Origin of the sequence: Rhizobium sp. CCGE 510, from assembly GCF_000292525.1 — a bacterium.
Taxonomy (GTDB): domain Bacteria; phylum Pseudomonadota; class Alphaproteobacteria; order Rhizobiales; family Rhizobiaceae; genus Rhizobium.
In genome coordinates, this window is the sequence record NZ_AEYF01000053.1 from 57672 (window position 1) to 107583 (window position 49912).

Sequence of the window (49912 nt, forward strand, 5' to 3'; positions counted from 1 at the left end):
GCTCCGGCGGTGTTCTGGTACTTGCGCACCTAGAGGCAGGCGCAAGCAGGACGGGCGGTTCTGGCTCCTCGCTGTTGCAATTGGTCTATAAGATTGGAGAAATTCACAATGAGCAGCCGCGCATGACGAATGTCGTGAGATCCATTAAATGCAGTTTGGTCGGGACCATAGCGCCGGCCGCCCTGCGAATGACACAGTCGGCGGGGGAGCAGCCTACAGGAATTGCAATGCGCGACCGCGGTCCGCCGCCAAACGCGAGCGGAGGTCGGCACTTCCGCATTTCTCGATTCGATTGACGCGATGTCCAACATTTCCTCTTCTAGGCGTGCCGCAACGGGAATAAGCCGAGAACGACCTTTAGGCCCTGCCGTTGGGCAGCAGGCAACGTCGTCCTGTTCCCCTGCTGTTTGGCGCATCTCGCCGGAAACGGCGGACGTGTCGACCGCAGCGGGTAATCGGGACACCTGCCAGCCGAGAGTGAGTGCCAAGCGTGTTGCGGGTGCAGCGGTAGGCCGGCCCACGAAGACCGACCAGAGGTTTCTTCGATCGGTGGGCGCCCAGGCAAAGGGCCTTTGTGGTCGATGTCTTGGGGTCGAAGACAAGGATCTCAGGGTCATCTAGCTTCGAGGGGGGATCTATTGCGGTTATCCCTTCGTAATTTTGATCGCAGAGCACACCGCCGAAAAAGCAGTTACTCTGCCACGTCAGGCCGATGCCCGAGCGATTTGTTGACCTCCGGGATGATCTTGTCTCCCCAGAGCTCGATCTGCCGCAGCATCGTCTTCTGGTCGAAATCTCCCATTTGGGTCTGGATCGCGATCTGGGTTGGTTTCACGATATCTATCTCTTCCAGTAGCCGATCGATGACGCGATTGACGCTACCAATCGGCAGGTTCTCGCGCATCGTCTCGAAGGAGAGGTCCTGCCGCGTCGGTGTTTCATGCAGCAGATAGCCATCCAGGCTTTGCTGGCGGCGCAGAAGCAATACTTCGGAAAGCCGCCGTTGGAAGCGGGCATTATCGAGATAGCTGTTGATCTCCGCCTCCTCATCGCTGGCATAGCAGTAGCGTAGCAGTGATATCTTCGCGTCCGAAACATTCTTCCCTTTAGAAATTGCGGCTTCTTCGATGCGTTCGCGCAGCACGCTCAAACTGTCCAAGCCGTCGTGGAATGCTGTGATCAACAGATTGTGTCCCTCACGATAGGCCCGCCCCATGCTGTTTCCGGACGCCGTAGCGATCCAGATTGGCAGCATTGGCCTCTGGACCGAGCGGACGGAAATCGCTGTCGGAGGTATCTTTTCGAACCGTCCGTCGTGCTCGAAGATCCTCTGATTGAGACCCTTGACAAGAATGTCCAAACATTCCGAAAAAACAGCCGGCGCCTCTTCGACATTGACGCCGAAGCGCTCGAACTCGAACTGCTGGTATCCACAGCCGACGCCGAGCTCGAGCCGGCCGTTGGAAACGATATCGGCCAATCCAATCTCGGAGAGCAGGCGAAGCGGTTGATAGAGCGGTAACACACAGACGGCGGTGCCGAGGCGAATGATGCTCGTCAGGGCGGCGCAGTGCGCCACCATCATCAAGGGCGACGGAACCAGGCTGTAATTGTTGAAGTGATGCTCGGCAAACCATGCAGTTTGGAAGCCAGCTTGCTCTGAAAGAACTACCTGTTCGATGGAGTTGCGGATGATCTCGTCGGACGATTGATGATAACCGCGCCGCGCGGCCAGGAGGAACGTTGCAAATTCCATGATGATTCCTTTTGCGGCAGATTTGCGACCGGGGTTCGCCAACTAGAAGTGGCGTGTCGGTTATCCGCTCCTCACCCCGCTCACCGAAACGGCAAACTCAGAAAGCTCGAACGCGTCCGTCTGTTTCGCTTCTCGATGAATGCAGTGCCTCGATCGGAAGCGCTCTGGGAGCATCGTGCACCGGAGTTGCTCTCCTACGACATTGTCGGCTCCGATGGGCCGCAGCCGGCTGTTTGGTGGATAGTCGACGATCATTGTGCAGCCTTCGCTAAATGATGAAGTTCGCCGGCAAATGCCGCATCCCCGGCCGAGGTCCACCCGCCGTCAACGTAAAGGGTAGAGCCGGTCACGTACGATGCGTCAGACGATGCAAGGAAGAACGCTGCGTCAGCGACGTCTTCCGGCCGTCCCATCCTTCCCATCGGGATGCGCCGCCTGATTGCTTTCGGATCGACGTGGCCGAGTTTTTGCATGTTCGCGACGGCAGGCGTGTGTATGTAGCCCGGAGCGACGGTGGCTGTGCGAATGCCAACCGGACCAATGCGTCAGGATTTCCACGCCCGCTCCGGAAGCATCGTAGGCGTGGCGCGGTGCAAAGGGCAGTAATGTGTTGTTCGGTCCCAGATTTAAGATAAGGCTTCCCGGACGCATTACCTTGATCGCCTCGCGCGCAGGTGAAGGCGCCGGTGAGATTCACATCGAGTACGGGCTCGATCTCTGTCGGCATTTGTTCGACCTCTGACACATGATTGTTGGCCGCATTATTGACGAGGACGCCTAGCCGGCCGAAGTGCCTTCGCAATTCCTCGAACAGCGCCACCACGTCACTTTCGACGGCGATGTCAACGGACCTCGCGATATGCTTGCCACCGAGGAAACCGGTAAGCTCTGCCGCTGCAGCGCCATCTTTGTCGGCAATTACAAGCGCGTCGCCGTTTTCCGCAAAGCGGCGCACAACGGCAGCGCCTATGCAGTCCGCCCCGCCCATGACAAGCGCAATTCGCGCGGTGGAGTGCTCGGCAGGAGGGAAGAGTTCGGCTCGTGGCGTCCCGGGCACTGGCGGGTGCGCCTCGCCCGGTTGATTGAAAGATCTCCAGCCACCGTCGACGGTCAGCACAGACCCGGTGATGTAACTCGCTTGCGCGCTGGCGAGAAAGCGCACCGCTCGGGCAATTTCGTCTGGACGCGCCACGCGACCCATTGGCACCCGGCTGCGCACCGCGGCGAGGTCTATCTTGCCCGCGCGTTCAAGTTCCGAAACCATCGGCGTGCGTACGTACCCGGGTGCTACCGCCGTAACGCGAATGCCGCACGACGCAAACTGCCATGCCAGCGATTTCGTGAACGAGATCAGGCCCGCCTTCGAGGCAGCGTAGGCGTTGCGTTTGGGATTGCCGAGCACGCCGGCCAGCGAGGCGACATTGACGATGACAGCGCCTGAGCTCATCCGTCGCGCTGCTTCGCGGGCCATTGCAATGGGCCCAATCAGATTTACTGCCAAGATGCGTCGGAAGCCGTCGATAGTCGTATCAACGGTCGCAGCCATAGTAGGGCCTATGGCCGCGTTGTTGACGAGCACACCGATTTGCCCGAATTGTCGTTCGATCCGATCATAAAGCGCAGGGATATCCTCCTCTCGCGAGACATCGAACTCTAGCCCAAGATGGGCCGGCCCGAGACCACGGGCCAGTTCAAGCCCGCCGCTGCCAGGCAGGTCCACGGCGACGACAGTATCCCCGCCTGCGGCAAGAGTGTCCACCAGGGCACGGCCTATCCCGCCCGCAGCGCCTGTGATGATGACGATACGTCCGGCTTGTTTCATGAGATAAAAGCTCCCTGACCAACGTTGACGATCTCGAGGCATGAATCCTGATCGATCAAGCCTCACTTTCATCCTCTTGAAGGAATGCAGTCTTCCTAAATGCGTAGACGGGGTCATCGGGACATGATGCTCCGATCGGCTGCCGGCGGCCGAACTGCTCAGTCTCGGATGCCGCGGCCAAGATCTGCTCCTCGACCAGATCATAGACCACCGTCCGTTCGGCAATTCTCCAATCCCCTCCCTTTTTCAGGAACAGATCGCAATAGCGGCCGCAGATCAGGGCCTGACTTAGCGTTCCGGCGTTGTCCGGTGCGCGTTGCAGTGCGGCGAAGTAACTTTCGACGGCGGCTTTTTCCGGGCTGCTGAACTCAATCAGAATGTTCGTGATTTGATGGATGTTGCGCGGTCCCGTCTTGAAGACACCGAGGGCGAACTCGATGAAGCCCTCGGCCGAACCGGAATAGGCCCCGTGATTGTCACGTGCATCGGGCCAGTAGGAACTGCGCAGCGCCCATTCATCGGCGCGGTCTATCCCGCGGCAATACCGATAGAGGCAGTCGCGGATCACCTCGCGGTCGAGCAATTCGGTAATTTTTTTGTGTTTCATCGCTTATCGCACATCTGATATCGGGGGCGCTTACCCATCCAGTGACGCAGCCAGCTTTCAACTGCTCGGCTGACGTAAGGAAAACCCTCTCTCTGCTTAGGCATGCATGTAAACAACTGCCCTAGAAGTAGACACCACTGGGAGAGCTGCGGGTAAGGTGTTTGGACAGCGACGGCGCCGTCATGCACTAGTTACGTTGCGTTTCAACCCCCACAATGTTGGTTGAACAAAAGGCGATCAAGCAACGCATCGGACGTGCAATCTATCTCCAGCGCACGTTCGGGGCAGGATCGAGCGCCTCGCGATGCGAACAATTCGTCCTTCTCCTCAACATCGATTGCACCGGGGAGTATGTATCCCTCGTCGTCAAGATTGAATATTTCGGGCGCTTGGGCCCAACATCTTGCATGACCTTGGCATTTGGCAGTGTGTACTATGATGCGCATGCGGTACTCCATGTCTTTCCTCCTCTCAATTATCAGGACCAGTCCAGGATCAGATTCTCCATTCCAAACACGTGGCCACCATAGGTGATGGGCGCGGTACCATCCTTGATACGGAAGTCAGATGCGGGACAGCCACTCCTCCAGGGCGATGACGATCTCCTGCCGGGCAAGGTGTGATCCAAGACAACGATGGGGACCGTACGCAAAAGCGGTGTGGCGATTGTCTTCTCGTGCCAAATCGATCGTGTTCGGATGCTCGAATTCCGCCGGATCACGATTGGCAATCATTGTGGCGCAGGAAACGAAGTCCCCCTTACGGATCGGCGCGCCTTCGAAATTGATATCTTTCGTTGCCACACGGATCATCTGCACGGTCGAATAGGCGCGAAGCAATTCTTCGGCTGCGAGCACGATTCGATCCGGTTTACTCCGCAGCAATTCCTGTTCTTTGGGATTGCGCGCGAGATAGGCGAGGTCAAAGCCTATCGCCGTTGCGACCGTGTCCAGTCCGGCGACGAATAGGAGCACGCCAATACCATGGATTTCCTCGTCTCTCAACGCGCGGCCATCGACCTTTGCCTGCACGACGAAGGTCATGAAATCGTCGGTCGGTTCTTTGCGGCGCATGGCTGCGAGTTCATCGATGAACGCCAGAATCGTCCGGGCGGCTGCCGTTTGTTTGATGCCGTCGCCGTGGAGCAGGTCCCTGCCCCAGCCCACAAATGTATCGAGGCGCTCATCGGATAAGCCGAGCAAACGCAGGGAGATACTAACCGCAAAAGGAAAGGCGAAGTCCGTCAAGACGTCGCAGCTTGTGCTAGACGCGGAAATCTTGGAAATCAGCGCAATCGCCCGATCACGGACAGCCGGTTCAAGCTCCGTTATCCGCTTGGGCGAAAGCAGCGGATTGAGTAGCGAGCGAAACACGCTGTGAGCCGGTGGGTCGAGTTCAAGCGGGATCAACGGCCAATTTTCGCCAAGCGCCGAGGCGAAAAGGCTCCGATGGCTGGAAAAGGTTAAGGTGTCCTGCAGCAATTCGCGTTGGTCCTGGGCGCGCGTAATGACCCAAGTACCTCGTCCATCGCGCGTATTGCAGGGAGAATAAAAGATCCGCGGCCCATTATGGAGGCAAGCGACAGCTGCGTGCGGATCCCCGTTTGGCATGCGCTCCATGCCGGGCGACGTGAACAGGCTGAAGTCCTTCACCATTTCGGGAGGGACATGTTCTGGAACCCGAATGGTAACCACTGCTTTTCTCCTGCCGTCAAAGACCCTTCGCCGAAAACGAATTTTCCTCGCAGAGGAAACGAGAAAAATCGTGGAGCGCCAGACTACCAACCTCCGCAGCGTGACGCGCCGATAACATGCGATGCAGCGATCAGATCGTCGTGCGGCTCGAAATTTACGCTGGGTTTTGGCCGAAGTCGAAATTCTTAGATGCCTCGCCCGCCTTGCCGATCGGCATCGGAATTTCACGGGATTCCTCTCTTCCGGTAGAATGCGATCTGAGCAAAACATACATTTTGATTTCCTTCGCTCCATGGCAGTCACCAAAGAAATGAGTACCGGCCGACAGCTCTTGCCGCCCCGCAAGAAGAACTTCCAAAGTTCGTGCCAATTTGATTGATATGGCCGGCAAAAACTTTTTTGATTGCTTTCCCAGCTATTTAGCTTGAGCCAGAACAAAGATTGGCCTGCTCAGGCCCGTGTCGCGTATTTAACAAAACCCGACATCAGGTGTCGGATGCCATTTATTCAAGCGCGACTAATTTTCCAGCCACCACAGCCCGCAGTCAGAGACCTGAAGCGCGACTCGTAACGGATGCCTGATGTACAGCGATGCAGTGGGATAGCTTGAGGCTGTGGTAGCTTTGAATTGCGGCATCGAGCTAAGCGGCCGAATTCCGGGGAACAGCTCGACGCGTGCAACTCCTCTGTCCTAGGATATCAGTTCTACCAGCCCCGGCGACGCCACCCTGAGAGGACATCGCGGCGGCAATTTGCCGATTGGCTGTTGCCCAACAGCAATGGAATGGTGGCTTTTGCCGTCAGCCGAAACGGGAGGCGATGCCGCAGAAAGCCCGCTCAGCCGGCGGGGCGAAGATGCCGTCCGAATAAAATCCACAAAGGGCCCTGCCTCGCACGGCAAGAGCGTAGGTATGAAGACTTGATCTGGATCAAATCGCAATCCCAATGAAATTGATAGGCATCAAAGACGCGCTGGAAGAAATCGGGATAGCCGAAGTCGCAACGACCGCGTAGTCGTCTCGGCATGCCCGGCATATGCGGTTTTCGAAGGGATCGGGACATGGACGTCGCACGCAGTGAGGTTCTCGAGATTGGCACTTTCGTCGCTTGCCGTTCCTGCCAGGCGCGGCACGGCGTCGTTTGCGGCGCCTTGTCGGCTGGCCAGCTTAGCGAACTCGGCCGCCACTCGCTGCGCCGCAAGGTCGATGCGGGCTGCGAGATCATCGCACAAGGGTCGGAAAACTCTTTCTATTCGAACATCATGCGCGGCGTGGTGAAGCTCTGCAAGGTGATGCCGGACGGGCGCCAGCAGATCGTTGGCCTGCAATTCGCCCCCGATTTCGTCGGCCGGCCCTTCGTGCGTGAAAGCACGCTGTCGGCCGAGGCCGCGACCGATGCGGAGATCTGCGTGTTCCCCCGCAATTTGCTCGAACGCATGATATTGGAGACCAGGGAATTGCAGCGTAGCCTGCACGCTCAGGCGCTGAACGAGCTGGATGCCGCGCGCGAATGGATGCTGACGCTCGGCCGGCGGACCGCCGAGGAGAAGGTCGCAAGCCTGCTCCACCTCATTGCCGCCCACGCCGAGACGGCGACGGCGACGAACACCGCCTTCGACCTGTCGCTATCGCGCGCCGAAATCGCCGATTTCCTCGGGCTGACGATCGAAACCGTCAGCCGCCAGTTGACCCGGCTGCGCAAAAGCGGCGTCATCCGCATCGAGAACATCCGGCATATCACCGTGCCCGACATGGATGCGCTCGCAAAGAAAATCAGCGGGTAATTGCCACCCGCATATTGGCAGGGCCGGCTTGGCGCGCCAGTGTAAAGAACTGGGCCGCATCATCGGGATGCAGAAGGACGTGCCGCGCGCCGCCACATCGAGCATTCCGGCACAAAACTTTTAGCCCCGGAGCCGCCGGCTTGCAGCTCGGGATAGCCGCCGGGCAGGTGGATGGCATCGCCATCGGCGGCCGGCGTCGCCAGCGAGCGGTGAGAGGAGCAAAATATCAGCCCCGCGGCGCCGCCAGCCGAGCAACATATGCTCGTAGGCCAAAGACTACATCGCGCGCCACGGCGACCCGGGTGCCGATCGGCATCAGCCGATCGATATTGGCGGCTGCGAGCTCTTCACGCCGCGCCCTGCGATATTGGCCATCGCCGTCTGCGTGACGAAATCATCGGAGCAAGTCGCGTGCCTATTCGCGCACCGTTTGCGTTTCACCATTTTCGATGCACGGTCCGAGCCTGGCGACGCCTTTTTGTCGGGCCTCAAACATTCTTGTCCAGTTTCAGACAAGAAAAGGTGCGCGGGTAGACATACGCACGAGCGGAACCTCAAACACCGTGACCCGCGCCGGCTTCGTTTCCCGCCGCGACCGGATTGGCGGGCAGCATGCCAAGGTTCTGGAAGGCGGCAGAGACCCTGATCGAGATGCGGTCGGAAGTAGCCAACACAGCGCCCTGCCGTCAGCGCGGGACAAAGGCTTCACAATTCACCTTGCCCGCATAGGCAAGCGCTCGAATACGGCGACGAAGGCTCTGTGCTGACCGCAAGTCCAGTTCCTTCAGGTCAAATGGCATGACGCTTGCTCCCCCCGGCGTGTGGGCCGAGGTCGGATTTGTTTCGTGACCGAGAGGCCGCACATAAATCTTCCTAGAGGAGCTTCATTGATGACCATGGAAAAGCAGGTCCCTATTGTCACCTTTCGCACGCGGGTTCGCGACGAGTCTATATCCGGTCCCAACCCCTACCGCTGGGAAGACAAGACAACCGACGACTATTTCAGCGGTAAGCGGGTAATCCTTTTTTCCCTGCCAGGCGCCTTCACCCCCACCTGCTCCACTTTCCAACTGCCCGACTTCGAGAGTCTTTATGTCGAGTTTAAGAAGAAGGGCATTGACGAAATCTACTGTCTCTCCGTCAACGATGCCTTCGTCATGAATGCTTGGGGCAAGGCCCAGGGGCTGAAAAATGTCAAGCTTATCCCGGACGGCTCGGGAGAATTCACTCGCAAAATGGGTATGCTCGTCGCCAAGGACAATCTCGGATTCGGTCTGCGCTCCTGGCGCTACGCTGCCGTGATCAATAATGGCGTCGTGGAGGAGTGGTTCGAGGAGGAAGGCTTTGGCGACAACTGCGCAACCGATCCGTATGGCGTCTCTTCACCGCAAAACATTTTGAAATGCCTCAAGACCCCAGCCTTCGCATGAGCAGAGAAGCCAACGACCAGTAGCTACCACTTGTCGCGCACACCTGCGCCGAACGATAGGAGTTTGCTCGAACCATGAAGTCCTGTACAAGCCTTCATCAGCGTCAGCAGCAATCGCTGGTTATTACACCCCAGCTCATCGAGTCTATTCGCATGCTGCAGCTGGCGCACACCGAACTGAATCAATTCGTGGAACAGGAAATCGAGAAGAACCCATTTCTCGACCTGGCGTCGAATGACAGCGGGGCTTCTGGCGAAGTATCGCCGACTGTGGCGGATAATCAAAATATCAGCGCGCGCGAAGACCACGCTGATGGGCCGGCCAGGACGGACATGCCTGAGCTGTCGAGTCCCTGGAAATCAATCCGCGACACAGGCAACCTTTCGCCGGGGGAAAGGCCTTCTCTGGATGAGTTCGCCGCCTCGACTGAGACATTGCACGAACATGTCGCCCATCAGATCGCCCTCACCGCCTTCACACCCCAGGAGCGGCTGATTGCTGGCGCGCTTGCCGATCATCTGGATGACACTGGGTATCTGCAAGTGAACCTTCTGGAGCTAGCAGAGAGGCTAAATAGCCCTGAGGCTAGAGTGAAACTGGTTCTTGAGTCTTTGCAGCTATTTGACCCACCGGGCATTTTTGCGCGAAGTCTGACCGAATGCCTCGAGATTCAGCTGCGCCAGCGAGACCGGTTCGACCCGGCCATGGCAGCTCTGGTCGCAAATCTCGAGTTGCTTGCGCGACGCGATTTTCGAGCACTGAAGCGACGTTGCCGGGTCGATGAAGACGATCTTCTCGATATGTTGAACGAAATCCGTGCCCTTGACCCAAAGCCTGGGAACCAGTTCCAGTCCGCAGGGTCGGAATCCATCATACCCGACGTCTTCGTCCTGCCCTCGCCGGGAGGCGGATGGCAAGTCGAACTTAATCGGGAGGTTCTGCCCAAGGTACTCATCAACCAAACCTATTTTGCGCAAGTTACTCGCCTAACCGCCCAAAGTTCGAAAGATCAGTCGTTCCTCAACGAATGCTTCCAGAACGCGAGCTGGTTGGTTCGGAGTCTCGATCAGCGCGCTACGACAATCCTCAAGGTGGCGACCGAAATCGTGCGCCACCAGGATGTCTTTCTGGAAGATGGCATTGCCCATCTTCGGCCTCTCAATCTTAAGACCATCGCTGACGCGATCGACATGCACGAGTCCACTGTAAGTCGGGTGACGTCGAACAAATATATTCTCACGCCCCGCGGCGTGTACGAACTCAAGTATTTTTTCACAGTTGCGATCCCCTCCTCACAAGGCGGTGACGCGCACTCGGCCGAAGCTGTGCGCCATCAGATTAGGGCAATTATTGCCGCAGAAACGCTCGATAATGTGCTGTCCGACGATGGCATCGTTGCGAGGCTCAAGGAAACTGGCGTCGACATTGCTCGCCGCACAGTCGCCAAATATCGCGAGGCGATGAACATCCCCTCGTCCGCGCAACGCCGGCGGGAGAAACGGTTTGTACTGGCGGCCGCGGAGGGATAACGGCCTTCGTACCATGGGTCACGTCCTTCCGACAATCCGCAAACCTGAGGCACATGTGACATCATGCTCTGGTCCTTCTCCATAGATCGATTTGATATGGGCTGGCGACCGCAGCCTCGTCACGGGGAGCTTCAAAAGTTGTGCCGGCTGCTTAAGAAATTCTAGAAAAGACTAGATGTCTGTTCCATAGCTCAAGCGCTTTGGCGGCTAAGCGGTTAATCACGAAGCTCGTGCCGAATTTTGATGTCGCGCAATCGACAAATCTGAAAGTAGTTGTCGGCTCCCATTCATTTTCCGCCGAACCGCTAAAATTTCGGTGCGGCGGCAACGAGAGCCTCAACCGGAAATGACAAACGGAGCGACGCGGGCAGACGTTCTGGAGTTGACGCGTTTTCGGGATGTCCGATGTTCGACGACGCAGGAATATAACACACGGGCCGGTGGAGCTCTTGGTCTTCCTCACCGCTTGGCACGGTGCATGCACGGTAATCCGAAATGCGCCATCGAACAGAAAGGAATCATCCCATGATCAAGCTCACAGAGAATGCCGCTGCCATCATGAACGTCGCGCTTTCCCGAGCCGAGCAGGCGGAAGGCTTTCGCATCGCGGTCGAGGCAGGTGGGTGCGCCGGCTACAAATACCTGGTGGGGCTGGAGAGCGTCCAGGGCCAGGGCGACGCGGTGATCGAAACAGATGGGGTCAAGGTGTTCGTTGACGCAGGCTCCCAAGCACACATCAACGGCATGACGATCGACTTCGTGACGGGGCCTGAATCCTCCGGTTTTGTCTTCGACAATCCCAATGCGCAACAAAAGTGCACATGCGGCAAATCCTTCGGCTGATCATTGGGAAAGGGAGAGAGCCCATGTGGAATTATAGCGAAACGGTCATGATTTCCTTTTTCTATCAGAAGAACGACGGCATACAGGAAAATCCCATCATTGAGACCGGGGCAGTTTCCGATGGTAGAGGGCCTGAATTGATCATCGGAGTCGACCCAAAGGTGGAAGCATTTCCGGTGACACCGTCGTCCTTGCGTTGCCACCCAGCGACCGCCTCCTCGTCAGCGCTGGCCGAACTCATAACCCGAAAGCCCGCCGATAAAGCGCCTCGGACCGTCCGTCAGGAGACAGCAGGCTTTTTAGACTGTTTGCTGCCGGAGAAAAACGTCTGCTCATCCACGGATTATCCTGAGGCAGCAAAATTTCGTGGCGGACATCCGGGCAAGGATCACGAAGGTGACGCCCCATCTGCAAACAGTTCCGTGCCGATGAAGGGTGAGCGAAGAAGCGTGCGTGTCAAGAGGCTCGATTTCATGACCAAGTCGCTCACTTCGCTAGGTCTGGCTGTAGCCGGACGACACTCGTCCAAGCCGTCGAAGACGTGTCATGGGTTTATACAGTACTGGTCGTCGAAAGCCTCGTTCCGGCAGAAGAGGACCATCAGACCGCCACAACAGAAATCTGAGGCCTTAAGAAGTTGGCAGGGTCGAACTCGATGTTGTAGCCGACAATCGCGTCGGGCAGGGTCAAAAAATCGCCGCCGCCTGCAACAGTTCAGTTCTCAGCGACAAGCTAGGCTGACGACCCACCTAGTTAAGCCGCCGCGGCGAATCCAGCCATTGGAAACGGCGCGAGCGCAAAGCGTTCCTCCCTTTCTGCTGATGGCGGCGATGCGACATTATCGACGCCAACAAGATCGCGCGACGCGCCATCGCACGACTCCAGCCCGCGCTGGCTGCCCGAGGCCAGCAAACAACAGCATGGACAAGACGCTGAAGCATTATCACCGCGTCCCCTCAGTCGAGATTGACCCATGAGAGCGATCTATCTCGACAATAATGCAACGACCAGGGTCGATCCTGAAGTGGTTGAAGCCATGCTGCCGTTCTTTGCGGATCAGTTTGGAAACCCTTCGTCGGCGCACGCTTTTGGCTCCTCCATCCGCGAGGCGGTGAGGAAGGCGCGCCGGCAATTGCAAGCGCTGATCGGCGCCGAGTTCGATCATGAGATCGTGTTCACCTCGGGGGGGACGGAAAGCGACAATACAGCGATCCTTTCGGCGCTGGAGGTGATGCCTGAGCGCACAGAGATCGTGACCTCCGCAGTCGAGCATTCAGCGGTGCTGACACTCTGCGGCCATCTGGAGAAGACGCGCGGCGTGAAGGTACACAGGATCCCAGTGGATCGGCATGGACGTCTCGATCTTGACGCCTACGAGAACGCCCTCACTCATCGCGTAGCGATTGTTTCGATCATGTGGGCGAACAACGAGACGGGAACCATTTTTCCGGTCGCTAAGCTTGCCGACATGGCCAAGAGGATCGGTGCACTTTTCCACACGGACGCGGTCCAGGCGGTCGGTAAGGTTCCAATGAACCTCCAACCTACTGCAATCGACATGCTGTCGTTGTCCGGACACAAATTCCATGGACCAAAAGGAATCGGCGCACTCTATCTTAGACGGGGCGTATCTTTCTCCTCACTGGTCAAGGGAGGTCATCAGGAGCGCGACCGACGCGCAGGGACAGAAAATACGGCCGGGATTGTAGGTTTAGGCAAGGCTGCCGAACTCGCCTTGAAATCAATGGACGACGAGACGACCCGATTAAGGTCGCTCCGAGATCGATTGGAGAACGGCATCGTCCAGCGTGTTCCAGGCGCCTTCGTAACGGGCGATCGGCTTAAGAGGTTGCCGAACACGGCGAACATCGCCTTTCAACGTCTCGAAGGCGACAGTATGCTCCTTCTTCTCAATCGCTATGGCATCGCCTGCTCTTCCGGGTCTGCCTGCTCCTCCGGTTCGCTGGAGCCGAGCCATGTCTTGAGGGCAATGGACATCCCTCATGCCGTGGCGCACGGAACAATCCGCTTCTCGTTCTCGCGCGATAACTGTGAGGAGGATGTCGACCGGGTGCTCGAAGTTTTACCTGGCATCGTTGAGAAGCTGCGGAGCCAATCCCGTTCCGGCCACGTGGCCGACACGAGCAGCCGGGTTCGTTCAGGGGAGTAGTAGCAGGCACGCTCATGAAACGGCAATTCCTTCTCACCGATACGACCTGCATTACGGCGAACCTTCACCGGCATCGTATGAACGATCAGAGAAAAGCTGGGGCTCGTTCAGTCACACAGATCGCTGGTTCACCGCCAATGCGTGTTCATGAGGGCGTCCCGCGCCACATCATCTTATTGGATCGCTCGACACCATCGGTGGATCGATTTCGACCACCAGCCTATGCCGATTCCAGTAGCAACGCGACTGCCTTGCGGGAAACCGCGTCGAACCGCGCATTCCGTATGTTGCAGTTTAACCTACGGGAGAACGGTCTCGAGATCACCGCTCACGACAAGGGGAAATCTTATGTGCCGTTGCTCCGCTGACAGCAGTCCCATCAATGTCGAGGATATCCTCAATCGGCTGAAATGTCTCTCAGCTGCGGAGGAGTTCTTCGCAGCCCTAGGGGTCCGCTATGACCCGAAGGTTCTCGATGTCTCACGACTCCATATCATGAAGCGTATGGGCCAATACCTCGCGGCAGAGGACTTCTCCCATCTCCCTGACCAGGTAATCGCTGCTCGTGCCCGTGCCATACTGGAAAGGGCCTACTGTGATTTCGCCACCTCCGCGCCGCTCACGCACCGGGTCTTCAAGGTGCTCAGGGACCACAATCCGGACAGACCTGTCACACCCGGCCGCACCATTATCCCGTTGGACTCCTTCCTGAAGCCGTTCGAAAAGGAATGAGCACGGTTGCGACACGACAATGTCGGGAAGCCTACAATTCAGTCATATGCTAGCAACGCCGGAATTACAGCCGTTTCAAGGGGATAGCGAATGCCAAACGGTTGGCACGAATGATGCACGCAAGCATATGTACTGACAAACCGGCCACCCATAGAGGGAGGGAGTAAGAAACCGCCATGCACATAGTTATCTGTATCAAACAGGTACCGGACTCCGCACAAATACGAGTGCATCCGGTGACGAACACAATCATGCGTCAGGGGGTGCCAACCATCATCAACCCCTATGATCTGTTCGCCCTTGAGGAGGCACTCCAGTTGCGCGACCGCCATGGCGGCGAGGTGACCGTGCTCACCATGGGGCCGCCCATGGCAGAGGACGCGTTGCGCAAGGCGCTCACTTACGGCGCCGACCGCGCCGTACTCTTGACCGACCGTCATTTTGCCGGCTCCGACACTCTGGCAACCTCGTTTGCTCTTTCGCAAGCCATCGCGAAGATCGGAGAGGCCTTCGGTACGCCCGATATCGTCTTTACGGGCAAACAGACCATCGACGGCGATACCGCCCAGGTTGGGCCTGGCATCGCCAAGCGCCTGGACCTCCTGCAGCTCACCTACGTGGCGAAAATCGTCTCTGTCGACATCAATGGGCGCGAGATTACGGTGGAGCGCCGCTCGGAAGGGGGCACGCAGACGCTGTTGAGCAAGCTCCCTTGCCTGATTACAATGCTCGAAGGCACAAACGAAATCCGCCGCGGCTCGCTCGATGACGCGCTACGGGCCGCGCGCAGCCAGATCGTGAAGTGGAATGCGGCCGACGCTGGCATAGAGGACCTCACCAAGTGCGGCCTGCGTGGCTCGCCAACAGTCGTTAAGAGGGTCTTCGCCCCTCCTGAGCGGCCGGAAAAGGCGGAGCAGATCGATACCGCGGAAAAAACGCCGCGCGATCTCGCGGAGGAGTTGATCGCTGGGATCTTTTTGCGCCAGCCGGCGCTCGAAAGCGAACTCGCCTTTGACGGCGAAGCGTAAAGGCAAGGAGCGACGATGTTGAGCACGAATCGAGAGAGCCCTCCTCCAGCCGTTGGCCGTGCCGCCATGAAGAAAGAGCTGCCCGATCAGTTTAAGGACCATCGGCACGTTTGGGTCTTCATCGAGCTGGAGCGCGACCAGGTCCATCCCGTCTCCTTCGAGCTGCTCGGCGAAGGCCGCAAGCTCGCCGACAAGCTGGGCGTCCAGCTTGCCGGCGTCGTTCTCGGACCGCCGGAAGAGGCCACGTGGTTTGCCGTCGCCGAGGCTTTTGCATATGGCGCCGACCTTGCCTACCTCATCGAGGCCCCACTGCTCGCCGACTATCGAAACGAGCCCTTCACCAAAGCATTGACGGATCTGGTTACTAACTACAAACCGGAAATCCTTCTTTTAGGGGCAACGACGCTCGGGCGCGACCTTGCCGGTTCCGTGGCGACGACCTTGTTGACAGGGCTCACGGCGGATTGCACCGAACTTGATGTGGATGCGGACGGCTCGCTTGCGGCGACCCGGCCGACTTTCGGCGGCTCCTTGCTGTGCACGATCTACACGCTCAACTGCCGGCCGCAGATGGCAACGGTTCGGCCGAGGGTCATGGCCATGCCGCCGCGCGGGAATAATAAGATCGGACGCGTCATTCGACACAAAGTGTCGATGATCGAGGAAGAGATCGTCACTAAGGTCCTCGGCTTCTTGTCTGATGGTCAGTCGGAGACGGCGAATCTCGCCTATGCGGATGTCGTGGTTGCTGGAGGCCTCGGTCTCGGCGCGGTGGAGAACGTGAAGCTTATGAAGAAACTCGCGCGGACGATCGGGGCCGATTATGGCTGTTCGCGCCCCCTCGTCCAAAAGGGCTGGATGCCTGCTGATCGGCAGATCGGCCAAACTGGCAAAACCATCCGGCCGAAGCTCTACATAGCGGCCGGCATTTCCGGCGCCATCCAGCATCGCGTTGGCGTCGAGGGAGCTGATCTTATTTTAGCCATTAACACCGATCCTAACGCGCCGATTTTTGATTTCGCTCACCTTGGCGTGGTCACCGATGCGATCCGTTTACTGCCGTCATTGACGGAACTATTCACCCATCGACTGTCGCCGCACAGTCGCGATAAGCTTGCAAACTGAGGGCGCCCCATGACCGAGGAAAACTTCGACGCCATAGTTATCGGGGCCGGCATGGCCGGAAACGCAGCTGCTTACACGATGTCGAGCCGCGGCATGAAGGTGCTGCAATTGGAGCGTGGCGAGTATCCGGGCTCCAAGAATGTGCAGGGCGCCATCATGTACGCGGACATGCTGGAGAAAATCCTGCCGGACTTCCGGGATGATGCGCCACTGGAGCGGCACTTGGTCGAGCAGCGCTTCTGGATGATGGACGACTCATCCCACATCGGTATGCAATACCGGTCGGACGACTTCAACGAGTCAAGACCCAATCGCTACACGGTCATTCGCGCCCAATTCGACAAATGGTTTTCACGCAAGGTGCGCGAGGCCGGAGCTACTCTTCTATGCGAGACGACCGTGACGGAACTCGTTCGTGATCCAAAGGGCAGGGTGACTGGCGTTCGCACCGACCGCGCCGGCGACGTGATCCTTGCTGACGTGGTCGTTCTCGCAGAGGGCGTCAATGGACTGCTCGGCACGCGGGCTGGATTGCGTGACACGCCGAAGCCGGAAACTGTCGCGCTCGCCGTCAAGGAAATGCATTTCCTGGCCGAAGAGGTGATTGACCAGCGGTTCGGCCTCAAGGCCAATGAAGGCTGCGTCATCGAGGCAGTTGGCACGATCTCTCGCAACATGGCCGGGCTTGCCTTCCTCTACACCAACAAAGAATCGATCTCGATCGGGATTGGCTGCCTTGTCTCCGAATTCGCGGCAACAATGGAAAGTCCTTATGACCTGCTCGAAAAATTCAAAACCCATCCCTCGGTCAAGCCGCTGATCGCAGGATCGGAAGTCAAGGAATATGCGGCTCATCTCATTCCAGAAGGTGGTTACAAGGCAATTCCGCAGCTTTTTGGTGACGGCTGGGTCGTCGTCGGCGACGCGGCACAGCTTAATAATGCGGTGCACCGCGAGGGGTCCAACCTCGCCATGACGTCGGGGCGCATCGCCGGCGAAGCAATCGTCCAGATCAAGAATCGCAAGAAGCCGATGGTCAAGGAGCACCTCTCCCTTTACAAGTCGATGCTTGAAAATTCATTCGTCATCAAAGACTTGCGGAAGTACAAGGACATGCCTGCCCTGCTGCACACCAATTCCCGCAATTTCTTCACGACTTATCCAAAATTGCTGTCGCAGGCCGCACAGAACTTTGTGCGAGTGGACGGCACCCCGAAGATCGACAAGGAACGGGCGACCACGGCCACCTTCATCAAGGCACGCTCGCGCTGGGGGCTGTTTGGTGATGCGGTCCGCTTGGCGCGCGCGTGGCGATAAAGGAAAGATGAGATGACGGTTGCAGTGACGAACATACGCGTAGAGGACAAGCTTTACCAAAATCGATATGTGGTCGATGCCGGACGTCCGCATATTAGGGTGCGTCCACACGAGTGGCCGAGCGTAAATCTGTATGCCCTGACAGGTGTCTGTCCGGCCAAGTGCTACGAATTGAATGACCAGGGCCAAGTGGAGGTTATCGCCGACGGGTGCATGGAGTGCGGCACGTGCCGCGTACTCTGTGAGGCAAGTGGAGATATCGAGTGGAACTATCCGAGAGGCGGTTTCGGCGTTCTCTTCAAGTTCGGATAAAGGTTTGCAACTCAACGACTCAGAACCAACTTGGGTTTGCAGACAGGCGCATCGGAAACTTGCAGAGGTGCGCGTTGCGGATTGGCATTAGAAATTACTATAAATACATGCAAGCAGGGGTTATAAGAAACGTTAGACAACCCAAGGCCATATAATGACCCACATGCCCGCGCGATCGGTCGATGGAGTGGAGCCCCTATCTGCGCTACCTGCTGAACCCATGCGCCAAGCGGGCAGCGGAATCTACGAGATATCAAAGGTTCTAACTGCCCCCGCCCGGCTAGAGATCACGCTTGCCAACGTCGTGAACATCCTCTCTTCCTTTCTGCAGATTCGACAGGGAGCAATCGTTGTTCTGGACGCTGGAGGTCATCCCGAGATTGCCGCAACTGGCGACATCCCCCCATCCTCTCAATCAGCCGCTCGAGGCGTTATACCGAAGGCCGTAATCGACCATATCGTGACAACCGGTATGCCCTTTATCGTAAAGGATGTTGGCAAGTCCGAATTGTTTCAGGCTGATCCGCAACCGCCTTGGAGCAGCGGCACCGTCCCGATTTCTTTTGTTGGCGTTCCGGTAAAAGCCGATAACAAAATAATTGGCACAATATCGGTCGATCGCGTCAGGAACGACGCCGCCCCCTTCCCCGCCGACGAGGACGTTCGCTTTCTGACCATGGTCGCCAATCTGGTCAGCCGGACGATCCGGCTTCATCGCTTCCTGAACCTGGAGAGTCGGCGACTTATCGGCGAACAAGAGAGACCGGAGAAGCCGATCAACACGCAAAGGGGCGCCCCGGGCCGACATCCACCCGTCAAAATCGACGGGATTATCGGGGATAGCCCGGCTCTCCAGCAGGTGGTTGAAACCGTCTCGGTCGTGGCAAGGACGAATTCCACCGTGCTTCTGCGGGGCGAAAGCGGCACCGGCAAGGAATTTTTTGCTCAGGCGATCCATGAGCTTTCCCCTCGTAGAAACAAGCCGTTCGTCAAATTGAACTGCGCCGCGCTGCCTGAAGGCGTCCTGGAATCGGAGTTGTTTGGGCATGAAAAGGGCGCTTTCACCGGGGCCATCGCGCAGCGTGCCGGACGCTTCGAACTGGCAAATGGCGGAACGCTTCTGCTTGACGAGATTGGCGAGATTTCGCCCGCCTTTCAAGCCAAGCTGCTGCGCGTCCTGCAGGAAGGCGAACTGGAGCGAGTGGGCGGGACCAAGACGCTTGCGGTCGACGTCCGGCTCATATGCGCCACGAACAAAAACCTCGAAATGGCTGTTGCAAACGCCGAATTCAGGGCCGACCTGTATTACCGCATCAGCGTAGTTCCAATTGTCCTGCCGCCGCTTCGAGAGCGACCCGGCGATATTCCACGCCTTGCGAAAGCTCTTCTTGACCGATTCAACAAGGAGAACCAAAGCGAGCTTACGTTTTCGCCGTCGGCGATCGAGGTGATGTCGCAATGCTATTTCCCAGGCAACGTCCGGGAACTCGAAAACTGCGTGCGAAGGACTGCTACCCTTGCGCGTTCAAGCTCGATCGTTTCGTCTGATTTTGCCTGCAAGAACAGTCAGTGCCTTTCGTCGCTCCTCTGGAAAGGAACCGACGGGTCGCCCAGCGGCAATACCATCGATGGGCGTGCCCGGAGCAATGTGATGCCGGCTGCATCGCCGCGCTCGAGCGGGAACGTCGGTGCGTCGGACGAGGTGTCTTCCGTCAAGGCCTGTGATCCGAACGGTTCCGGTTGTCCCGCAATGGAGTCGCGCCTCACACAACGGGACCGGCTGATCGAGGCGATGGAGAAGGCCGGGTGGGTTCAGGCCAAGGCGGCTCGTATCCTCGGCCTTACGCCACGTCAGGTCGGCTATGCTTTACGCCAGCATCGCATCGAGGTGAAAAAGCTTTAAGCGTCCAAGTGCCGTTTGGACCTTCTCGCATTTTCAATGCCTGGTTTGGTGGCTTCGGCCAACTCCTTTGTCGACTGTCGAAAGCTCGACAAATCTGTGTCAGAACACGGTCGGAATCGAACAACAATAAGCAAATTATTGAAGCGAAATCCAATGCTTGGGATGGCATGGCTTTTGCGTTTTGAAACGCGACGTCAACTAGCAACGGAGCATTCAATGTCCGCACCGATGATTTCGCTTGAGAGTGTGACCAGCACGACATCCTCGGATCAATTGCTGGTGACCGCGAAACCGAGTGGCTGCACATCCTCGTCATGTGGCGTGTCCACAAAGCCGGCCGACATGGACCAGGCTATCTGGGCGAAGATCAAAAACCACCCCTGCTATTCAGAAGAAGCTCACCATTATTTCGCGCGCATGCATGTCGCGGTCGCACCAGCCTGCAATATCCAGTGCAACTATTGCAACCGTAAATATGACTGCGCCAACGAAAGCCGGCCTGGGGTAGTCTCGGAAAAGTTGACGCCAGACCAAGCGCGGCGCAAGGTCATTGCCGTCGCCAACGAAGTGCCGCAGCTTTCCGTGCTGGGTGTCGCCGGACCGGGCGATGCCTGTTACGACTGGAAGAAGACAAAGGAAACGTTCGAACGAGTCGCGGGCGAGATCCACGACATCAAGCTGTGCATCTCCACCAACGGGCTTGCGCTGCCGGATCACGTCGTCGAACTTGTCGACATGAATGTCGATCATGTGACAATCACGATCAACATGGTTGACCCTGAAATCGGCGCAAAGATCTATCCCTGGATCTTTTACCACAACCGTCGTTACACCGGCATCGAAGGCGCCAGAATCCTGCACGAGCGGCAGATGTTGGGCCTGGAGATGCTGACCGCGCGCGGCATCCTCACTAAGGTCAATTCGGTGATGATCCCTGGCGTCAACGACGAACACCTGGTCGAGGTAAACAAATGGGTCAAGGAGCGGGGGGCGTTCCTGCACAACGTCATGCCGCTTATTTCGGATCCGGCCCATGGCACCTACTACGGCTTGACCGGACAGCGCGGCCCGCGGGCGCTCGAATTGAAGGCGCTCCAGGATCGTCTCGAAGGCGGCGCAAAGCTGATGCGCCATTGTCGGCAGTGCAGGGCCGACGCCGTCGGCCTGCTTGGGGATGATCGCGGCCAGGAGTTCGCACTCGACCAGATTCCCGGAGAGATCACCTATGACGCCCATAAGCGCGAGGCCTATCGGGAAGTGGTCGCGCGCGAACGCGGCGATCACGCGACCGCCAAGAGCGAGGCAATCGAGACAGTCAAAGCAGCCGGCGACGGGTCCCTCCACGTCGCGGTCGCGACAAAGGGTGGCGGTCGCATCAACGAGCACTTCGGCCATGCGAAGGAATTCCAAGTATACGAAGCTTCGTCGAGAGGCATCACCTACGTCGGGCATCGCAGGATTGAACAGTATTGCCTCGGAGGCATGGGCGAGGAAGCCACCCTCGACGCCATCATAACTGCGCTGGAGGGCATTGACGTCGTGCTATGCGCCAAGATCGGGGAGTGCCCTAAGAATCGGCTCATCGAGGCCGGGGTTCGGGCAACGGATGCTTATTGCTATGACTACATCGAGACCGCCATCGGCACCCTTTACGCCGCCAAGTTTGGCGTCGAACCACAAGCGGCGACGGCGTGAGCGCTCTTAATCCAACATCTTCAGGAGTTTTAAAATGGCCTTCAGGATCATAGCGTCCCAATGCACCCAGTGCGGTGCCTGCGAGTTCGAATGCCCCTCCGGCGCGATCAGGTTCAAAGGAGAGATCTACGTTATCGACGCGGAAAAATGCACCGAATGCAAGGGCGCCTTTGAAACGCAGCAATGCGCGGAGGTTTGTCCCGTGCCGAAGACCTGCGTCGCCGCCGCACCTGCGATTTGACCTTCAGCATGGTCGGGGCTCCTGCGGAGAAGCCGCCTTCAATGACATCCTGCAGCTCCCAGAAGGAGGAACGCCGATGGGCCTTGGACGTGAACAGGAGGTCGAAATCCACAAGCCTCCACGATTTATACCCGGCGAGCGGGTGAGGGCCAGACTTCACGTAAAGAATGACGGCACCTATGCTGGCAAAAACATCGGCGAAAATTTGGTGCGGAAGGGCGACGAAGGCTATGTGCGCGACATCGGCACCTTTCTCCAGCAGTTTTACATCTATGCCGTCGAATGGGTCGAACATGGCACTATCGTCGGCATGCGTGCGCGTGAACTGACGAGCCTGGACAACGCCGCTGCTTGCGGCGCTGCTGAAATCGCGGGGCCCCCAACGAAGGAATAGCGACATGAAGATAATGATTCGCAGAACGAGCGCCGGCTTGTCGGCTTACGTACCAAAGAAAGATCTCGAAGAGCCGATCGTAGACGTCGAGACTGATGACTTGTGGGGCGGCACGGTCACACTTAGGAACGGCTGGAGGCTCGTCCTGCCCAAGCTATCGCGGGATACGCCTCTGCCGATCACCGTCCAAGCAAGGAAGATTCCTGACGAGGACTGATGCTGCAACGACAGACAAGAGAAACCAGCATGAACACAATCTTGACCTCGGACCGTCTCCTAATCGTTCGCAACGGTGACGCGGAAAAAAGACTTAAGCTGCTTCAGGAAGCGCTCGCTGCGGATCGGATCGTTCCCTATCTCGGTCCGGATCTCCTTCGGCTGCAATCCACGGAACCACCTGTACCGGACACCCCGGAAGCCGTCTCCGCGGCACTCAACAAACGCACACTTGCTCCCTCCAGGATACGCAGCAATATGTGGTCAGTCGCGCAGTTCATTGAACAGCGACGGCCGGACGCTTCAGACCTGGATGGCAGAAATATTTGGAGCACCCGTGGCGCCGACGGCCCTCCACGACTGGCTCGCGACGTTGCCGATCTCCCTTATCGTCGACGGCTGGTACGACGGGACAATGCGTGCGGCTTTCGCGAAGACCGGTCGAACGGATGTCGTCGAGATGCAAGGCGTCACGCGTGCGAACGGCGGCGGCGACATTTGGACAAAAACCTACGATCTCTCCGGGAGAGACGTCGAACGCGTCTCAGCGCCAAAGACGGTCCTCTATGCGCCGCACGGCAGTGTTATGCCAGCCTCGAACTTTCTAGTGTCCGATTCCGATTACGTGGAAGTCCTAAGAGTCGGACTCGAAAAGGTTTCAACGATATCCGTATCTTGCCAGCCGCCTGGTGAGCATTCGGATGTGAGCGATGGTTATCCAGGCTTCTGCTGAAGCGATGGATGTCTCGAAGTCCTTGGCCAGCCTGCGGCATCGACCCAACCACGCAAACGTCCGTTCGACGACCCAGCGGCGCGGTAGGATTTCGAAACCCTTGGCCTTGTCGGTACGCTTGATGATTTCGAGTTTCCATTTTCCTCTTTTCTGCAGCCGCTTTTTCAGCTTGTCGCCCGCATAGCCGCCATCGGCGAAGACATGAAGGAGCCACGGCCATCGGTTGCGGATGGACTTCAGAAGATCGGGAGCCCCGTCGCGGTCCTGGATATCAGCGCTGTGCACCATGAGACCAACCATCAGCCCGAGCGTATCGACAATGATATGACGCTTGCGGCCCTTGATCTCAGCGCAAACGCAGTTTGTCGCGGTCTTGCCAGCGTCAAAGCCCCGAATACCACCGCTTTCAGTAGTCTTGACGCTTTGGCTGTCAATGGCACCAGCCGTCGGTGAAGCTTCTTTCCCATCCAGCTCCCGTGCCTCCATGACAAGGTGATGGTGATCCGTGGCCAAAGACCCATTGCCCGCCATTCATAGAAATACCGCTGCACCGTTGAACAGGGCGGAAAGTCCTTCGGCAGCATCCGCCACTGGCAGCCTGTCGAGGCGATATAGAGAAGGGCGTTTAAAACCTCGCGCAGATCGGTCTTGCGTGGCCGGCCCAGACGCCGTGGCGCGGGCATGAACGGCGCAATAAATTCCCATTCGCGATCGGTAACATCGCTTGCATATCGGCTCGTCCGACGGACATATTGCTGTCGGGTGGTTTCAGTCCAGGCCATTGTGCACTCCATCGAATCTTCGCAAATCCGAAGGAATCACAACTGGCTGAAATCACTCAAATCTTTTTGGGGCAGCCTCTAACCGAAATTGATATCCAGACGCCAATACCTGAAATGGTGAAAGAGCGGCGTACAGATCGCGGTTTTCTTTTCATTGGCTGCCGCTTCAACGATCAAATGCTCCGGATCTACGCTAGACAGATCATCAAGCGCTCCCACGGCCCCCACTTTGCAGTACTTGATGCGGAAGGCCTTACCAAAAACGAGCGGCGTTTCCTTGCAGCGAGCGCAATCACGGTCGTCGACCTGCCGACCGGCGAAGCCGCGGCTCTGCTTGTCCCATTTGGCATTAAGACGGATGGTGAGGAAGGCCACACGGCTTCCGGTTCGAATTTCCGTAGCGGCTAGGGTGTAGCCGCAAATAGAAAGTGCTCTGTTCCTGCTAAGTTCGAATGTCATACTGCCCAGGTTTGCTGACGTGGTGGCGATGAGCGCGCGTGATCTCTGCAGCGGATCGAGGCTCTGTCGCAGGTGATCGACGGCAAGATCGGGGACGACCGCAGATTTACTGTTCGCTAAATGCCATGCGGAGGACCGATGGTTATCAAAAAAAACCTAAACAATTCCCACTACGCGGCAGAACCGCGGCCGGAATCGCCAAAGATAAGCCCTCGCATCGGCCACCATAATCAAGTTGTACGCTGATCGGCCGAAACGAGAGACCAAGGTTTGTCTTTAAACGCTCACCCGCACCGACTTCTCCAGGATGTCCAAACCGCGTTGGACAGTTTGACTGTCGATAGTCAAGGGAGGAAGAAGCTTGATTACCTGGTCTTCCGCGCCGCATCGCTCTACCACTAGTCCTTGTTCGAAGGCTTGGCGGACGATTTTCTCCGCTAGTTTCCCCGTACGGCAGTCGAGCCCCAGCATCATGCCTCTTCCCCGCACGGCAAGTTCAGAACGTTGGTTGCTTTGAGCAACTTCCCGAAGGCGCTCCATGAGCTGGCGTCCTGTTTCGATAACGCCCTTAGATAAGTTTTCATTTGTCCAGTATTTTTGCAAAGCAGCACTTGCCGTCACGAGTGCAAGGTTATTGCCTCTGAAAGTCCCAGTGTGTTCACCTGGCTGCCAAACGTCCAATTCGGATTTGAGCAGCAGAAGCGATAGAGGTAACCCATAACCGCTGAGGGATTTGGATAAAAGCACGATGTCTGGGGATATACCCGCAGACTCAAAACTGAAAAATTCGCCAGTTCGGCCGCAGCCTGCCTGAATGTCGTCAACAATCAGTAGGACGTCGTTCTTTCTGCAAAGCCGCTCAAGTGACTGCAGCCAGTCTGTGCTTGCAGGGTTGATACCTCCCTCGCCTTGAACAGTTTCCAGAATAATAGCTGCCGGCAAGTCGACTCCGCTACTACTATCAGCAAGCACCTTGTCCAAGTAGTCGGACGTATCGTTGTCGGCTCCCCAGTAGCCGTCGTAGGGCATGAAAACTGCGCCGGCAGGGGTAAGACCTGCTGCATTTCGGAAATATCGATTGCCGGTTACGGCAAGGGCCCCCAAACTCCCTCCGTGATAGCCGTTTGTGAACGAGATTACGTTGTGCCGGCCGGTTGCCTTACGTGCGAGTTTCAAAGCAGCTTCAACAGCGTTGGCACCCGTGGGGCCGGTAAACTGAAATTTGTACGCCAGCCCGCGCGGGCGCAAAATTATATGGTCAAAATTTTTGATAAATTCTCGTTTCGCTGATGTTGCCATGTCTAACGCGTGGACAATCCGATTCGATTGCAGGTATTCCACTGCAGCATTTCGGATGTAGGGGTCGTTGTGACCGTAGTTAAGGGCACTCGCGCCGGAAAGAAAATCAATGAACTCACAACCATTCTCGTCTTCGAGGATGGCTCCTGCCGCCTTTCTGAACACCACAGGGAAGGATCGTGAATATGACCTCACATTTGACTCGAGGGTTTCAAATTCCAGTAGCGAGTTAGAACTACACTCTTGAGGCATGATCTTCCTCCATAAGAAACTTGCAGAGTCTCATCGAGTCGTGAACTAGTCGATCCGCTCCCGGTCTGCCTTCACTAACCCTTTACAATTGGAGGCTGGCATCCTAGCCGACAACGGCGACCCATTGCACCTACCTGCAAAGGGAGTATCGTCATAGACCGTTTCTTGGTTACAGGCTTAGCGCCTGCCGGATACACATTTGGAGAATTGCCGTTACTGCCGGACGGCAGCGTTGTGCCCAGTCCAACATCAGCAGTTGCGATATGACCGAAGACAGGTTCCGATGGCCGCCCCGCAACGGCCGGACGCGGGACCACACCCCGAGTTGGTCCTACAATTCGATAATTCCAAGGCTTGCTGCTTTCAAAGCCGCGACCGTTCGGCTACTGACATCCAACTTCCGCGTTATATTTTTTATGTGAAAATTTACAGTATTCTCAGAAATATCAAGTATCCGCCCTATATCCCATGAAGACTTCCCCCTTGCTACCCAGAGAATACACTCTCTTTCTCTTGGAGTAAGTTTGGGGCATTTTCCCGCAACCCGCTGTTTCGCAAAATCCGCGACACTCAGATGGAAGTGCACAGCCGCAAATTTCAGATATGTAACCATTTTATTCTCGGGCTCGCAGGACGAGGGCCGAGCAAAGCTCATAATCGCAAAACTACCTCCGGGACCGTGCAATGGAACACTGACCCCTGACCTCAAACCGAACGCTGCAGCCTCCTCGAAAAATCGCCGTTCCAGTTCCGATTTGCTCATGTCATTGTGCGCTTCACTCCAACGGAAAGCGTCCGCCTGCTTTCGGCTCTTTTTGATGATGGGATCAATTCTGTCATAGCCCATCTTGGCATAATGATCCTGCCACTCATCAGGATAGCTGACGACAGGCGGATTGCAGCGGACCATCTTTAGGATTTCATCGCCCGATTGACGATGATAGGCGACCCATGGGAATTCGAGAATCCGAGCAAATGAACACAACAATTCGAAAAGCTTCGGGGATCGAATTAAGCCCTGAGTTTTTTCGAGGAATTGGTAAAATTCAGCTGCATGCGCTTCTTCGATTGATTTAGGGAATTGCATGAGCGGAACCAAAAGAAAGCTGAAAGGATAGGTACCTGTCGGCTCCGCGGCCTCGACAGAATGCATTCACCCAAGTTCTGTAGCTCTGCCGCCGCATCCTTTGCCTCCAAACATCGTCACCGTCGTTACAGAGTTTTCGATGCAGAAACTCCGGCGTTGCTGCCGGAAGGGCTACACAACTTGCTCTGACCACGTGTGTTGCTCTTGGACTTGATTCCAGGAGTATCAAGAGCTGTGCCAATTCAGATCCGGGAGCAATTGCCGATGTTAATCAACGATTCGACCGCTTGGGTGCAAGGCTGGACATACCAAGTTTTGTCGTAAGTCGATGAAACCCGACAAAAATAGCCATTGAGCGGCCCATCACTAACAACCATGTTTGACCCATCGCCTCTCCAGCCATCCACGCAAGGGAATGGTGGTGACGTATCCCCACGTGCTCATTTCCGAGTACGCTTACGATTTTGGGATCAGAACCGCGGATGCCATCTTCGATCCTGTAAAGAGCCGCGATACGCAGCAACGCCTCGTCGACGATAGGCGAGCCCTTCTTCGGCTTTGCCTTGATCAGCTTTCCGGCGCCATGAGCCCACCAGAAAGCGAGCCTCAGCGGATTACCGCGCATGCGGTCTGGCGTAACCAGGTGAGAGTAGCCGCCATAGGCATCGACTTGGATCGCGCCGTTGAATCCGTCTTAATTTCTGCAGCATATTCGCCGTTACGCCCAGGCCGAGCACCCCGCCGGACGGCAAAGATCCGTTCCAGCCGCGGTCGCAGCCCCAGAGATAGCTATTTTCGTCCTGCCGCGCCCCGGATCCAAACAATGGAGCCGTGGTCTTATCTACATAGAGCCGTTTAATTGGCCATGTCGTCTGTGACCGGGTGCTCCACTCGTGCGCTAACAACACGCGTAATCAAGGGAATCGAGACTGCGCATGCCTTACTGTGTTGCGCCTATTTGTGATCTTATTGCCACGTGACAAGCAGTGAGCAATAGTTCGAACCGGCTAGCTCTGCGTCTTCATGCTTCCAGAAATGATGTCCCTGGCAGCTGAAAGGAACGCATCCATTTGGGTTCTGGTGCCGATGCTGACGCGAATATAATTTTCCAATCCGGCATCGGCAAAGACGGCTACAAGTACGTTCTGCCTAGCCAAAGACGCTTGCCACCATTTGCCATCTTGTGCGGGGGGCACCCGAGCAAGCAAAAAGTTTGTGTGGGAGGGGATCACAGAAAAGCCTAATTGAGACAAGGCAGTCGTCGTTCTGTGTCTTTCATGTTTAATATATTTGTGGTTCTCGTGGTAGTCGGCGCGGTGCGAAAGGATACTAATGCCCACCGCATGGCCGATTACGTTCATATTGAAGACATTTTGGAGGATGCGGAGCCTCCCAATAAGCTCAGGATGACCAAAGCCGAAACCAACACGTATTCCAGCGGCTGCAAAGCCTTTCGAAAATGTTCTCAATATCAGAAGGTTTGAATGGCGATCGACGAGGCGCAGGGCATCATCGGGCGCAAAGTCGACATACGCTTCGTCCACCACTATCAATTGGTCCGATTGCGCGACGAGGCGGTCGATTTCGTCCACGGGAACGAATGTTCCGGTCGGATTGTTCGGATTGGCCAGCAGTATGAATTTTGCATCTCTTGCTGGACCGAGAAGCAGCTGCTCGATCGGCAGAGAATAAGACTCGCCCCATTCGATTTCGAGAAGTCGAGCACCCTGCAACATGGCAAGTTTGCGGTTAAAGGAAAAACCTGGCGATATCATCGCCACGCTATCTCCCGGGTCTAGGAATGCTCTGTAGATGAGCCCGAGCAGCTCAGACGAGCCGTTCCCGGCGATCACCTGATCCTGGGAGAGGCCATACGCATTGGCGGCTGCGTCGCGCAAACTCAGATTGTCATCTTCGGGATACAGATAATGCCGTTCGAGGGCCGCCAGCGCACTTTGCATCACCATCATCGGCAACGGAAATGGATTCTCATTCGTGTTTAGTTTAACGCATTTTGCATCTCGCCCCGGTTGATTGGAGGGTAGCGCATTTAGCTGTCTCGCCACCGGCGAAAGAGCCGAAAGCACGCCCTGCAGCTTTGCATCAGACATATCTTTTCTCCGTTTCAGTAAGCCGGCCGTGAGCGCGTGATCGGCTGTCTCCTGCTGAAGCGAACATAGCATCGGACGTTGGCGCGGCCGCCTGGGGGCTGCAATGACCACCGCGTAGTTAATAGCCAAGGACCGCCGCGGCCGCCTCAAGCCGCCAATGCTCAAGCCTCCGCACTCTCACAATCATGCGGCACTTTGCTCCATTCGCCTTTCGAGGAACTGTTCGATCTCAAACGCCAACGCCGCAGGGTCGTGGCCAACCGTTTCGAGATGCAACTCAGGGCTCTCAGGGATCTCGTACGGTGAGGAAACGCCGGTGAAATTGGCTATCTTGCCAGCGAACGCCTTCCGATAAAGCCCCTTCGGATCGCGCCGCGCGCATTCCTCGAGCGGCGTGTCGACGAAGATTTCGATGAACTCCCCCTCCTCCATCAGTTCGCGAGCCATCCGGCGTTCGCCGCGGAACGGCGAGATCAAGGATACGAGCACGATCAGCCCAGCATCGGCCATCAGCTTAGCGACCTCGGCGACGCGGCGGATGTTCTCGACACGATCAGGCTGGTTGAAGCCTAGGTCGCGATTGAGCCCGTGGCGCACGTTGTCGCCGTCGAGCATGTAGGTGTGCTTACCGCGGGCATGCAGCAACCGGTCGAGCGCATTGGCGATTGTGGACTTGCCGGAGCCGGAAAGTCCGGTGAACCACAGGACGGCTGGCCGCTGGCTCTTCATCGCCGCGCGCGCGCCCTTGTCAAAGCCGGTCGCCTGCCAATGCACGTTGTCGGCGCGCCTTGCCCAGCTTTGGCTACCGCTGAAAAGCTTTGTATTGAAGACCCCGGTCGGCCCATAGTCTTTGCGAAAGAACTCGGGAGGATCGACATGGTCGATGATGTCCAGCTCGTTTTCCCAGCACAGCTTCCACCGCACCTCAGAACGCATGCAAAGACCTCCTTTGGTATTTCTTGCTGCTGTTTTGAAGCACGCATTGTTTGATCGAAGCAGCGGTCACTCCGCTGCAGGTCGGCGCCGTTGCTCGGGTTCGCGATATAGCCAGTCCGGACCGTCGAAGGTTTCGCTGTCACTCGCGTCTGAGATCAAGATTCCTAATGCACCATCATGGGAGATTGGTAAAATTAATTGTATCAATGGAATCATCGATGCTTTGGATGATGAATAGACTGGTTTCTTAGGCTTTGACGTGACCTTCCTGGCACTTGCCGCGTAATACCAGCCGTCATTGAGCGTGACTCGCGTGGGGATTCCCAACGGCCAACGAATCTGAATCTTTGGCGTAAACAGGAGGTTTGCGATGGAATCAGCGCTTTCTTTGCGTTCGGATTTCGACGGGTCCATGTTGCGGCGTCTGGCCCGTCAGACGCGCGATGCCGATCAGGCGCGGCGGCTTCTTTCGCTCGCATCGATCTATGATGGTGGCTCACGCGCCGATGCCGCCCGGCTTGGCAGCGTGACAGTTCAGATCGTGCGCGATTAGGTGGTGCGCTTCAATACTCGCGGTCCCGACGGGCTGATCAACGGCAAGGCTCCGGGAAAGCCTTCTCTCCTGAACGACGAACAGCGAACGGCGTTGGCGCAAGCCATCGAGCGCGGACCGACGCCTTATCTTGATGGCGTCGTTCGGTGGCGTCTGTGTGATCTGGCCCAATGGATTTGGGAAGAGTTCCGCATCTCAGTGAGCGAGGAGACCCTGGGTCGCGAAATGCGTGCCATGGGGTATCGCAAGCTCTTGGCTCGCCCAAGACATCATGCGCAGGATCCGGAGGCGGCGGAGGCATCTAAAAAAACTTCCCCGCCGCTGTGGCAGAAATCACCGCCGGTCCCGCCAAGGGCAAAGTGATCGAAATCTGGTTCCAGGACGAAGCGCGGATAGGCCAGAAGAACAAGATCACCCGCCGCTGGGCCAAGCGGGGGTCAAGGCCCTCCGCGCCGCACGACCAGCGAACCCGGTCGGCCTATATCTTCGGTGCCATCTGCCCCAAGCAGGGCAAGGCTGCCGCTCTCGTCATGCCGTGGTGCGACACTCATGCCATGAACCAGCACCTGATAGAGATCTCCCGCAACGTTGCTGACAATGCCCACGCCGTTCTCATCATGGACCAAGCGGGATGGCACATGTCCAACAATCTCGTCGTTCCTGAAAACATCACCATCCTGCCACTACCGCCAAAATCGCCCGAGTTGAACCCGGTCGAAAACATCTGGCAGTTCATGAGGGACAACTGGCTCTCAAACCGCGTCTTCAAGTCCTACGAGGATATCGTCGACCACTGCTGCTACGCTTGGAGAACCCTCCAGGAGCGCCCATGGAACATCATGTCGATCGGAAGACGCAAATGGGCGCAAGGGTTCTGATCAATGACGGTTGGTATAAGACGACCGCGCAACCCCTTCAGCGGCCGAGAGCAGGGATGAGTTGGACCGATTGACCCAACATGCGCCTCCCCGTTTACCCAACTATGTCCCGCAGAGATTTGGCGATGAATGGTCGGCTGTAGTCCTAACCGCGCGCAAAGCTCGCTTCGGCAACTTGCAACGGCGCGAGCGTTTGGTTGCGGTTTCTGATAGAACTTCATCAGGGACGGACGCACGTTCTGTTTCTTGATGCGAGCGATCTACGTCCTATTCGCGATCGTCTGCAGTGGCGCTGGTAGACGCGACTTTCACGCCACCATCGCCGCTATCGCTACCGGTCTCGTCTATGCGGCTTAGTAAGCTGTAAATATCTTGCAAAATCTCTTCATCGAAAGTCCGCAACTTCACGATAGTAGCCAACAGCAGAACCGCTTTGGTTTCAGTTTCGCCCCAAAGATAAGGTGCCGCCGGGGCGATAATCTCTTCCGGAGTCGCATCCAAGACCTCACACAGATGAATCAGTCGGCTCACGGTCAAGCGGGATACTCCATTTTCGTACCGGCCGTAGACCTGCTTAGTGATGCCAAGCAAGGGCGCCAGTTTCGAGCGCGGGAGTTTTCGCTTATCGCGGGCTTCGCGAAGGCTGACGCTGATCAAGTTTTCGAGTTCGGCGCTAAGTGCAATCCGTCCGTCAAAAGGTTTTCGATAGACCGGCTTGTCTATGCCTGGATCATCGACTTGTTGCAAACCGAGTTCATCAATCCATTGCTTCAATGATGGTCCTGACATTGCTCCGACTGAGGTAAATGCGCCAGAGCTCTTTATCCGGAAAGTGATGTGCTTGGAACCACCAATGTTTCGATTTCGGTCTCATTTGGCGCATTTTTGTCCACGCGAACCTCACCCGATAGCTATCGTTCACTCAAATATATCAGTGAGCGCGAGTACATAGATCTAGCCAACACCGAAATCGCTTCACGCAAGGATTATCCAATTGCGCCAAATTGGCTATGAACACCTTCCGGGACGTCGTGTGCGGGCATGGTGGTCTTTTGTCCTGCACGTGGAGACTCTCGGCTCACGGCCAACCAATCACGGCTGCGCGTGTCGGCTGCCCTAGGCGATGCCCTCATAGTACCTCTGAAGGGCGGCAGCCATGAACAGCGAGGTTTGTCTAGCTGCGTTTCCCGTCTCGGCGACTCGACCCCTTTTCGCGGAACCTGATCCGTGATGTCGAAAGGCTATTTCCGAGCCGAATGGCACAAAGGGATCGGCGCGATGAAACAGAGGCGCGGAGAGGACAGGCTTCGATTTAGTAATTGAAAAAAGCATGCGCGCCGGCAGCTCGAATACCCACATGGCATTGAGCAGGAGAACCCAATGTGGGAGTTAATCACAGACCCTACTGTCGAAGCAAAGCGCATGCAAATAGACTTGGCGTCGCTCGTCGACGGATCGCTCGAGCATCGAGCAAGATCGACGCCAACCAACGATCGAATATTGCGCAATCGGCACGTATTGTGTTCAGACGGAAATGCGAGTGAAAAGCTAAGTTGTGAGATTGCGGGTGTCTGCACACCGACGACAGCGCGTCGGCTGCGACACCCGGCTATCACCAATACTGCTACTGGTCGGGGGCGTCATAGACAAACCCAGCTCACTTCACGGTCTCCGCTACATCACTGATACCCCTGTCGCTATCGTCGTCATCGGGGATCATTCGCTGCAGGAGCCGAATAAGATCGCGCGTCGTGCCCTTCGGAAGCCTCCTGAGAACCCGAGCCAGTGTGAGACAATCCTCGGCCTCCTCCGATGTACGGCCCCAAAGATGTGGCGCAGCTTCAAAGATCATATCGATAGGCATAAAGCCAAGAATCTCACACAGATGGATCATCCGGGTAACAGTCATTTTGGAAAATGCCCGCTCATAGCGTCCGTATACAGGGATGGACAGACCAAGCATTGGAGCAACGTCCGCACGAGACAGGCCTTGCGCTTCGCGTGTCTTTTTCAGGAACGCGCTGATCAATTCCTCCATGTGTCCCAGGGATGTAATTTTGCCGTCGAAACCTGGCTTTCGACAGATCGGCTTGTCAACCTCCGGATCGGCGGTGCTGACGAGGCCTCTCGAACTTCTGTAGCTTGTTAGATCTTCCGTCACCGCACGTCCCTGTTTTCCTGCCACTCGTTGTAAGCGTGCGCCAACTGAACGGATTTGAACCACTTGTCATCGCCACACTACAACCGTTTTAAATACCCATTTTGGGCATTTTTTGCGTTATAGCAAATATTTAAGGGTTTAGCCAAATTGCTTCAGGAATGCATGCAAAACAGGCGCTGAGACCGGTCGCCCAGTTCCGTGAAAGATCTGTTGCTATGGCCGAACCCGCCACTAAATCATCTAGGTTAGCGTCGAATTTGAGCGAAAATTCACATTCAATGCTCAACATCTTCTAGGAGTTGTGGACACTTACCTAAGCCATAGGATTGTTGCGGCCAGAGCGATCATGGCCCGGTAGTTTCGCACGGTTTTCTCATATCGTGTGGCGATGCGTCGAAACTGCTTGAGTTTTGAGAAGCAGCACTCGACGAGATAACGTTGAGCGTAGAGTTGCTTATCGAGTGGGTATTTGCGGGCGCGGGACGGATTGTTGGGTATCACCGCTTTCGCGCCCTTGTCGGCAATAGCCTGGCGTAGCCGGTCGCTGTCGTAGGCGGTATCGGCCATGACGACCTCGGCTGGCATGCCCTCGATTAAGGCGTCGGCTTGTGGTGCATCGCCTTTCTGGCCGGCAGTCAGCACGAAGCGAACAGGGCATCCAAGGCCACGCACTGCCATGTGAATTTTGGTGCTCAAGCCGCCGCGGGAACGGCCAAGCGCCTGATCTTCAGCCCCTTTTTTGCACCCGCGGCGTGTTGATGAGCCCGGATGATGGTGCTGTCGACGATCAGATATTCAAAATCACTGTCATCCGACATCGCTTCGAAAACACGCCACCAGACACCCTTCTGGCTCCACCGGCTGAAGCGACGAAACACGCTGTTCCAATCGCCGAACGCGTCCGGCAGATCGCGCCAAGGTGACCCTGTGCGCACGATCCACAAGACCGCTTCGACGAACATGCGGTTGTCGCGACCCGAAGAACCACGCGTTCGATCATCGCCGATAATATGCTGCGACAGCCGATCCCATTGATCGTCTCGAAGAATCAAACGGTCAAAAACACCCATGACTGCCTCCAAAAAGCAGTCTTGAATCACATCATAGCTCTCTTGGGAATCCCAAGAGTCCACGCCTCCTAAGCCGTCATCGTTGAGGACGAAAAAAATAATCTCGAAAACCGATCCATTTCCCCGTCCCAGGATATCCCATTTGGCTAGCTGGGAAAGCTCCGCCGTGCTGGAGATCACCCAGCCAAGAACCCATATCGGTTACCGCTCCCGCAAGCGTGTAGGTTCGAAATTCCGCCTCCTTCAACCAAGCTATCGAAAGAGAGCGCTGCATATCCACCTGCTCCGACCTTTTAGTCCGCTAGCAAAAGGCGGTCGGGGAACGACTTCTCGAAGCGGTTTCCTGCCGGCCGACTAGGGCTACGGCAGCGCCGAAATCCTCGCCAAGCCGGTCGAGTGTAAGGCTTCGGCAACATCGCGCCGAAGAGCAACAGGAAGGGCTCAGTCGTCTTCTCACGCTGGGTTCTATCGGCAGCGTAACCTCGTGAAGCGTCAAAAGCATTGGTTCGATCGCAATTGACGCAAAGATAACAGTCGCGTGCGATCTCGCACATTGACAGGTTGGCATGATGCAAGTGCCGACGTGCACTGTGAGCTCGACCCAATTCACTCCCAATGCTGGGTCGGCCTTCGGACGGATCGCTCGCAAGGTTGACGGCGTTCACATACTAGGCGGAGTGGCACAATCTACGACTCCCGACACACGGTGAGCACCGGAAGGCGCCTTCTGTCGCCATTGAAACATTCACTAACAATGCTCTGGTGGCACACCAATTGCTTGTAAGAGCCCAGATCTCTGCCGGCAATGGTTCCGGTCCAAGCTCCAGTGGTTACTATCGACGATGACCAACACTTTTAGATGTAAGGCCCATCTTCGCCCATGTCGTACCCTACGAACGGAGCTCGTCAGCGATCATCACGCGCGGCGGCGTGCAGCCGATCCAAAGAGCTTTGTCACGAGCCACCGCTCAGCGCGGGGGCCTCTTCGGCTTTGGATCAAGACGTCTAGAGCAATGCCATTCTGGCCGACAGCGCCGCCAGAGCCAATGTTTTTCGCACGCGATCGAAATAACGGAATTCGTCCAGATGTCATGTCGCCGCGAATGGGACTGCTTCGAGGGATTCCAGCGGGAGATCGCCTTGCCGAGTTAGGGCTCCCACTGGCACGCGGGTTCATTGGTGACGCCGGTGCCGCATGTTGGCCGCCGCAACCCGCTAAACTTAACGGCGCCCTGGAACCTGAAGAGACACAGCGAAATTGGCCTTTTGTTTGGCACCGGTTGGACTAGGCCCGATGTTCGTTTTCGTCTCAAAAGTGGAGATGCGATATGATTTCGAATCACCAAGCCGACGTCGTTGGCGATAGCGACAAGCTCATCGAGCATGCGCTGCAAGCTGCCATGGATACTGCTCTAAGTCCGGCTGCGCCGGCTCACCTGCGTGGAGCGCTAGACGCGGCAGTGTTTCCAGGTGGCTCCCGGATGCGCCCCAAGCTCTGCTTGAAAGTCTCCTATGTGTGCGGCGAAAGACATCCTGAGCTGGCGACAAGAGCCGCGGCAGCAATTGAATTGCTACACTGTGCCTCGTTGGTGCATGACGACTTGCCTTGCTTCGATAACGCCGCGTTACGCCGCGGCAGACCGACGGTGCACCGGCTTTTCGGAGAGCCTATCGCCGTTTTGGCTGGCGATGCCTTGATTGTAATGGCTTTCAAATACCTCAGCTTGCAGGCTGCGCTAACACCTGAGTTGGGCGCGCGCATGATCGAGGTGGTTGCGGAGGCGGTCGGCCCCAGTCACGGACTGATCGCCGGACAGTCGATGGAGGCAATGACGCACGTCCCAATCGACCGCTATCACCATTACAAGACCGGCTCCCTCTTTGTCGCAGCGGCCACGTGCGGTGCCCTGGCAAGTGATGTTGATCCGGCCCCATGGTCTAAGGTGGGGGAATTGCTCGGGCATGCGTATCAGATCGCCGACGACATCGCAGATACAGTCGGTCGCGCCGAAGTGCTTGGCAAATTGCCTGCCGTGGACACGCAGCTGAAGCGGCCCAGTATCGTTCGCGGCGAAGGATTGGACAGCGCAGCCGCCAGATTTTACGCGTATCTCGAACAGATAGGTGACACCGTTCCTGCCAGCCCTCACAAACGGTCCTTCGTTAACTGGCTGAATCATGCACTTTGCAAAGGCGTGGCGGGACCGGGAAAAGCCGGGCTAATTCAACAAGCGGCGCTGGATTGCGCACCTTTATGAGCTCCGAATTCCGTTACGCATAACCTAGCTAACCGGCGGCATCATTACCGCTTCATCGTCGACAGCTGCCTCATGAACACTTCGTTCCCTGTATCGAACCCGTGGGCCAGGTGGATTAGAGGTCTAGCTTTAGCGTTAACGGTTTTTGCAACCAGCTAGGCGCCGGCCGACACGAGCGAGCGACGCCGGCATCATCCAGCTGGCGGATGCGCGGAGGGCAACAAGCGCGCCTGGCGCAACGTCGCCAGATCAGGTGAGCCGGTGCAAAAGCAGGCGACGGCCAACTGGCGGATGACGACCTCGAAATGCGCGACGACCGCTTCGGTCGATACCGTAGCCGCTGGCAGCACGCCGGCTGCCTGCCCGGCGATGTCCGCGCCCAGGCGAATGGCCTTGGCCACGTCGACGCCATCGCGGATCCCGCCGGAAGCGATAAGCTTCACCGTTGGCAGCGCCCGACGTACCGCCTGCAAGCTGGCCGGTGTCGGGATCCCCCAATCGGCGAACGCCATCGCCACTGCACGGCCGGCGGCATCGCGGGCGCGCTCGCCCTCCACCGCGGCCCAACTGGTGCCGCCCGCTCCGGCGACATCAATCACCGCAACACCCGCCTCGACGAGCGCGCAGGCCACCGAGGCGGACAGGCCCGACCCCACTTCTTTGGCCACGATCGGCACGCCCACGCTACGCGCGGCGCGAGCCATCTGCGCCAGGACGCCGCGCCAGTCGCGGTCGCCATCCGGCTGTAGCGCTTCCTGCAGCGGATTGAGATGGACGATCAGCCCATCAGCCTCCAGCGCATCGACAGCCCGGCGCGCCAGATCAAGGCCGTCGGCCTCACGCAGTTGCGCGGCGCCGATATTGGCCAGCAAGGGAATGTCAGGCGCCAGGCGGCGAAGCGCGCGCGTCAGTCCCTGGGAATTGCGCGATTGCAGGCTCACGCGCTGCGAACCGACGCACATGGCGATCCCCAAGGCTTGCGCCGCCTCGCTCAGATGCCGATTGATGGCCTCGGCGCGTGGCATTCCGCCGGTCATGGAACTGATCAGCAGCGGCGCACGCATGGGCTTGCCTAACAGCGAGGTGCGCAGTCCGATCTGCGTCAGGTCCAGCTCGGGTAGTGCGCAGTGTTCGAACCGGATTTGCTCCCAGCCGGCGGCGACCGTGGCTGGCGCCGTTCGCCGATTAAGCACGAGGTCCAGATGGTCGTCCTTGCGCCGGGTCAGGGCGTCGTCGCACATGCTCGCTCTATCCGCCGTATTGGGCGTTGGCGTTGCGTCGGATCGGACCGAGGGCGCTACGCGCACGCCGCCGCCTCCCGTGCGTTCACGCCGGCGCACGCTGGCCTCCCCCCGCAGCATCGTTGCCGTAGCGGCTGATCGAGGTCTCGTAGTACTTCGCGCGAATGGCCGCCATGGCCTCGATTAACGGTCCCCATGGCGCAGGAAAGCGTTCCTCCACCATCACTCGGTGCAGCATGCGCTCATGGCCGGCCAGCTCGTCGTTGAGGAAATCCTCCACAGGCATAGCCGGATAACGCTGCAGGAGCAGGATGGCAGCGTTGTCGGCCTCTCCCGCCGACCTATCCTTGGCGCGTCCATGCAGATCGTTCTGCAGGCGCCCTATCGTGGAGATGAGCCGCAGTACCTGGCGAAACGCCGGACGCGCGCGCAGGGTCGCCATGTCCAGCCCCCAAAGCAACGACAGGCAACAGAACACGTTCGCGTAGGCGATCGAATCGATGGAATTGTGCAAGTATTCGGCGTAAGACCAGCGTTGCGCCCCCGCCGCCTGCGCGTGTCCGGCGCGAAGCGCCGCGCAGTAGCACTGGGTATCGTTAAGAAGCTGAGTATAGTCGCGCCTATCGTAGGCGAGCGCGGCCAGGGAAGCGCGCAGCACAGCGCAGCCCTCGAACCCGGGGATCGCGCATGGGCCGCCCTGCCCCAGCGCCTGCTCCACCGCGGCCAGCTGCTCTGGCGCGATCAGGCCAAGGTCGTTGCAATCGTCGAGCCAAAACAGTAGCGCCAACTCGCGATAAAACGCCACGATCAGCTTTTCGTCCTGCGGATCCCGGCCGGTGCGGGCGCTGGTATCGTGCAGGCTCGGTTGGATACGCTGCAGGATGTACTGTCCGCCCCTAACTGCTTCCACGGCATGCTCGTCGGCGAATCCGGTTAGAGAACGCCCCCACTCCAGTACTTGCTGCAGCGCGCTTTCGGTCGGGATCATTGCGCTATTCCTCCTGCTCCCTCGGCCGGGATGCGCCGCCCCCAACGAAGAGCCAGCCACAAGCCGGCGAGTTCGATCACGCGCACGACCCGGGTCGGGCAATACAATTCCTTGCCGATCCACAGCGGCGTCTGCGGCAATTCATGCGCCTCATGGCGAGCGAGCATCCACTCCAACGCGTGCGCGACCGCCAGCGCGATGCGGGCGCGCCCTGTCGGCTCTTCGCGCCCATCCATCACGTGCAAGGCGAACAGCGCATAGGCGGTTTCCTCAAATGTTGACGCGCGACCGGCGCCCCAGCCGCCGTCGTCGCACTGCGCCTGCAACAGCGCCGCCAGCGCGCGCTCGTCGCGCCACTGGGGCACGCCTTGCGCGAGCGCAGCAATTGCATGCGCGGTGGGATACAGCCACGAAACGTGCCATTTTTCATTGTCCCATAGACCGTCCGGGTTGCGATTGGCCTCAAGGTAAGCGCTGGTGCCGGCGGTGGGCTTTCCCAACAGTCTGAACGCATGCAGGGCGTGGATGTTGGTCGACACCGAGGCATTGCGCTCGCCGGGGAAGGTAACGAACAGCCCGCCGATTTCGAAATGGCGCAACGCGTCGGCAGCCGGGTTGCGTCCTGCTAGGCGCAGGATGCACAACGCAACGGCGGTGTCGTCCGCATCGGCCGCGAAGTGCAAGGCCGGACCTAGACCGCGCACGCCCAGACAGGCATCGAGCTGCGCGACGATCACGCCTACCGCCTCGGCGAGCGCGGGATGCGAAAACAACCCGGCCAGATGCAGGGTGTACAGCGACCAGCATGGCTCGAATACGTTGATCGGCCAGACGCTAGGAACGACACCTTCAATGCCGCTACGCGCCGCGCGCGATGCGGCCTGAAGATACCTGTCGGCACGCCCGACCTCTGGCGCGCTCGCCTGTGTGAGGGCGTGCGCACGCCACGCGGCGGTTGCCGCCGGGCTGATGCCGATGCTGCCGTCGTCGTCCAGGCATGCCGTGGTCGGCGACGTGCCCCAGGCTTCCCAGGAGTGCAACAACGGATGGCCGCTCGGCAGCGGTCCCACCGTCCCCAACTTGGCCAGGCACGCCTGCCGCAACGGCAACAGCGCCGGGTAGCGCGGAAACACCACGTCGTCCACCAAGGATGCGGCCTCGCCGGAGATCTGCGGCAGGATCAGCTCCGCGCCTACCGGCGCGTCTTCCGGCACCGCATCTGCGTAGGGATCCGGCTGGCGCTCGAGGAACCGCGTTGCAGCCTGAACTGCGTCCGCAGCGCCGGGAAGAGGATCGGCACGCTGCAATGCAAGCAACGCCGCCCACGTGGGTGCATGGCGGAACAGTGGGAAGTCAGCACTTCCCCACCCGCCATCAGCCTGTTGCTGCGCCATGAGCCACGCGTATGCGTTCTGCCGACCGGTGACGTTGCCGCGGAAGTGCAAAACGCGCGCCGTGTCGTAAACGGAGGGACTGACGCTGCCGCCATCGCGCGTCTCGTTCAGCAGGTGGCGCAATTCAGAAAGGATCTGTTCGGACAGCGCATTCATGCGGGATGTTCCCTCTGCAGGCAGTTGACGAGAAGCAGGATGGGGCGGACGCCGGGCACCGCCGCGGGCCCGTCGCGGCGAAGCGCACCTATGCTGGCGGCGGTCCGCCGGACAGCGCGGCGGACCGCGGTGGGCAACCGCTGCGATCTGCGCCGTGGAATCGGACACAATGTAGCATCTAGCGCTGCCGCCGGCGGATCGCAGCGGTACGGCGGCGCCTCCGTGCCGACCGGCGCCCATGCGCACGGCGCGTGCTTGAACAGATACCCTTTTGGCCCGCTGCACGGCCTGCGCCAACCGCTCCGCACGCGGCCGCAGTGGGGTGATGGCTTCCTCGGCCTCGGGCCATAGGCCCGGCACTGACTGGCGCGCTGCATGCAGCTCCGTGATCGGCACGCCGGTTGCATTCTTCTCCGCCACATGCTTGCCGGGGGCTTGCCCAGCGTCGTGTCATCCGCTGGCGTGTCATCCTCGACCACCTACGATCCGAAACAGGCGCGATAGCGATCCAGCGCGCGGAACAGCGTAACGCGCGGCATCCTCCGCGACGGCGCATAGCGCGACCATGCGTACGGACGCGCGCACCGGCACTCCGCCGCACGCCTGCGCGCCCAATCCGCCGAACGGGGAAACGCCAGTTCGGTCGTCGTTTAGCATGGAACCCGTCTGCATGTTGTTCATCTCCTTGTACGTGACAGAGAATGCCGCGGCGAGCGGCGAGCCGCGGTGTTGCCGGCGTCGCACCGGGCGCGCGCGCCGAGTGCAGTAATGCCGCCCATCGCCGGCGCCGCTGCCTCCTGACACGGGGCAGACGATCCCAGCTCATGAGAATCCGATGCGGATTGTCATGGACGGATGTGCGGTCGGGTAATAGCGCCGGCCATTTTCGACGCCGCTCATCAACCGCGGCCGCACCCCGGCCTCCTGCATGGTCAATGCCAAGGCGATGCTGAACTGCACCAGCTCCAGCCATACTAGATGATAGCCCATGCAGACGTGTGGGCCGGCACCGAACTGCAGCATGTCCACCGGCCGGATCGGCTCCGTGCGTTTTAGCCACCGTCCCAGACGGAACTGATCAGGCGCTTCGTGCAGCAGCGCCGAGGTCGAGAAATGCAGCAGTGGGATGCACAAATGAGTGCCCGCAGGAATGCGCCGCTGGCCGAGTTGTAATTCCTGCATCGCGCGACGCGGTACGAGCGAGGAAGCCGGATGCATTCGTAGCGTCTCCCGAAACAGTGCCTCTGCGACCGGACATTGCGCCAGGTCCTCGTGCCCGGTCGGCACCGCGCCCACGCGTTGCGCCTCTTCGACCAGGGCGTCCCACAGCTCTGGCTGCTGCGCCAGCTCGATCACCATCCAGGCCATCGTTGAGGCGGAGGTCTCGTGGCCGGCAAGCAGCAGCAAGCGGATATTGGCGACCAGGACGTCATCGGAGAGTGCGCCGTCGCTGCGATCGAAGGCGCTCACCATGTCGTTGATCAACCCGGTGCGCGCGGCGCGCGCGCGCGCGTCCCGGATGAACTGGCGCGACTGCGCGTCGATCCAATCGCGGGCGGCGCGGCCGCGCCGCAATGGCATCCCCGGCAGGTCGATCGGGGGCGCGACCATCAATTGTAGCAGTTGTCGGTACTTGCGATGCCACTCCGACAGGTCTTGGGCGGGGATGCCCATGAGACTGAAGGTGAGTTTAAGCATCAGGTTGCGGGTGTCTGGCAGGATAGCGACTTCACCGCGGTCGCGCCACGCCCTGACCTGAGCCCGAATAATTGGTTCGAACAGCTCGCCAATGCCGGCCTCGGTCAGACCCCTGGGCAGAAACGCCGCCTTTATCCCATCGCGCGCCTGCCGGTGCGCGCTACCGTCCAAAGTGACCAACGTTCCGCCAAGGATGTCGGGCGCCATCTCTTCGATCAGTGCCGAGGACACTTCCTTGTGCCGGAGCAATGCGAGCGCATCCGGATCCAGGCATGTCATCAGGTGTCCGGCCGGGCCGAAATCCAGCCAGAAGTGGCTGCCTAGCGTCCTTTCGGCGCGCCGCAGCAGGCGCGGCAGATCGCAGACGATGGCGGGAAGATGCCCAACCAGGGGGAAAGCGCCAGGCATGACCGGGATGTCGTCCCGTAGCCGGTGCCAGCGGTTCAGCGGGTTGAGCAGCATGTCCATCACCAGTGCGACGTTGCGGCTGCTTGGGCGGCGTCACCGGCCGGCAGAGCCGCGCTGTTGCCACCGTCGGCGTAGGTTGGAACATGCGACAACATGCCGCCGTCGATACACAACACCTGGCCGGTGATGAACGCAGCCTCGTCGGAGAGCAGGAATGCGACCAGCGCGGCTACGTCCTCGGGGCGGCCGACGTGCGGCAGGAGCTGGTGCCGGTGTAGATGCCGTTGCATGCACTCGTCCAGCTTGGCGAAGAGGCGTTCCGTCATGATAAGACCTGGCGCAACCGCGTTGCAGCGGATCTTCGCGTGTCCGTACTGGGTGGCAAGCGAGGCCGACAGCATGTTCATTGCGGCCTTCGACGCGGCGTAGGACGTCAGTGCGGTGTCGCCGCTGAGCCCTTGGCACGATGACATGTTCACGATCGCGCCACCACCGCGGGTGATCATTTCTGGGATGGCCTGCCGGCAGCAGAGGAGCGTGCCGCGCAAATTGGTCGCCATGGTCTTGTCCCAGACCGCCACGTCCAGGTCGAGGATCGCGCGGTCGTGCGGGGTCAAATACATGGCGCTCGCATTGTTCACAAGCACGTCTACCCCACCGAAGCGCCGCTTCGCCGTTTGGAAAAGCTCTGCCACCGCCTGCGCATCTGCGATGTCCATGGCCACGGCCAGCGCTTGGCCCGCTTCGGCTGCGATCTGTGCGGTGCAGGCGATGGCAGCGGGGCCATCAATGTCGGCCACCACCACTCTTCCGCCCTCGCGTGCGATGGCGAGGGCGCATGCCTTGCCGATCCCGGCGCCGGCGCCGGTCACCACGGCCACCTTGCCTTTAAATCGTTCCATCATGTTCTCCTGGATTGCGTAGGTCTTTCGCTGCATGTCGCTCAGCGTCTGCCTGAGAGGGCGTAGGGCCGGGGTTGGTGCAGTGGTTATCGCCGGCTTCGCTTTCGATCACCCGAATGGCCGCGACCGGGCACTGGCTTTCTGCTAGCCGCACGGCGGCGTGCAGCGCCTGCGGGACCGTCGCCATGCACACTTCGGCCACGCCGTCCGGTTCGCGCTGACGAAAGGCGCCCGGCAGCGTCAACACGCACTGACCAGTGGTTCCGCACAGGTCCTGGTCGACCACGACGCGAACCTCAGCCGCCGCCTGCGCGTGCAGCCGCACCGGCAGCGCGCGGAACGTCCTAAGGAACGCTGAGGGCTCCCGGGTCGGCTGCTCGGCCAAGGCCAGCGTGGGGAAGCGCGCCTGGATCTGCGGCAGGCTCTCGGCCAGCTGCACCCTGGCGAGTTGCGCACCTAGGCAGAAGTGGATGCCGTGGCCGAAGCTCAGCATAATCTTTCCGTCGTTCGACATGCCAGGCCTGGTGCCGTAGAACCGCACCGGATCGAATCGGTCGGGATCAGCGAAAGCGTCCGGGTCGCGATTGCCGGCCGCGATCAGCACGCGCACGTCCGCGTCCTTCGGGATCACCACGCCACGCAATTCGATGTCGCGCTGGGCGATACGCGGAATGGAGCTGAACATGGCGGGCGCCTCGCAGCGCAGTACTTCTTCCACGAATGCCTCCACCCCTGCGGCGTCTCCCTGCAGCCAGTGCCGCTCCTCGGGGTAGGCCAGCATCGCCAGCACCGCATGGTCGATAGTCGCAGCAGTGGTGGCGAAGCCGCCCAGCAACATGCCCCACAGCATGCTGATCAACTCCGCGTCCGAAAGCGTGTCGGCATCGTCGCTGTGTGCGCCGACCAGTGTCGACACGATGTCGCGGCAGGGATCGGCGCGCTTGCGCAATATGAGGTCGGCGAAATAGGCCTTCACCCTGGCGCTGGCCACGTCCGCCGCGGCGAGCTGTGGATCGCTGGCGTGCGGGCTCAGGCCTTCTAGAATGGCGCTGACGATCCCTGAGAGCTCGAAAATGTCGTCTTGGGGCATGCCGAACAATTCAGCGAAGACAAGCATGGGCAAGGCCAGTGCGAATTCCCGATGCAGGTCCACCGCCTCTCCTCGCTCTAGTGCGGGCGCCATGCCATCCAGGCGGGCTGCGACGATGCGCGCGATGCTCGGCCGCAGGTTGTCGATATGGCCCACGGTGAAATCGCGCGAAATCAGCCGGCGCAGACGCGTATGCGTCGGTGGTTCCTTCATGGCTAGCGTGGACGCCAGCAGATTGAGCGACAGGCTGCTCGCCGCACGCGGGAAATAGCGCGCCAGTTCGGATGGCGCCGGTCCCCGAAACGCATCGCCCGTGGCCTTGAACGCCCAGTAGATGTCGGCGTGGCGGCTCAACAGAAAGATGCCCGACGCCGCGCGGTGCACCGGATCGTGCTCTTGCAACCACCGCATGAACGGGTACGGGTCTTGGATGCATGCTGGCGACGCCAGCTCGGCGAAGGCGTCGTGGCATGCTGCCTTGGTTTCTTGCACGTCCATCTTGGTTACCTGTCGGGTGGCTGATCTGACCGGCGCGCGCCAGGCGCCGTCAAATGAGAAAATTGCGATACCGGGCGGCGTCCGCACCAGATCACCGGCATCTCCTCGAACCCGCCGGTGATGATCTCCTTGCGCAACTTCAGTTCTTCGGGCGCCACGGCCAGGCGCAACGCGGGAAAGCGCTGGAAGATCGAACCGAATACGGCCTTCAGTTCCAGCCTGGCCAGCGCCGCCCCGATGCAATTGTGCTGCCCGTAGGAGAACGCCAGGTGGGGATTTGCGTCGCGTCCGATGTCGAAGACTTCCGGGTCTTTGAAATGGCGCGGATCAAACGAGGTCGCCGGCAGGCCGACCAGTACTTTGCTCTCCGCGGGTATATGCACGCCTGCGATGGTCACGTCGGTCCGGGGATAGCGCATGATGCCGTCCCAGCCCGCACCAGGCGAATACATGCGCAGTATTTCCTCCACCGCCTTGTCCACCAGGGACGGATCGCGGACCAGGCGTTCGCGCTGTTGCGGATGGCGAAACATGGCCAGCAGGCCGAATTCGATCTGCGCGACGGTGCTCTCGTGCCCCGCCACCAGCACGCCCGCCGCGAGGCCGATCGCCTCTTCCTCGGTCGCTTTGCCCTGGTCGACCGCGGCGAGCAGATCCGTCAGCAGGTTATCGCCCGGATCCTGTCGCTTGCCCCGTATTTTGCCGTGAATGTAGGCGCGGAGCTCTTCCCAGGCCAGGCACGACGCGCTGCGCGGGCCGCTTTCATGCTGGTGCGTCATCACCTCGTCGGAGAGTCCTGCGAAAAAGGCGTGTTCCTCGAAGGGCACGCCCATCAGCGCGCTGATTACCTTGGCCGGAAGCGGAAAGGAGACATGGCGTCGCAAGTCTGCGGGCTGGGGCTGAACCGCCAGCGTATCGAACAACTGCACGGTGATCGCCTCGACCTGCTGCGTAAGCAGCTTCACCCTGCTGTTGCTGAAGGCCGGCGCCACGATCGTGCGTAACCGAGCATGCTCGTCCCCTTCGTGCGAGACCAGCCATCCCGGCGAACCGAGAATGACCGAATCCGGGGTGAAATCCGCCGGAGGCATTCCCGCGGGCCGGAATGCCGCGTCAGACAGCACCGCCTTGGCCTCGTCATAGCCTGTCACCCACCAGCATTCGTGCCCGGACGGAAGGCGCACGCGGTGGATCGGACCTTTGGCACGTAGCGCCAACATCTCGGGCGAGGGCTCGATGTGATCGACCCGCCACATCGGCAGCGCCGGCAAGGATTGTTCGGACATGGTGACGCTTTACTCTCTGAGCCTGGAAGGGGCGGAAGATGATGGGCAGACTGCGGGCAGCAAATGAGTTGAGACAGCGCGTAGACGACGTCCTCTGCGGCGATTACCAGCGCCAGATCGTCCGACCGCACGAACGGCGGGGGGAAGGCACTTCCCAATTCCGGGCGCGCCAGCGCAGCGCCCAGGCACAGATACAGCCCCTAGCCGAGCGGCAGGTGCGGGTTGTGCAGCCGGTTGAAATCGAACATGTCGGTATCGCCATAGGTCGCCCGACCGTAGGAATTGGCGCAGCAGGTTCGACCGCACCCACCTACCGACCCGTCCGCAAACATAACTTCCAGACCAGTCCCACACCCCCGGCCTCCCTCCTGGCTCAAGGTCTGCCGCTTTGGCTGTACCGCCCGCGACGTGGGCGATCGTTGTGGCTCGCAAATGAAGAACTCTAGATCGCATCCAACACTCCTGAGATTTTCCCGGTCACAACGGAGCCACTATCATTGCCACAGCAAACCATCGGGACCTCACGAGACGCGAACAGCGACGCACCGCCCGAAGACCATCGCGCTGCGATTGGCGACATACCGTGACCATAGCAAATCGCGTGCCGAGGTGAATTCGTGGGCTCAGCAGGCATTTCGTAGCAGCGCGTAGTGTCAAGCTCCCGCCATTCAGTCTCAATGCCGACAACCGCTGAGTACATGTCTGACAAAAGCCTGCTCTAACGCCGGTCTGCGTCCGATAGTCGGCGACCTGCATTGGGATGTCCCCGCGGCAGGCTTTCGTGCAACAATCCGCGCCATCTTCGACGTCGAAGTTGCCCCGCCAGTTTTCGTCCGATGGGCGGGAACGTCGTCGACTGCGCCGAGGCCGCCGCGTTAAAAGCGCCGGCCCTGGGCAAATCTCACTGGACCCGCCTCGACTCACCGTCCGGAACACTGCAATAAAGTTTGCGGAGCTTATTTCCGCCAAATGCAAGTTGCGAACTTGCAGTCATCTCGTTTGACGTTGTTCTCAATGTTTCCTCCCCCGCGCTTACCGAGACGGTCGAGCTTCTCGATCGGCGTAGGTCCAAAAGGCAACGGGAAACGCTCAAATTTTCGAGGCATGTTCTCTTCCGGAAACATGTCATCTAATCAGAAGCGGCGGTCGGCAACAGTCGCCTTAGTCGGAGGTGCTTTCTAAACCAGACGATGCCCCCCAGAAGCCTCCTGCCGAAGATGAAGCAATCGAGAGACCAATGCAGCATCTCATGGACCGCCGCACCGTGGTGAAGAAAGCGGTCCTCGGTTGCTGGAGGTTGTTGACTAGTTCCATGACATCGAATTGAGCTTAAGCCTGATGAATTGGGTCAATACCTACACCGCTAAGAGCCTGACTCGAAAAGGTTTCAACAATATCCGTACCTTGCCAAGCGCCGTGTCAGGAGCCGGATGTGGGCGATAGTGATCCCGGCCTCGGCTGGTGCGACGGACTTTTCCCAATCCTTCGCCAACCGTCGGCATTTGCCAAGCGATGCGAAGGTGCTCTCCACGACCCAGCGACGCGGCAGAACCTCGAAGCCCTTGGCCTTATCGGTCCGCTTGACAATCTGGAGCGTGAACGCAGCGATCTTTTGCAGTGTGCCCTTCAGCTTCGGTCCGGCATAACCACCGTCGGCGAAGATATGTCTCAGCCACGGCCAGCGCCTGAGAATGGTTTTGAAGACGGCAGGCGCGCCGTCGCGATCCTGAATATCGGCGCTGTGAACGATGAGGCCGACCATCGATGACGCTTGCGTCCCTTGATCTTCTTGCCCGCGTCATAGCCCGAAATTCCCCCGCTTTCCGTGGTTTTCACGCTTTGACTATCGATTACGCCTGCAGACGGCGAGGCTTCCCGGCCTTCCAATTCAGGCGCCTCCATCACAAGATGATGGTTGATCCGACCCCATAACCCTGTCGCTCGCCATTCGTAGAAATAGGACTGCACAGTTGTAAAAGACGGAAAATCCCTGGGCATCATCCGCCACTGCCCGTCGTAGCAATGTAAAGCAACGCATTCACGACCTTGCGACGATCGGTGCTGCGCGGCCTGCCCAATCGCCTCGGTCCAGGTAGACAAGGCGAGATCGATCCCCATTCCCGTTCCGTCAGATCGCTTGCATACCGCATTGCGTGTCGGGCATATTGCCGACGGGTGAAAAGTCCAGCCCATTGTGGTCTCCGTTCGTCCTAAGCAAACAAACAGAATCACAACTGGCTGATTTCACTCAATTCTTTTTCGGCCAGGCTCTAAGAGCCCGATTCAAAAGTTCATTCGTATATCCAATATCTTGCGATGCGCCTTGTGAGCATTCTGATTGAAGCGATTTGCGCCCATGCGGTTGCGCTTTCGATCGATTTCTCCCAATCCTTGGCGAGACGGCGGCAGCGTCCAAGCCAGGCGAAAGTCCTTTCCACCACCCATCTCTTGGGCAGGACGACGAAGCCCTTGGCGTGATCCGAACGCTTGACGATTTCGATCGTCCAGTCACCATGGCCGCACATTGCTCGCCTCAACTTGGCTCCGGCGTAGCCACCATCGGCGAAGATGTGGCGCAGCCACGGAAAACGGCGGCGGATCGCCTTGAGGACATGGGGTGCGCCGTCGCGATCCTGTATGTCGGCAGCATGGATGAGCACGAAGACCAGAAATCCATGCGTATCTGTGACAATGTGACGCTTGCGGCCTTTAATCTCAGCGCGAACGCAGCTTGTCGCGGTCTGGCCTGAATCATAGCCGGACATTCCGGTACTTTCCGTGGTCTTGACGCTGGCTGTCGTTGATCCCTGCAGTGGGTTGCGCCGACGACCGACGTATTGGAGTGGACATCAGGCGTAGATTTTATCACCAAATGGTGCTATCTATAACGCCATAATCAGGAAGCCAAACGATGCGATCGACTATCAATCTCGACGACACCCTCGTGGAAAGGGCTAGGTCTCTAACCGGCACGAAAGAAACCGCCACTCTGGTCCGCCAAGCGTTGGAGACGCTTATTCGTGTGGAGTCGGGAAAACGCCTCATCGCGCTCGGCGGAACTATGCCGGATGCGGA

35 protein-coding genes and 14 pseudogenes are annotated in these 49912 nt (G+C 58.6%); 20 read left to right on the forward strand and 29 right to left on the reverse strand.

Annotated features, from left to right (window positions below; translation table 11 throughout):
- Positions 1 to 691: 691 nt before the first annotated feature.
- The 6 genes and pseudogenes from RCCGE510_RS30510 to RCCGE510_RS35360 form a co-directional block, all read right to left on the reverse strand.
- Positions 692 to 1756, reverse strand: a complete 1065-nt coding sequence (locus RCCGE510_RS30510; protein ID WP_007636851.1) for an LLM class flavin-dependent oxidoreductase — start codon at positions 1754 to 1756, stop codon at positions 692 to 694.
- A 251-nt stretch (positions 1757 to 2007) separates the two neighbouring features.
- Positions 2008 to 3578, reverse strand: a pseudogene (locus RCCGE510_RS36030) (SDR family oxidoreductase).
- 55 nt (positions 3579 to 3633) lie between these two features.
- Positions 3634 to 4185 (reverse strand): nuclear transport factor 2 family protein, encoded by a 552-nt coding sequence (locus RCCGE510_RS30520; RefSeq protein WP_007636855.1) that lies wholly within the window; start codon positions 4183 to 4185, stop codon positions 3634 to 3636.
- 203 nt (positions 4186 to 4388) lie between these two features.
- Positions 4389 to 4643 carry a ferredoxin gene (locus RCCGE510_RS30525; RefSeq protein ID WP_007636857.1) on the reverse strand — a complete coding sequence of 85 codons (255 nt, stop codon included), beginning with the start codon at positions 4641 to 4643 and terminating at the stop codon, positions 4389 to 4391.
- Positions 4644 to 4663: 20 nt separating this feature from the next.
- Positions 4664 to 5840, reverse strand: a pseudogene (locus tag RCCGE510_RS30530) (cytochrome P450).
- Between the two features lie 193 nt (positions 5841 to 6033).
- Positions 6034 to 6237: a hypothetical protein gene (locus RCCGE510_RS35360; RefSeq protein WP_192815377.1), complete on the reverse strand. Its 204-nt coding sequence runs from the start codon at positions 6235 to 6237 to the stop codon at positions 6034 to 6036.
- 702 nt (positions 6238 to 6939) lie between these two features.
- Between RCCGE510_RS35360 and RCCGE510_RS30535 the strand changes: the two genes are divergently transcribed.
- On the forward strand, positions 6940 to 7662 hold the full coding sequence (locus tag RCCGE510_RS30535; protein WP_007636861.1) for a Crp/Fnr family transcriptional regulator: 723 nt from the start codon (positions 6940 to 6942) through the stop codon (positions 7660 to 7662).
- Here RCCGE510_RS30535 and RCCGE510_RS34990 read toward each other — a convergent pair.
- Both RCCGE510_RS34990 and RCCGE510_RS35850 read right to left on the reverse strand, forming a co-directional pair.
- Positions 7652 to 7735 (reverse strand): annotated as a pseudogene (locus RCCGE510_RS34990) (L,D-transpeptidase); the annotation flags it as partial. The gene RCCGE510_RS30535 and the pseudogene RCCGE510_RS34990 sit on opposite strands and share 11 nt — an antisense overlap.
- A gap of 8 nt (positions 7736 to 7743) precedes the next feature.
- Positions 7744 to 8002 (reverse strand): annotated as a pseudogene (locus tag RCCGE510_RS35850) (cobyrinic acid a,c-diamide synthase); the annotation flags it as partial.
- Between the two features lie 550 nt (positions 8003 to 8552).
- On the opposite strand from RCCGE510_RS35850, the gene RCCGE510_RS30540 reads away from it, so the two are divergent.
- The 15 genes and pseudogenes from RCCGE510_RS30540 to RCCGE510_RS34210 all read left to right on the forward strand — a co-directional run.
- Positions 8553 to 9092 carry a peroxiredoxin gene (locus tag RCCGE510_RS30540; RefSeq protein ID WP_037080445.1) on the forward strand — a complete coding sequence of 180 codons (540 nt, stop codon included), beginning with the start codon at positions 8553 to 8555 and terminating at the stop codon, positions 9090 to 9092.
- Positions 9093 to 9166: 74 nt separating this feature from the next.
- Complete coding sequence (gene rpoN / locus RCCGE510_RS30545; RefSeq protein WP_007636866.1) at positions 9167 to 10621, forward strand: RNA polymerase factor sigma-54; 1455 nt, start codon at positions 9167 to 9169, stop codon at positions 10619 to 10621.
- 525 nt (positions 10622 to 11146) lie between these two features.
- Positions 11147 to 11464, forward strand: coding sequence for an iron-sulfur cluster assembly accessory protein (locus tag RCCGE510_RS30550; RefSeq protein WP_007636868.1), 318 nt, complete (start codon positions 11147 to 11149; stop codon positions 11462 to 11464).
- Positions 11465 to 12437: 973 nt separating this feature from the next.
- Positions 12438 to 13634 (forward strand): cysteine desulfurase NifS, encoded by a 1197-nt coding sequence (gene nifS, locus RCCGE510_RS30555; protein WP_007636873.1) that lies wholly within the window; start codon positions 12438 to 12440, stop codon positions 13632 to 13634.
- 348 nt (positions 13635 to 13982) lie between these two features.
- Complete coding sequence (gene nifW, locus RCCGE510_RS30560) at positions 13983 to 14366, forward strand: nitrogenase stabilizing/protective protein NifW (protein ID WP_007636875.1); 384 nt, start codon at positions 13983 to 13985, stop codon at positions 14364 to 14366.
- A gap of 176 nt (positions 14367 to 14542) precedes the next feature.
- Positions 14543 to 15394 carry an electron transfer flavoprotein subunit beta/FixA family protein gene (locus RCCGE510_RS30565; RefSeq protein ID WP_007636877.1) on the forward strand — a complete coding sequence of 284 codons (852 nt, stop codon included), beginning with the start codon at positions 14543 to 14545 and terminating at the stop codon, positions 15392 to 15394.
- A 15-nt stretch (positions 15395 to 15409) separates the two neighbouring features.
- Positions 15410 to 16519, forward strand: coding sequence for an electron transfer flavoprotein subunit alpha/FixB family protein (locus RCCGE510_RS30570; RefSeq protein ID WP_007636879.1), 1110 nt, complete (start codon positions 15410 to 15412; stop codon positions 16517 to 16519).
- Positions 16520 to 16528: 9 nt separating this feature from the next.
- Entirely contained in the window at positions 16529 to 17836 is a 1308-nt protein-coding gene (locus tag RCCGE510_RS30575) for an FAD-binding protein (protein ID WP_007636881.1), read from the forward strand.
- A 12-nt stretch (positions 17837 to 17848) separates the two neighbouring features.
- On the forward strand, positions 17849 to 18148 hold the full coding sequence (locus RCCGE510_RS30580) for a ferredoxin family protein (RefSeq protein ID WP_007636883.1): 300 nt from the start codon (positions 17849 to 17851) through the stop codon (positions 18146 to 18148).
- Between the two features lie 220 nt (positions 18149 to 18368).
- Positions 18369 to 20051: a nif-specific transcriptional activator NifA gene (gene nifA / locus RCCGE510_RS30585; RefSeq protein ID WP_081525819.1), complete on the forward strand. Its 1683-nt coding sequence runs from the start codon at positions 18369 to 18371 to the stop codon at positions 20049 to 20051.
- A gap of 216 nt (positions 20052 to 20267) precedes the next feature.
- Positions 20268 to 21746, forward strand: a complete 1479-nt coding sequence (nifB, locus tag RCCGE510_RS30590) for a nitrogenase cofactor biosynthesis protein NifB (RefSeq protein ID WP_007636885.1) — start codon at positions 20268 to 20270, stop codon at positions 21744 to 21746.
- A gap of 34 nt (positions 21747 to 21780) precedes the next feature.
- Positions 21781 to 21987 (forward strand): 4Fe-4S binding protein, encoded by a 207-nt coding sequence (locus tag RCCGE510_RS30595; protein ID WP_007636886.1) that lies wholly within the window; start codon positions 21781 to 21783, stop codon positions 21985 to 21987.
- A 76-nt stretch (positions 21988 to 22063) separates the two neighbouring features.
- Positions 22064 to 22381, forward strand: a complete 318-nt coding sequence (locus tag RCCGE510_RS30600) for a nitrogen fixation protein NifZ (protein WP_007636887.1) — start codon at positions 22064 to 22066, stop codon at positions 22379 to 22381.
- 4 nt (positions 22382 to 22385) lie between these two features.
- Positions 22386 to 22598 carry a putative nitrogen fixation protein NifT gene (gene nifT / locus RCCGE510_RS30605; RefSeq protein WP_007636888.1) on the forward strand — a complete coding sequence of 71 codons (213 nt, stop codon included), beginning with the start codon at positions 22386 to 22388 and terminating at the stop codon, positions 22596 to 22598.
- Positions 22599 to 22627: 29 nt separating this feature from the next.
- Positions 22628 to 23234 (forward strand): annotated as a pseudogene (locus RCCGE510_RS34210) (SIR2 family protein); the annotation flags it as partial.
- 21 nt (positions 23235 to 23255) lie between these two features.
- Here RCCGE510_RS34210 and RCCGE510_RS30615 read toward each other — a convergent pair.
- A protein-coding gene (locus RCCGE510_RS30615; RefSeq protein ID WP_240539724.1) for an IS5 family transposase occupies positions 23256 to 24112 on the reverse strand; the annotation gives its coding sequence in 2 pieces (ribosomal slippage) (positions 23256 to 23830 and positions 23830 to 24112; 858 coding nt in all).
- Positions 24113 to 24190: 78 nt separating this feature from the next.
- Between RCCGE510_RS30615 and RCCGE510_RS34215 the strand changes: the two are divergent.
- Positions 24191 to 24520: pseudogene (locus RCCGE510_RS34215) on the forward strand (SIR2 family protein); the annotation flags it as partial.
- A 327-nt stretch (positions 24521 to 24847) separates the two neighbouring features.
- On the opposite strand, the gene ectB reads toward RCCGE510_RS34215, so the two are convergent.
- The 6 genes and pseudogenes from ectB to RCCGE510_RS34995 all read right to left on the reverse strand — a co-directional run.
- Complete coding sequence (ectB, locus tag RCCGE510_RS30625) at positions 24848 to 26122, reverse strand: diaminobutyrate--2-oxoglutarate transaminase (RefSeq protein WP_007636893.1); 1275 nt, start codon at positions 26120 to 26122, stop codon at positions 24848 to 24850.
- Positions 26123 to 26453: 331 nt separating this feature from the next.
- Positions 26454 to 27275, reverse strand: a complete 822-nt coding sequence (locus tag RCCGE510_RS30630) for a LuxR family transcriptional regulator (RefSeq protein ID WP_007636896.1) — start codon at positions 27273 to 27275, stop codon at positions 26454 to 26456.
- A gap of 397 nt (positions 27276 to 27672) precedes the next feature.
- Positions 27673 to 28063 (reverse strand): annotated as a pseudogene (locus RCCGE510_RS34220) (transposase); the annotation flags it as partial.
- A gap of 153 nt (positions 28064 to 28216) precedes the next feature.
- Positions 28217 to 29320 carry a histidinol-phosphate transaminase gene (gene hisC, locus RCCGE510_RS30640; RefSeq protein WP_007636900.1) on the reverse strand — a complete coding sequence of 368 codons (1104 nt, stop codon included), beginning with the start codon at positions 29318 to 29320 and terminating at the stop codon, positions 28217 to 28219.
- A gap of 183 nt (positions 29321 to 29503) precedes the next feature.
- Positions 29504 to 30109 (reverse strand): annotated as a pseudogene (cysC, locus tag RCCGE510_RS30645) (adenylyl-sulfate kinase); the annotation flags it as partial.
- A gap of 9 nt (positions 30110 to 30118) precedes the next feature.
- Positions 30119 to 30256, reverse strand: a pseudogene (locus RCCGE510_RS34995) (adenylyl-sulfate kinase); the annotation flags it as partial.
- Between the two features lie 370 nt (positions 30257 to 30626).
- Here RCCGE510_RS34995 and RCCGE510_RS34225 point away from each other — a divergent pair.
- Positions 30627 to 31687, forward strand: a pseudogene (locus RCCGE510_RS34225) (IS630 family transposase).
- A gap of 267 nt (positions 31688 to 31954) precedes the next feature.
- On the opposite strand, the gene RCCGE510_RS30660 reads toward RCCGE510_RS34225, so the two are convergent.
- From RCCGE510_RS30660 to RCCGE510_RS35855, 4 genes and pseudogenes are all read right to left on the reverse strand, one after another.
- A complete protein-coding gene (locus RCCGE510_RS30660; protein ID WP_007636907.1) occupies positions 31955 to 32461 on the reverse strand; it encodes a helix-turn-helix transcriptional regulator in 507 nt (168 codons plus the stop codon).
- 883 nt (positions 32462 to 33344) lie between these two features.
- Complete coding sequence (locus tag RCCGE510_RS30665; RefSeq protein ID WP_007636909.1) at positions 33345 to 33848, reverse strand: helix-turn-helix transcriptional regulator; 504 nt, start codon at positions 33846 to 33848, stop codon at positions 33345 to 33347.
- Positions 33849 to 34157: 309 nt separating this feature from the next.
- A protein-coding gene (locus RCCGE510_RS34230; protein ID WP_085989791.1) for an IS5 family transposase occupies positions 34158 to 34918 on the reverse strand; the annotation gives its coding sequence in 2 pieces (ribosomal slippage) (positions 34158 to 34591 and positions 34591 to 34918; 762 coding nt in all).
- An 893-nt stretch (positions 34919 to 35811) separates the two neighbouring features.
- Positions 35812 to 35991 (reverse strand): annotated as a pseudogene (locus RCCGE510_RS35855) (DDE-type integrase/transposase/recombinase); the annotation flags it as partial.
- 255 nt (positions 35992 to 36246) lie between these two features.
- Here RCCGE510_RS35855 and RCCGE510_RS30680 point away from each other — a divergent pair.
- Positions 36247 to 37176, forward strand: coding sequence for a polyprenyl synthetase family protein (locus RCCGE510_RS30680; RefSeq protein ID WP_007636915.1), 930 nt, complete (start codon positions 36247 to 36249; stop codon positions 37174 to 37176).
- A gap of 191 nt (positions 37177 to 37367) precedes the next feature.
- Here the strand turns inward: RCCGE510_RS30680 and fni are convergent, their stop codons facing one another.
- From fni to RCCGE510_RS30730, 10 genes and pseudogenes are all read right to left on the reverse strand, one after another.
- Positions 37368 to 38417: a type 2 isopentenyl-diphosphate Delta-isomerase gene (fni, locus tag RCCGE510_RS30685; protein WP_007636917.1), complete on the reverse strand. Its 1050-nt coding sequence runs from the start codon at positions 38415 to 38417 to the stop codon at positions 37368 to 37370.
- Between the two features lie 85 nt (positions 38418 to 38502).
- Positions 38503 to 39405: a hypothetical protein gene (locus RCCGE510_RS30690; RefSeq protein ID WP_007636919.1), complete on the reverse strand. Its 903-nt coding sequence runs from the start codon at positions 39403 to 39405 to the stop codon at positions 38503 to 38505.
- On the reverse strand, positions 39402 to 40955 hold the full coding sequence (locus RCCGE510_RS30695) for a hypothetical protein (RefSeq protein ID WP_007636921.1): 1554 nt from the start codon (positions 40953 to 40955) through the stop codon (positions 39402 to 39404). The genes RCCGE510_RS30690 and RCCGE510_RS30695 overlap by 4 nt, the downstream gene beginning before the upstream one ends.
- An 822-nt stretch (positions 40956 to 41777) precedes the next feature.
- On the reverse strand, positions 41778 to 43121 hold the full coding sequence (locus RCCGE510_RS30700; RefSeq protein ID WP_007636923.1) for a cytochrome P450: 1344 nt from the start codon (positions 43119 to 43121) through the stop codon (positions 41778 to 41780).
- Positions 43121 to 43963 (reverse strand): SDR family oxidoreductase, encoded by an 843-nt coding sequence (locus RCCGE510_RS30705; protein WP_007636924.1) that lies wholly within the window; start codon positions 43961 to 43963, stop codon positions 43121 to 43123. The genes RCCGE510_RS30700 and RCCGE510_RS30705 overlap by 1 nt, the downstream gene beginning before the upstream one ends.
- Positions 43950 to 45551, reverse strand: coding sequence for a cytochrome P450 (locus RCCGE510_RS30710; protein WP_007636926.1), 1602 nt, complete (start codon positions 45549 to 45551; stop codon positions 43950 to 43952). Before RCCGE510_RS30710 ends, RCCGE510_RS30705 begins: the two co-directional genes overlap by 14 nt.
- 5 nt (positions 45552 to 45556) lie before the next feature.
- A complete protein-coding gene (locus RCCGE510_RS30715; RefSeq protein WP_007636928.1) occupies positions 45557 to 46837 on the reverse strand; it encodes a cytochrome P450 in 1281 nt (426 codons plus the stop codon).
- A gap of 925 nt (positions 46838 to 47762) precedes the next feature.
- Positions 47763 to 47943, reverse strand: a pseudogene (locus RCCGE510_RS35860) (aminocyclopropane-1-carboxylate deaminase/D-cysteine desulfhydrase family protein); the annotation flags it as partial.
- Positions 47944 to 48224: 281 nt separating this feature from the next.
- Positions 48225 to 49030, reverse strand: a pseudogene (locus tag RCCGE510_RS30725) (IS5 family transposase).
- Positions 49031 to 49128: 98 nt separating this feature from the next.
- Positions 49129 to 49660, reverse strand: a pseudogene (locus RCCGE510_RS30730) (IS5 family transposase); the annotation flags it as partial.
- Between the two features lie 88 nt (positions 49661 to 49748).
- On the opposite strand from RCCGE510_RS30730, the gene RCCGE510_RS34240 reads away from it, so the two are divergent.
- Positions 49749 to 49912, forward strand: a 164-nt coding sequence (locus RCCGE510_RS34240; RefSeq protein ID WP_007636937.1) for a type II toxin-antitoxin system VapB family antitoxin, incomplete at its 3' end; no start/stop codon positions are given.

Excerpts from the sequence above, each read along its gene's own strand:
- RCCGE510_RS30510 (WP_007636851.1), bottom strand. The coding sequence starts at position 1,756 with ATGGAATTTGCAACGTTCCTCCTGGCCGCGCGGCGCGGTTATCATCAA.
- RCCGE510_RS30520 (WP_007636855.1), bottom strand. The coding sequence starts at position 4,185 with ATGAAACACAAAAAAATTACCGAATTGCTCGACCGCGAGGTGATCCGC.
- RCCGE510_RS30525 (WP_007636857.1), bottom strand. The coding sequence starts at position 4,643 with ATGGAGTACCGCATGCGCATCATAGTACACACTGCCAAATGCCAAGGT.
- RCCGE510_RS30535 (WP_007636861.1), top strand. The coding sequence starts at position 6,940 with ATGGACGTCGCACGCAGTGAGGTTCTCGAGATTGGCACTTTCGTCGCT.
- RCCGE510_RS30540 (WP_037080445.1), top strand. The coding sequence starts at position 8,553 with ATGACCATGGAAAAGCAGGTCCCTATTGTCACCTTTCGCACGCGGGTT.
- rpoN (WP_007636866.1), top strand. The coding sequence starts at position 9,167 with ATGAAGTCCTGTACAAGCCTTCATCAGCGTCAGCAGCAATCGCTGGTT.
- RCCGE510_RS30550 (WP_007636868.1), top strand. The coding sequence starts at position 11,147 with ATGATCAAGCTCACAGAGAATGCCGCTGCCATCATGAACGTCGCGCTT.
- nifS (WP_007636873.1), top strand. The coding sequence starts at position 12,438 with ATGAGAGCGATCTATCTCGACAATAATGCAACGACCAGGGTCGATCCT.
- nifW (WP_007636875.1), top strand. The coding sequence starts at position 13,983 with ATGTGCCGTTGCTCCGCTGACAGCAGTCCCATCAATGTCGAGGATATC.
- RCCGE510_RS30565 (WP_007636877.1), top strand. The coding sequence starts at position 14,543 with ATGCACATAGTTATCTGTATCAAACAGGTACCGGACTCCGCACAAATA.
- RCCGE510_RS30570 (WP_007636879.1), top strand. The coding sequence starts at position 15,410 with ATGTTGAGCACGAATCGAGAGAGCCCTCCTCCAGCCGTTGGCCGTGCC.
- RCCGE510_RS30575 (WP_007636881.1), top strand. The coding sequence starts at position 16,529 with ATGACCGAGGAAAACTTCGACGCCATAGTTATCGGGGCCGGCATGGCC.
- RCCGE510_RS30580 (WP_007636883.1), top strand. The coding sequence starts at position 17,849 with ATGACGGTTGCAGTGACGAACATACGCGTAGAGGACAAGCTTTACCAA.
- nifA (WP_081525819.1), top strand. The coding sequence starts at position 18,369 with ATGCGCCAAGCGGGCAGCGGAATCTACGAGATATCAAAGGTTCTAACT.
- nifB (WP_007636885.1), top strand. The coding sequence starts at position 20,268 with ATGTCCGCACCGATGATTTCGCTTGAGAGTGTGACCAGCACGACATCC.
- RCCGE510_RS30595 (WP_007636886.1), top strand. The coding sequence starts at position 21,781 with ATGGCCTTCAGGATCATAGCGTCCCAATGCACCCAGTGCGGTGCCTGC.
- RCCGE510_RS30600 (WP_007636887.1), top strand. The coding sequence starts at position 22,064 with ATGGGCCTTGGACGTGAACAGGAGGTCGAAATCCACAAGCCTCCACGA.
- nifT (WP_007636888.1), top strand. The coding sequence starts at position 22,386 with ATGAAGATAATGATTCGCAGAACGAGCGCCGGCTTGTCGGCTTACGTA.
- ectB (WP_007636893.1), bottom strand. The coding sequence starts at position 26,122 with ATGCCTCAAGAGTGTAGTTCTAACTCGCTACTGGAATTTGAAACCCTC.
- RCCGE510_RS30630 (WP_007636896.1), bottom strand. The coding sequence starts at position 27,275 with ATGCATTCTGTCGAGGCCGCGGAGCCGACAGGTACCTATCCTTTCAGC.
- hisC (WP_007636900.1), bottom strand. The coding sequence starts at position 29,320 with ATGTCTGATGCAAAGCTGCAGGGCGTGCTTTCGGCTCTTTCGCCGGTG.
- RCCGE510_RS30680 (WP_007636915.1), top strand. The coding sequence starts at position 36,247 with ATGATTTCGAATCACCAAGCCGACGTCGTTGGCGATAGCGACAAGCTC.
- fni (WP_007636917.1), bottom strand. The coding sequence starts at position 38,417 with ATGTGCGACGACGCCCTGACCCGGCGCAAGGACGACCATCTGGACCTC.
- RCCGE510_RS30690 (WP_007636919.1), bottom strand. The coding sequence starts at position 39,405 with ATGATCCCGACCGAAAGCGCGCTGCAGCAAGTACTGGAGTGGGGGCGT.
- RCCGE510_RS30695 (WP_007636921.1), bottom strand. The coding sequence starts at position 40,955 with ATGAATGCGCTGTCCGAACAGATCCTTTCTGAATTGCGCCACCTGCTG.
- RCCGE510_RS30700 (WP_007636923.1), bottom strand. The coding sequence starts at position 43,121 with ATGGACATGCTGCTCAACCCGCTGAACCGCTGGCACCGGCTACGGGAC.
- RCCGE510_RS30705 (WP_007636924.1), bottom strand. The coding sequence starts at position 43,963 with ATGGAACGATTTAAAGGCAAGGTGGCCGTGGTGACCGGCGCCGGCGCC.
- RCCGE510_RS30710 (WP_007636926.1), bottom strand. The coding sequence starts at position 45,551 with ATGGACGTGCAAGAAACCAAGGCAGCATGCCACGACGCCTTCGCCGAG.
- RCCGE510_RS30715 (WP_007636928.1), bottom strand. The coding sequence starts at position 46,837 with ATGTCCGAACAATCCTTGCCGGCGCTGCCGATGTGGCGGGTCGATCAC.